Source organism: Streptomyces sp. NPDC059788, from assembly GCF_042732265.1.
Classification (GTDB): Bacteria; Actinomycetota; Actinomycetes; order Streptomycetales; family Streptomycetaceae; genus Streptomyces.
This window is the reverse complement of record NZ_JBHWHY010000049.1, coordinates 1-57365: the sequence shown is the minus strand read 5'-3', so window position 1 is coordinate 57365 and position 57365 is coordinate 1. Positions and strand designations below refer to the sequence as shown.

General features: G+C 72.7%; 50 protein-coding genes and 1 tRNA gene (1 of these 51 running past the window's edge). 40 read left to right on the top strand and 11 right to left on the bottom strand.

Going from position 1 to position 57365, the window contains the following annotated elements; all coding sequences use genetic code 11:
- Window positions 1-44, top strand: partial view of a M14 family metallocarboxypeptidase gene (locus ACFV57_RS33700; RefSeq protein ID WP_385239995.1) — the 3' end only. The gene continues 1279 nt to the left of window position 1, outside the view; only the last 44 of its 1323 coding nucleotides appear in the window; its start codon lies off the left edge, out of view; it ends in the stop codon at window positions 42-44.
- 113 nt (window positions 45-157) lie between these two features.
- The gene (locus ACFV57_RS33695) at window positions 158-1864 is read left to right on the top strand and encodes a BCCT family transporter (protein ID WP_385240039.1); all 1707 of its coding nucleotides are present in this window, start codon (window positions 158-160) and stop codon (window positions 1862-1864) included.
- Window positions 1865-1921: 57 nt separating this feature from the next.
- On the opposite strand, the gene ACFV57_RS33690 is transcribed toward ACFV57_RS33695, so the two are convergent.
- The gene (locus tag ACFV57_RS33690; RefSeq protein WP_385239993.1) at window positions 1922-2887 is read right to left on the bottom strand and encodes an FAD-dependent oxidoreductase; all 966 of its coding nucleotides are present in this window, start codon (window positions 2885-2887) and stop codon (window positions 1922-1924) included.
- A gap of 243 nt (window positions 2888-3130) precedes the next feature.
- On the opposite strand from ACFV57_RS33690, the gene ACFV57_RS33685 reads away from it, so the two are divergent.
- On the top strand, window positions 3131-4177 hold the full coding sequence (locus tag ACFV57_RS33685; RefSeq protein ID WP_385239991.1) for an oxidoreductase: 1047 nt from the start codon (window positions 3131-3133) through the stop codon (window positions 4175-4177).
- A 330-nt stretch (window positions 4178-4507) separates the two neighbouring features.
- Window positions 4508-6637 carry an FUSC family protein gene (locus ACFV57_RS33680; RefSeq protein ID WP_385239989.1) on the top strand — a complete coding sequence of 710 codons (2130 nt, stop codon included), beginning with the start codon at window positions 4508-4510 and terminating at the stop codon, window positions 6635-6637.
- Window positions 6638-7143: 506 nt separating this feature from the next.
- Here ACFV57_RS33680 and ACFV57_RS33675 read toward each other — a convergent pair.
- The 3 genes from ACFV57_RS33675 to ACFV57_RS33665 all read right to left on the bottom strand — a co-directional run bounded on the left by ACFV57_RS33675 (window position 7144) and on the right by ACFV57_RS33665 (window position 11571).
- On the bottom strand, window positions 7144-9582 hold the full coding sequence (locus ACFV57_RS33675; protein WP_385239987.1) for a Tex family protein: 2439 nt from the start codon (window positions 9580-9582) through the stop codon (window positions 7144-7146).
- Window positions 9583-9827: 245 nt separating this feature from the next.
- Window positions 9828-10565, bottom strand: coding sequence for an SAM-dependent methyltransferase (locus ACFV57_RS33670; RefSeq protein WP_385239985.1), 738 nt, complete (start codon window positions 10563-10565; stop codon window positions 9828-9830).
- Window positions 10566-10698: 133 nt separating this feature from the next.
- On the bottom strand, window positions 10699-11571 hold the full coding sequence (locus ACFV57_RS33665; protein ID WP_385239983.1) for a hypothetical protein: 873 nt from the start codon (window positions 11569-11571) through the stop codon (window positions 10699-10701).
- Window positions 11572-11848: 277 nt separating this feature from the next.
- On the opposite strand from ACFV57_RS33665, the gene ACFV57_RS33660 reads away from it, so the two are divergent.
- Both ACFV57_RS33660 and ACFV57_RS33655 read left to right on the top strand, forming a co-directional pair.
- Window positions 11849-12817, top strand: a complete 969-nt coding sequence (locus tag ACFV57_RS33660; RefSeq protein ID WP_385239981.1) for a GlxA family transcriptional regulator — start codon at window positions 11849-11851, stop codon at window positions 12815-12817.
- A gap of 113 nt (window positions 12818-12930) precedes the next feature.
- Complete coding sequence (locus ACFV57_RS33655; RefSeq protein ID WP_385239979.1) at window positions 12931-13569, top strand: DJ-1/PfpI family protein; 639 nt, start codon at window positions 12931-12933, stop codon at window positions 13567-13569.
- On the opposite strand, the gene ACFV57_RS33650 is transcribed toward ACFV57_RS33655, so the two are convergent.
- Window positions 13553-15688, bottom strand: a complete 2136-nt coding sequence (locus tag ACFV57_RS33650) for an AAA family ATPase (RefSeq protein ID WP_385239977.1) — start codon at window positions 15686-15688, stop codon at window positions 13553-13555. The genes ACFV57_RS33655 and ACFV57_RS33650 overlap by 17 nt on opposite strands.
- A gap of 139 nt (window positions 15689-15827) precedes the next feature.
- Here ACFV57_RS33650 and ACFV57_RS33645 point away from each other — a divergent pair, with 139 nt between their 5' ends.
- Window positions 15828-16223 (top strand): hypothetical protein, encoded by a 396-nt coding sequence (locus tag ACFV57_RS33645; protein WP_385239975.1) that lies wholly within the window; start codon window positions 15828-15830, stop codon window positions 16221-16223.
- A gap of 20 nt (window positions 16224-16243) precedes the next feature.
- On the opposite strand, the gene ACFV57_RS33640 is transcribed toward ACFV57_RS33645, so the two are convergent.
- Window positions 16244-16996, bottom strand: a complete 753-nt coding sequence (locus ACFV57_RS33640; RefSeq protein WP_385239973.1) for an enoyl-CoA hydratase/isomerase family protein — start codon at window positions 16994-16996, stop codon at window positions 16244-16246.
- A 55-nt stretch (window positions 16997-17051) separates the two neighbouring features.
- Here ACFV57_RS33640 and ACFV57_RS33635 point away from each other — a divergent pair, with 55 nt between their 5' ends.
- The gene (locus ACFV57_RS33635; protein WP_385239971.1) at window positions 17052-18704 is read left to right on the top strand and encodes an ABC-F family ATP-binding cassette domain-containing protein; all 1653 of its coding nucleotides are present in this window, start codon (window positions 17052-17054) and stop codon (window positions 18702-18704) included.
- 29 nt (window positions 18705-18733) lie between these two features.
- Here the strand turns inward: ACFV57_RS33635 and ACFV57_RS33630 are convergent, their stop codons facing one another.
- Complete coding sequence (locus ACFV57_RS33630) at window positions 18734-19375, bottom strand: MBL fold metallo-hydrolase (protein WP_385239969.1); 642 nt, start codon at window positions 19373-19375, stop codon at window positions 18734-18736.
- 134 nt (window positions 19376-19509) lie between these two features.
- Between ACFV57_RS33630 and ACFV57_RS33625 the strand changes: the two genes are divergently transcribed.
- The 4 genes from ACFV57_RS33625 (at window position 19510) to ACFV57_RS33610 (ending at window position 21580) form a co-directional block, all read left to right on the top strand.
- Entirely contained in the window at window positions 19510-19935 is a 426-nt protein-coding gene (locus tag ACFV57_RS33625; RefSeq protein WP_385240037.1) for a MarR family winged helix-turn-helix transcriptional regulator, read from the top strand.
- Between the two features lie 86 nt (window positions 19936-20021).
- Window positions 20022-20095 (top strand) — tRNA-Met (locus ACFV57_RS33620).
- A gap of 169 nt (window positions 20096-20264) precedes the next feature.
- On the top strand, window positions 20265-20942 hold the full coding sequence (locus tag ACFV57_RS33615; RefSeq protein WP_385240035.1) for an HdeD family acid-resistance protein: 678 nt from the start codon (window positions 20265-20267) through the stop codon (window positions 20940-20942).
- 137 nt (window positions 20943-21079) lie between these two features.
- Complete coding sequence (locus ACFV57_RS33610) at window positions 21080-21580, top strand: ATP-binding protein (protein ID WP_385239967.1); 501 nt, start codon at window positions 21080-21082, stop codon at window positions 21578-21580.
- Here the strand turns inward: ACFV57_RS33610 and idi are convergent.
- Window positions 21555-22166, bottom strand: coding sequence for an isopentenyl-diphosphate Delta-isomerase (idi, locus tag ACFV57_RS33605; RefSeq protein WP_385239965.1), 612 nt, complete (start codon window positions 22164-22166; stop codon window positions 21555-21557). The two genes, ACFV57_RS33610 and idi, sit on opposite strands and share 26 nt — an antisense overlap.
- Window positions 22167-22267: 101 nt before the next feature.
- Window positions 22268-23215: a cation diffusion facilitator family transporter gene (locus ACFV57_RS33600; RefSeq protein WP_385239963.1), complete on the bottom strand. Its 948-nt coding sequence runs from the start codon at window positions 23213-23215 to the stop codon at window positions 22268-22270.
- Window positions 23216-23759: 544 nt separating this feature from the next.
- Between ACFV57_RS33600 and ACFV57_RS33595 the strand changes: the two genes are divergently transcribed.
- From ACFV57_RS33595 to ACFV57_RS33515, 17 genes are all read left to right on the top strand, one after another.
- Window positions 23760-25553: a DUF5941 domain-containing protein gene (locus ACFV57_RS33595; RefSeq protein ID WP_385240033.1), complete on the top strand. Its 1794-nt coding sequence runs from the start codon at window positions 23760-23762 to the stop codon at window positions 25551-25553.
- Window positions 25550-26287 carry a sugar phosphate nucleotidyltransferase gene (locus ACFV57_RS33590; RefSeq protein ID WP_385239961.1) on the top strand — a complete coding sequence of 246 codons (738 nt, stop codon included), beginning with the start codon at window positions 25550-25552 and terminating at the stop codon, window positions 26285-26287. The genes ACFV57_RS33595 and ACFV57_RS33590 overlap by 4 nt, the downstream gene beginning before the upstream one ends.
- Entirely contained in the window at window positions 26275-27336 is a 1062-nt protein-coding gene (locus ACFV57_RS33585; protein WP_385239959.1) for an iron-containing alcohol dehydrogenase family protein, read from the top strand. Before ACFV57_RS33590 ends, ACFV57_RS33585 begins: the two co-directional genes overlap by 13 nt.
- Window positions 27314-28093: a CDP-alcohol phosphatidyltransferase family protein gene (locus tag ACFV57_RS33580; protein WP_385239957.1), complete on the top strand. Its 780-nt coding sequence runs from the start codon at window positions 27314-27316 to the stop codon at window positions 28091-28093. The genes ACFV57_RS33585 and ACFV57_RS33580 overlap by 23 nt, the downstream gene beginning before the upstream one ends.
- Window positions 28094-28107: 14 nt before the next feature.
- Window positions 28108-28980, top strand: a complete 873-nt coding sequence (locus ACFV57_RS33575; RefSeq protein ID WP_385239955.1) for a glycosyltransferase family 2 protein — start codon at window positions 28108-28110, stop codon at window positions 28978-28980.
- A gap of 79 nt (window positions 28981-29059) precedes the next feature.
- Complete coding sequence (locus ACFV57_RS33570; RefSeq protein WP_385239953.1) at window positions 29060-29989, top strand: ABC transporter permease; 930 nt, start codon at window positions 29060-29062, stop codon at window positions 29987-29989.
- Window positions 29982-30779, top strand: a complete 798-nt coding sequence (locus ACFV57_RS33565) for an ABC transporter ATP-binding protein (RefSeq protein WP_385239951.1) — start codon at window positions 29982-29984, stop codon at window positions 30777-30779. Before ACFV57_RS33570 ends, ACFV57_RS33565 begins: the two co-directional genes overlap by 8 nt.
- Before the next feature lie 424 nt (window positions 30780-31203).
- Window positions 31204-32148 (top strand): squalene synthase HpnC, encoded by a 945-nt coding sequence (gene hpnC / locus ACFV57_RS33560; protein WP_385239949.1) that lies wholly within the window; start codon window positions 31204-31206, stop codon window positions 32146-32148.
- Entirely contained in the window at window positions 32145-33122 is a 978-nt protein-coding gene (hpnD, locus tag ACFV57_RS33555) for a presqualene diphosphate synthase HpnD (RefSeq protein ID WP_385239947.1), read from the top strand. Before hpnC ends, hpnD begins: the two co-directional genes overlap by 4 nt.
- Before the next feature lie 133 nt (window positions 33123-33255).
- Window positions 33256-34737 (top strand): hydroxysqualene dehydroxylase HpnE, encoded by a 1482-nt coding sequence (hpnE, locus tag ACFV57_RS33550; RefSeq protein WP_385240031.1) that lies wholly within the window; start codon window positions 33256-33258, stop codon window positions 34735-34737.
- On the top strand, window positions 34734-35855 hold the full coding sequence (locus ACFV57_RS33545; RefSeq protein WP_385239945.1) for a polyprenyl synthetase family protein: 1122 nt from the start codon (window positions 34734-34736) through the stop codon (window positions 35853-35855). Before hpnE ends, ACFV57_RS33545 begins: the two co-directional genes overlap by 4 nt.
- 153 nt (window positions 35856-36008) lie before the next feature.
- Window positions 36009-38024, top strand: coding sequence for a squalene--hopene cyclase (gene shc, locus ACFV57_RS33540; protein WP_385239943.1), 2016 nt, complete (start codon window positions 36009-36011; stop codon window positions 38022-38024).
- Window positions 38024-38713: a 1-hydroxy-2-methyl-2-butenyl 4-diphosphate reductase gene (locus ACFV57_RS33535; RefSeq protein ID WP_385239941.1), complete on the top strand. Its 690-nt coding sequence runs from the start codon at window positions 38024-38026 to the stop codon at window positions 38711-38713. Before shc ends, ACFV57_RS33535 begins: the two co-directional genes overlap by 1 nt.
- Window positions 38714-38718: 5 nt before the next feature.
- Window positions 38719-39741: an adenosyl-hopene transferase HpnH gene (hpnH, locus tag ACFV57_RS33530; protein ID WP_385239939.1), complete on the top strand. Its 1023-nt coding sequence runs from the start codon at window positions 38719-38721 to the stop codon at window positions 39739-39741.
- 4 nt (window positions 39742-39745) lie between these two features.
- Entirely contained in the window at window positions 39746-40942 is a 1197-nt protein-coding gene (gene ispG, locus ACFV57_RS33525) for a flavodoxin-dependent (E)-4-hydroxy-3-methylbut-2-enyl-diphosphate synthase (RefSeq protein WP_385239937.1), read from the top strand.
- A gap of 36 nt (window positions 40943-40978) precedes the next feature.
- Complete coding sequence (dxs, locus tag ACFV57_RS33520) at window positions 40979-42859, top strand: 1-deoxy-D-xylulose-5-phosphate synthase (RefSeq protein ID WP_385239935.1); 1881 nt, start codon at window positions 40979-40981, stop codon at window positions 42857-42859.
- A gap of 13 nt (window positions 42860-42872) precedes the next feature.
- Complete coding sequence (locus tag ACFV57_RS33515; protein ID WP_385239933.1) at window positions 42873-44255, top strand: aspartate aminotransferase family protein; 1383 nt, start codon at window positions 42873-42875, stop codon at window positions 44253-44255.
- Between the two features lie 77 nt (window positions 44256-44332).
- Here the strand turns inward: ACFV57_RS33515 and ACFV57_RS33510 are convergent, their stop codons facing one another.
- Window positions 44333-45142, bottom strand: a complete 810-nt coding sequence (locus ACFV57_RS33510; protein WP_385239931.1) for a tyrosine-protein phosphatase — start codon at window positions 45140-45142, stop codon at window positions 44333-44335.
- A 397-nt stretch (window positions 45143-45539) separates the two neighbouring features.
- On the opposite strand from ACFV57_RS33510, the gene ACFV57_RS33505 reads away from it, so the two are divergent.
- A complete protein-coding gene (locus ACFV57_RS33505) occupies window positions 45540-46340 on the top strand; it encodes an SGNH/GDSL hydrolase family protein (RefSeq protein WP_385239929.1) in 801 nt (266 codons plus the stop codon).
- Between the two features lie 72 nt (window positions 46341-46412).
- On the opposite strand, the gene ACFV57_RS33500 is transcribed toward ACFV57_RS33505, so the two are convergent.
- On the bottom strand, window positions 46413-46796 hold the full coding sequence (locus tag ACFV57_RS33500) for an ATP-binding protein (protein ID WP_385240029.1): 384 nt from the start codon (window positions 46794-46796) through the stop codon (window positions 46413-46415).
- Window positions 46797-47010: 214 nt separating this feature from the next.
- On the opposite strand from ACFV57_RS33500, the gene ACFV57_RS33495 reads away from it, so the two are divergent.
- The 10 genes from ACFV57_RS33495 to ACFV57_RS33450 all read left to right on the top strand — a co-directional run bounded on the left by ACFV57_RS33495 (window position 47011) and on the right by ACFV57_RS33450 (window position 57322).
- Window positions 47011-47877 carry a helix-turn-helix domain-containing protein gene (locus ACFV57_RS33495; protein ID WP_385239927.1) on the top strand — a complete coding sequence of 289 codons (867 nt, stop codon included), beginning with the start codon at window positions 47011-47013 and terminating at the stop codon, window positions 47875-47877.
- 3 nt (window positions 47878-47880) lie between these two features.
- Entirely contained in the window at window positions 47881-48168 is a 288-nt protein-coding gene (locus tag ACFV57_RS33490; RefSeq protein ID WP_030023883.1) for a DUF397 domain-containing protein, read from the top strand.
- Between the two features lie 26 nt (window positions 48169-48194).
- Entirely contained in the window at window positions 48195-49067 is an 873-nt protein-coding gene (locus ACFV57_RS33485) for an SAM-dependent methyltransferase (protein ID WP_385240027.1), read from the top strand.
- 252 nt (window positions 49068-49319) lie between these two features.
- A complete protein-coding gene (locus ACFV57_RS33480) occupies window positions 49320-50684 on the top strand; it encodes an NAD(P)/FAD-dependent oxidoreductase (RefSeq protein ID WP_385240025.1) in 1365 nt (454 codons plus the stop codon).
- Window positions 50685-50993: 309 nt separating this feature from the next.
- Entirely contained in the window at window positions 50994-52193 is a 1200-nt protein-coding gene (locus ACFV57_RS33475) for an MBL fold metallo-hydrolase (protein WP_385239925.1), read from the top strand.
- A gap of 352 nt (window positions 52194-52545) precedes the next feature.
- On the top strand, window positions 52546-53064 hold the full coding sequence (locus ACFV57_RS33470) for a SigE family RNA polymerase sigma factor (RefSeq protein ID WP_385239923.1): 519 nt from the start codon (window positions 52546-52548) through the stop codon (window positions 53062-53064).
- Between the two features lie 302 nt (window positions 53065-53366).
- A complete protein-coding gene (locus ACFV57_RS33465; protein ID WP_385239921.1) occupies window positions 53367-54572 on the top strand; it encodes an FAD-dependent oxidoreductase in 1206 nt (401 codons plus the stop codon).
- A gap of 205 nt (window positions 54573-54777) precedes the next feature.
- Window positions 54778-55338, top strand: coding sequence for a PadR family transcriptional regulator (locus tag ACFV57_RS33460; protein WP_385239919.1), 561 nt, complete (start codon window positions 54778-54780; stop codon window positions 55336-55338).
- On the top strand, window positions 55331-56833 hold the full coding sequence (locus ACFV57_RS33455; RefSeq protein WP_385239917.1) for an MFS transporter: 1503 nt from the start codon (window positions 55331-55333) through the stop codon (window positions 56831-56833). The genes ACFV57_RS33460 and ACFV57_RS33455 overlap by 8 nt, the downstream gene beginning before the upstream one ends.
- 21 nt (window positions 56834-56854) lie before the next feature.
- Window positions 56855-57322, top strand: a complete 468-nt coding sequence (locus ACFV57_RS33450) for a hemerythrin domain-containing protein (RefSeq protein ID WP_385239915.1) — start codon at window positions 56855-56857, stop codon at window positions 57320-57322.
- Window positions 57323-57365: the final 43 nt, after the last annotated feature.

Here is a 57365-nt window from a genome sequence, read left to right as displayed (position 1 = left end):
CCGAATATCACCTTACGGCCGCGACTCCGCTCAAGGGCTGCTGAACGCGTCCCACCGTGTGGTAGGGGGTAACGGGTAGGGAAAAACTGGCCAATTGAAAGGTCGACACGTGTCGGACACAGACAAGGACGCGGGCGGCGGAGGAGGTGCGTCGGTCGTGGCGGACCTCCCCGGCGAGCCGCACGGCACCGGCCCTCCGCAGACCGACCGCGTGGTCTTCGGCGTCACGGCGCTGCTCACCCTCGCCTTCATCGTCTGGGGTGCCACCTCCACCGAGTCGCTCAAGAGCGCCTCGTCGACGATGCTGGACTGGGTCATCAAGAACGGCGGCTGGGCCTTCGTGCTCTCCGCCTCCGGCTTCGTGGTCTTCGCCATCTGGCTGGCCATCAGCAAGTACGGCCGGATCACGCTCGGGAAGGAGGGCGAGGAGCCGGAGTTCCGTACGGTGTCCTGGGTCGCGATGATGTTCAGCGCGGGCATGGGCATCGGCCTGATGTTCTACGGAGTCAGTGAGCCGCTGGGGCACTTCGGCACCCCGCCGCCGGGCACCGATCCCAAGGACGCCGCGCAGGCCATGGACACGGCCCTGGCCACCACGCTCTTCCACTGGACGCTGCACCCCTGGGCGATCTACGCGGTCGTGGGGCTGGCCATCGCGTACAGCTGCTTCCGGCGGGGGAGGCGGCAGACCATAAGCGCGGTGTTCACCCCGCTGATCGGCAGGCGGCGCGCCAACGGCTGGGGCGGGCAGGTCATCGACATCCTGGCCATCTTCGCCACGCTCTTCGGCTCCGCGGCCTCCCTGGGGCTCGGCGCGCTGCAGATCGGCAGCGGGATCAAGGTGCTCGGCTGGATGGACAAGGTCAGCACCACCCTGCTCGTCGTCGTCATCGCCGTACTGACCGTCGCCTTCATCCTGTCGGCGGTCTCCGGCATCGCCCGGGGCGTCCAGATGCTGTCCAACATCAACATGGTGCTGGCGCTGATCCTGGCCGTCTTCGTCTTCGTCGTCGGGCCGACCATCCTCATCCTGAACATGCTGCCGACCTCCGTCGGCACCCTGATCGGCGAACTGCCGCAGCTCGCCGGCCGGACGGAGGCCAGCAGCGGGGACAAGGTCGGTGACTGGCTGCGCGGCTGGACGGTCTTCTACTGGGCGTGGTGGATCTCCTGGACGCCCTTCGTGGGCATGTTCATCGCCCGGATCAGCCGTGGCCGTACGATCCGGCAGTTCATCGGCGGCGTGATCCTCGTGCCGAGCGTGGTGAGCCTGCTGTGGTTCGCGGTGTTCGGCAGCTCGGCGATGCATCTCCAGGACACCAAGAAGCTCTCCGGCGAGACCACACCGGAGGGGCAGCTCTTCGACGTGCTGCACCAGTACCCGGCGGCCACCGTCACCAGCATCCTGGTCATGATCCTCGTCGGCATCTTCTTCGTCTCCGGCGCGGACGCCGCGTCCATCGTGATGGGCACGCTCTCCCAGAAGGGCTCCTTCGAACCGACCAGGCTCGTGGTGGTCTTCTGGGGCGTGGTCACCGGCGCGGTCGCCGCGATCATGCTGCTGATCGGCGGCGGTTCGGGGGACGCCCTCACCGGGTTGCAGAACCTGACGATCCTCGTCGCGGTGCCCTTCACCCTGGTGATGATCGCGATGTGCTGGGCGCTGATGAAGGACCTGCGCCGCGACCCGCTGATCGTCCGCGGGCAGAAGGGCGAGGAGGTCGTCGAGCTGGCCGTCATCGCGGGCCACGAGCGCTACGACGGCGACTTCGAGATCCGTATCGGCCCCGGCAACGGGGTGGACGGCACCGGCGCCGGACCGGCGGGCGCGGCCGCCCCGGCCTCCGAGGAGGGCAAGCCGTAGCACCGGCCGGGCCGGAGTGATCCCAGGGGGAGGGCCGGCGGGCGACCGGCCCTCCCCTCACCGCGTCCCGCCGCCCGCCAGACGCACCACCTCGTCCGCGCACCCCCACGCCACCGTCACACCCGCCCCGCCGTGCCCGTAGTTGTGCACACACAGCGCGCCGCCCGGCAGCCGCTCCGCTTCCAGCCGCACGGCGGCGCGCGCCGGGCGCAGACCGACCCGGTGCGCCAGGACGCGGGCGTGTGCCAGCTTCGGGTGGACGCGCGCGCAGCGCTCCACGATCGCGCGGGCGGTCGCCGGGTCCGGCTCGCGCGACCAGGCGCCCTCGCGGGCCGTACCGCCGAGAACCACCCCGTACGGCTGCGGCAGGATGTACGTCGTCGCCTCGGCGTGCGCGTCGGCCGAACCGAACCACTCCTCGACGCCGGGGTTCTCCGCGATCACCAGCTGTCCCTGTACGGGCTGGACCGCCGGGTCCGGGACCAGCTCACGGGCGCCCAGCCCCGAGCAGTTGACGACCGTGCCGGCCTCCCGCCCCGCCTCCGCGAGCGAGGTGAACGGCCGGTGCTCCACCGTGCCGCCCGCCGCCGCCAACCGCCGTTCCAGGTACTGGAGGTGGGACGGCATGTCCACCAGTGGCGTGCGGGCGCGCCAGCCCCCGCCGTAGCCCGGCGGCAGCTCGTCCGGCGCGGCCCGCCGCAGCCCCGGCACCGCCGTGTGCCAGCCGTCCGGCTCCGCGTTCCCGTCGTCGGCCATCGTGCCGGTCACCAGCCGTACGCCGGTCGCCGCCGGACGCGCCGCCAGTTCGGTGAGCACGTGCAGGGAGCGCAGGGACCAGGCCACGGCCCGCTCCTCGGGCCGCACCCGGTAGGGCCAGCACAGGCCGCCCGCGACCGCGGAGGTGGTGTCCCGGGCCGGGTCCCGGGTGACGACCCGCACCTCGCGTCCGCGCTCCGCCAGCCCGACGGCGGCCGTCAGGCCGATCACCCCGCCGCCGATCACGATCACATCGCTCGTCGTCATGCCTGGACGCTATCCGGTGCGCCCGCCGGGGGCGACGGCTCCGGCGGGGCATCCGCGCCGGACCCGGCGGACCGGCCGGCGCGGCCCGTACACCGCGGGGCCACGGGGACGGTACGGGGCGACCGGGCCGCCAAGGAACGACCGGGCGGACGCAGCACGACCGGGCCGATACGGAATGGGCCCTTCCCTGCGAATTGCCCGGCGCCGGGCTCTTATCGGCGGTTGCGTGGGGATACTCAGGACATGTCTGCGCACCACGCGACCTTCGGACTGGCGCCCGCGACGCGCGCCGGAGCGATCCTGTCCAACGGCGCGTACGAAGTCCACCGCGACTTCTTCGACTTCATCGTCGACGGCAGACCGCTCCTGCTGCGCCTGGCCGACCTCGACGCCGTATCCCCGCTCGCCGCCGACCTCGGGCCGTCCCTGTTCACGGCGCACGTCCGGCGGCTGCTCCTGGAGGAGGACGCTCCGCTCGCCGACGGGCGCTATGTCCTCTACGGCTGTCCGGAGTGCGAGGGCCTGGAGTGCGGCGCGGTCACCGCCGTCATCGAGCGCGACGGCGCGGACGTCGTCTGGCGCGACTTCGCCTGGCAGACGGGGGAGACCGCGGACCTGCGGCGCGACGGCTATCCGGGCATCGGCCCGTTCCGCTTCGACGGCGCGCAGTACCGGGCCGCACTGGAGGACTTGTTGTACGACGGCGGGCCGGGGCAGGGCGCCACCGCCCGGCGGGTCCTGCTGGTCGGCCAGCGGGTCGCGCTGCCCGCCCGGCTGGCCGCCGCGCTGCGCGGCATAGGCATCGGCGCGGAGATCACCCGGGACGCGGCGGGTGCTTCGCCGGACGAGCTGCGGTCGTACGGAGCGGTGGCCTTCGGCAGCGCGGTGCGGGAGGCGGAGCGGGACGCCGTGCGGGCCGCGTTCGCGGCGGCGGGTTCGTCGGCGGTCTTCGTGGACCTGCCGGTGCCGGTCGTGCCGCTGCTCGTCGCGCGGATCGAACAGGCCCTGGACCGCTGTCCGCAGGATCAGCGGCGCCTGCTGCGGCTGGCCGCGGTCCGCGGCGAGGTCACGGTCGAGACGGCGGTGCCCTGCCGGCTCGGCGTCACCGCGTACCGCGTGGACCGCCTCTCGCGTACGCGGACGGCGGAGCTGTTCGCGGGGCAGGTCGAGGCGGGCACGCACCGGTTGGCGGTGGACGCGCGGGCGACGCGGGGCACGGCGTACGTCGTCGCCCGGACGAGCGGGAGCGTGCTGGTCGCGGCGGTGGCGGGGGAGCAGGCGCGGCGGTGACGGGTACGGGCGCGGGCACGGCCGTGGGGCGGCACCGGGCGCGGGGTGTGCCGGGGAGCGGGCGGGGCGCGGCCGCGGGCCGGTGGGGCGCCGGTGTGCGTTCGGTGCGGCTGAATGTGATCTTGACATTCCCGTAACCCGCCCGTCCCGGCGCGTACGAACGGGACCTTAAGGTGGATGTCAGCACCGTCGGCCGATGACGCCCCTCGGACATCCGCACCCGTCCCGGGCGCTCCGCGCCCACCCCGTTGCCAGGCAGTACGTCCCGATCCATACGGGTACGTACCCATAAGCCCGCCGACACCGTCATCCGCCGTACCAAGGAGGCTCATGCCCCGCGCTCCGCGCGCCGTGCCCACGTGGCTCGCCCACCCCCTGCGCTGGCAGCGGCTGCCCGTCCCCTGGGCCGCCGTGGTCCGCGGCGCGCTGTGCGCGGGCCCGCTGCTCGCCGCGGGCCTGGCCACCGGCCACCCGGCGGCCGGCGTGCTGGCCGGCCTCGGCTCCATGCTCGCGGGCGTCAACGACCGCCCCGGCACCCGCCGCCGCGGCATCGTGCACATCGGCCTGCCCGCCCTCGCGTCCGCGCTCGGCATGCTGGCGGGCGCCACGCTGCAGACGGTCGGCGCGGGCTGGTGGGTGGTCCCCGCGCTGTTCGTGGTGGGCTTCGTCTCGGGCGCGGGCAGCGTCGCCGGACCGGTGCGGTCCAACGCGGGGATGCAGATGCTGGCCAGCACCATCCTCGGCGCGGGGATGCCGCTGTCCGGCGCCCCGTGGGCCAAGGCCCTCTACCTCCTGGCCGGCTGCCTGTGGCTGCTCCTGCTGCGCCTGGTCTTCCACCCGCCGCGGCCGGCCGGCGGGCCGCTCAGCGGCGAGCGGGCGGCCGTCGCCACCGTCTTCGACGCCCTCGCGGACGCGCTGCAAGCCGTCGGCGGGCCGGGCGCGGAGGCGGCCCGCCGACGGCTCACCGCCGCCCTGGACCGCGCCGACGAGGCGCTGCGGCTGCGGCGCCTGCTGCGCCGCCGCCCCCGCCCGGACGAACGGCTGCTCGCCGAGCGGCTGGCCGCGGCCACGGCGCTGTGCGAGGCCAGTGTCGCGCTGCTGTGGGAGGCGCAGCCGCTGCCGGACCGCGTCGCCGAGGGGCCGCGCCGCTTCGCCGACGCGCTGCGCACCGGCCGGGCGCCGGGCCGGCTCCCCGCGCCGGAGACCAGCTCCCCGGCGCGCGGCGCCTTCGACCGCGCGCTCCTGGACGCCGCGGTGGTCTTCGCCCGTACGGAACCGGTGGACGCCGCCGGGGCCGACGGCGGTCCCGCCGCGATCTCCGGGGCCGTGCCCGCCACGGAGCCCGAAGCCGGGACAACCCCGGGCCCCGAAGCCCGGAGCGCCGAGGAACCCGCACCCTCCAGCGCCCCGGAACCCGGAGCCGGAACCGCCGGGGAATCCGGAGCGGCCCCGCGCCGGCCGGCGCCCCGGCGCCAACGCCACTCCGTCCTCAACTGGATGATCGCGCTGGTCAGCCCGCGCACCCGGCAGGGCCGCAGTGTCCTCGGCCCGGCCGGGCGCGACTACGGTCTGCGGGTCGGCCTGTGCATCGCGGTGAGCGCGGCGGCGGCCCTCGCGCTGCGGGCCGAGCACTGGTACTGGCTGCCCGCCACCGTCACCTTCCTCGTCAAGCCCGACCTGGGCCCGCTCTTCTCCCGTACGGTCAACCGCTTCGCCGGCACCGTCGCCGGCGTCCTGGTCTTCGCGGCGGCGGGGGCGCTGCTGGACGGCTGGTGGTGGCCCGCGCTGATCGCCGGCGCGGGCGGCGCGCTGCTGCCGTTCGCCACCCGCCACTTCGCGCTGCAGACCGTCGCGATCACCCTGATGGTGCTGTCGTTCGTGCACGTCAGCGGCGATCCGCAGGCCGCGCTGGAGCGGATCGTGGACACCTCGGCCGCCTGCGCCGTCGTGCTCGTCGTCGGCCACCTGCCGCGGCTCGCCGATCCGCGCCGCCGCGTCGGCCACCGCGTCACCACCGCGCTGCGCGCCACCGGCGCGTATCTGGGCGAGGTGCTGAAGACCGAGCCGGGGCACGACCGGGGCGAGCGGCTGGTGCTGCGCCGGGAGGCCTACCGGGCGCTGGGTGAGGCCCGCGCGGCGGCCGAGACCACCGCCGCCGAACTCCTCGCGGCGCGCGGCCGGGGTCCCGACTGGCTCACGGTCGTCACCACCGCCGAGCGCATCGTCGACGCGGCGACGGCCTGCGCCGTACGGCTCGACCACGGCGCCCGCCGCCCGACCGGGCAGGAGGCGCGCCGGCTGGGCGAGGCGCTGACCGCGATGGCGGACGCGCTGGAGGACCCGGGCCGTCCGGGACCGCCCGCGCTCGCGGCGCAGATCCCGCCCGTACCGGGCTGTGCGACGCTCACGGACGTGGCCGCCGAGCTGGAACGGATGCGCGGCTTCGCGGGCGCGGCCTGACCCCGCCGGACGCCGCGCGGGCCGGGTCCGGGCCCGGCCCGGCCTGAACCGGACCGCAGCGGGTACGCGTGCCCGGACGGGCGCCCGCGCGGCTGCCGCCGGGCCGCCACCCGCTTGGCACGCCGGGCAGGACGGCGGCGCCGGGCCGGTGCGGTACTGGAGAAGCCGGGCGGCACCGCCGCGGCGCCACGCACCACCGATTCCAGCGCGAGCCGGGAGCCAGCATGGACGACATGTCGAAGAACCGCCCCGAACGGGAGCGCAGGGCACAGCACGCGGCGCAGGAGGCCGCCCCCGCCTCCCCGGACCGCAGCGCCGGAGAGGCCGCCGGCGTCGGGGAGAGCTATGTGTCGCAGGAAGACGGCCGCTGGGTCAGCCACGTGGGGCACCCGGGGACCGGAAAGCACCGAATTCGCCCCGGCCGGGTTGCGGGGGCGGAGGCGGAGGGTTTTGCTGCCCGCCCTTGCGGCGGGGACCGGCCCGAACCGGTCCCGGCCGCCACCGGATCAGCGTCCCCCGCGCTCCTTGCCCAGCAGGCCCGCGCGCCGCAGCGCGTCGGCCATCGCGCCGTTCGCCGGGGCCGCGTCCCGCTGGCCGCCGCGGCGCTCGTTGCCGCCCTGACGCTGTCGCGGGGTGCCGCCGCGCCGCTGCTCGCCGCGGTCCGGCCGGTCTCCGCGCCGGCCGTCGCGCGGGGCCCCGGAGCGCTGTCCGCCGCCGTCCACGCCGCCGCCCTTGCCGGGTTCGTCGTCGAGGCGCAGCGTCAGCGAGATCCGCTTGCGCGGGATGTCGACGTCCAGCACCTTCACGCGCACGATGTCGCCGGGCTTGACCACGTCACGGGGGTCCTTGACGAACGTCTTCGACATGGCCGAGACGTGCACCAGACCGTCCTGGTGGACGCCGACGTCGACGAACGCCCCGAAGGCGGCGACGTTCGTCACCACGCCCTCCAGGAGCATCCCGGCCGTCAGGTCGCCGATCTTCTCCACGCCCTCCTTGAAGGTGGCGGTCTTGAAGACCGGGCGCGGGTCGCGGCCCGGCTTCTCCAGCTCCTGGAGGATGTCGGTGACGGTCGGCAGGCCGAAGGAGTCGTCGACGAAGTCGGCCGGCTTCAGCGAGCGCAGCGCCGCCGTGTTGCCGATCAGCGAGGACACCTCGCCGCCCGCCGTCTTCACCATCCGGCGCACCACCGGGTACGCCTCCGGGTGCACGCTGGACGCGTCGAGCGGGTCCTCGCCGTCGCGGATGCGCAGGAAGCCCGCGCACTGCTCGTATGCCTTCGGCCCGAGCCGCGCCACGTCCTTGAGGGCCTTACGGGCCGTGAAGGGGCCGTTGGTGTCGCGGTGCGCGACGATGTTCTCGGCCAGCCCGGAGCTGATGCCGGACACCCGCGACAGCAGCGGCGCGGACGCGGTGTTGACGTCCACGCCGACGCCGTTCACACAGTCCTCGACCACCGCGTCCAGCGAACGCGACAGCTTCACCTCGGACAGATCGTGCTGGTACTGGCCGACGCCGATCGACTTCGGGTCGATCTTGACCAGTTCGGCCAGCGGGTCCTGCAGACGGCGCGCGATCGAGACGGCGCCGCGCAGCGACACGTCCAGGTCCGGCAGTTCCTGCGAGGCGAAGGCGGAGGCGGAGTACACCGAAGCGCCCGCCTCGGAGACCATCACCTTCGTCAGCTTCAGCTCGGGCTGCGCCGCGATCAGGTCGGCGGCCAGCTTGTCCGTCTCGCGGGACGCGGTGCCGTTGCCGATGGCGATCAGCTCGACGTCGTGCTCCCGGGCCAGCCGGGCCAGCGTGGCCAGCGACTGGTCCCACTTCTGCTGCGGCACGTGCGGGTAGATCGTCTCCGTCGCGGCCACCTTGCCCGTCGCGTCCACGACGGCGACCTTCACGCCCGTACGGAAGCCGGGGTCCAGGCCCATCGTGGCGCGGGTGCCGGCGGGCGCCGCCAGCAGCAGGTCGCGCAGGTTGGCCGCGAAGACCCGTACCGCCTCGTCCTCGGCGGCCTGCCGCAGCCGCAGCCGCAGGTCGATGCCGAGGTGGACCAGGACGCGGGTGCGCCAGGCCCAGCGCACGGTGTCCTTGAGCCACTTGTCGGCCGGCCGCCCGCGGTCGGCGATCTGGAACTTGTGGGCGATGGACTGCTCGTAGGACGTGGTGCCCTCGGCCGGCTCGGTCTCCGGCTCCAGCGCGAGGTCGAGGATCTCCTCCTTCTCGCCGCGCAGCATCGCCAGAATCCGGTGCGACGGCAGCGCGGTGAAGGGCTCCGCGAAGTCGAAGTAGTCGGCGAACTTGGCGCCCGCTTCCTCCTTGCCCTCACGGACCTTCGCGGCGACCTGGCCCCGCGACCACATGCGCTCGCGCAGCTCGCCGATCAGGTCGGCGTCCTCGCTGAACCGTTCGGTCAGGATCGCCCGCGCGCCCTCCAGGGCGGCGGCCGGGTCGGCGACGCCCTTGTCCGCGTCCACGAACGCCGCCGCGGCGGCCGACGGCTCCACCGAGGGGTCGCTCAGCAGGCCGTCCGCCAGCGGTTCGAGGCCCGCCTCGCGCGCGATCTGCGCCTTGGTGCGCCGCTTGGGCTTGTAGGGCAGGTAGATGTCCTCCAGGCGGGCCTTGGACTCCGCGCCCCGGATCTGCGCCTCCAGCGCGGCGTCCAGCTTGCCCTGCGACCGTACGGACTCCAGGATCGCGGTGCGCCGCTCCTCCAGCTCCCGCAGGTAGCGCAGCCGCTCCTCCAACGCGCGCAGCTGCGCGTCGTCGAGCATCTCGGTCGCTTCCTTGCGGTACCGGGCGATGAAGGGCACGGTCGAGCCGCCGTCGAGCAGTTCGACCGCGGCCTTCACCTGCCGCTCCCTGACGCCGAGCTCGTCGGCGATCCTCGCTTCGATGGTCCCGATGGTCCCGGACGCCCCGTTGGCCTCGGTGGATGCCGTCACGTTGATTCCTGCCCCGCCTTCCAGCGCTTGCTTGAGCCTGCATTGTGCAGGTTGCCGGGCCGCACTGTCGCGCGACCCGGGCCGCCGCGGCCAGGTGTGAGAAGCCGCACGCACCGGGGAGCGGTCCGCGCGGGGCTCGCGTACCCGCACGGGACGGGCGGGGCGGGAGGTTTCGCGCGCCGGGGGCCGCGGGCCGCCGGGAAGGCCGCGACGGCCGGGCGTGTCCGCGGGCCGGCGCCCGTTCCTCAGCCGTCGGTACGGCGCAGCACCAGGCTGAGGAAACCCCAGCTGTCCCGGTAGACCCGCAGCCATTCCGTGCGGTGCGCCTCGGCCACCGCGAGCGCTTCGGCGCGGTCGGGACCGTCCGGGCGGTCCAGGGCCCAGGACGCCAGCGACCCGGTCCAGGACCACTCGTAGGCGTCCAGTTCGCGGCGCGTGCTGACGTGCCCGTGGACGGGGGTCCACCCGTCGGCGGCGACGCGTTCCAGCGTGGTCGGCAGGTCGGCGAAGTCGCCCAGCATCTCCACGGCCTCGCGGGTCGGCGTACGTTCCCAGAAACCGTCGCCGACCAGGACCCGCCCGCCGGGCGCCAGATGCCGGCGCGCCGCCGCCAGGGTGGGCAGCAGGCCGCCTAAGGCGTGTGCGGCCCCGACACTGAGCACCAGGTCGAACGGGTGCGGTGAGCTGAAGTCCGCGGCGTCCGACTCGTGCAGGACCAGACGGTCCGCGACGCCGCGGCCGACGGCGGCCGTACGGGCGTGCGCCAGGGACTCGGCGCAGACGTCGACGCCCTCGGCGCGCAGCCGCGGGTGCCGGGCCAGCGCGCGCAGCAGCCACTCCGCGCCACCGCAGCCGAGGTCGAGTACGCGCTCGTCGCCCTGCGGCAGGCCGTGTTCCAGCAGCTGCCGCACCGAGTCGTCGTCGAGCGGCGCCGCGATCGGGTGACCGCCATGGGCGATCCGGGAAATCCGTTGACGATTCACCGGCGCAGCTTCGCAGCGGCGGCCGCCCCGCGCACCCGGATTTCCCCGTGCGCGGGACGCCGTACGGCCGCCGCACGGCCATCCGGCGTCCCGGTCAACTCCCTTGACTGTCCAGCTCGTTCGGCCCGGCGGCTCAGCGCTTGCCGAAGAGTTCCTTGGGGAACGCGCCCGCCGCCACCGCGGCCTGGGTGAAGCCGGTGGCCAGCTCGGTGAGCCGGGCCACGTCCGCCGCGCCCAGGTGCTCGTACGGCGCCCGGTCCAGCCGGTCCGTGGTGTCCTCCAGGTCCGCGCGCAGCTTGTCGCCCGCCTCGGTCAGCCCGCCCGCCGCGTCCAGGAGACCGCGCTCGCGCAGCCCCTCCTCGGCGGCCTGCCACTCCTCAAGCGTCCAGCCGCGCGTCGCCAGGACCCACGAGCGCTCCGCGCCGCGGTCGGAGGCGGTGTGGGTGACCAGCGCCTCCAGGCCGTCCAGCCCGGCGTCCAGCAGCGCCACCAGGTGGCCGTCGCCGCGGTGCTCGCGCAGCAGCGTCGCCGCGTGCCAGTAGGCGAGGTGCGGGGCGTCGGGGACCGGCAGGTCGGCGTGTGCGGCGAACAGCGGGCGGGCGTGGCGGGTGCAGGCCTCGGTGGCGCGCAGCGCCAGCCGGGCCGCCTCGGCCATCTCCGGCGACTCCACCGTGGCGTCGCCGAGCAGCCGCCGCAGCGTGCTGTCGGCGGCCCGCAGCCGTGCGGCCAGCACCTGCTCGGGCGAGGCCACGGACCAGATCTGCGGTATGTGGCGGGCGATCAGGTCGTGCTTGAAGTTGTAGAAGGTCGCGGTGACGGTGCCGGGGCCCACCGCGCCCATGGCCGCGGCGCGGCCGACGAAGTAGGCGGCGCCGGGGTCCTCGACACCGAGAGCGGCGAATTCGGCCGCCAGGTCGGGGGAGAAGTACACGGTCGAGTGCAGCGGGTTGACGACGTTTTGACAACGCCGGCCGGCGCGCTCGGGGAGCGAGGTCGTGGTGGTCATGACCGCAGGTTACCGACCCGTTGGTACAGGGGGGCGGGCAGGTGCGCGGCGCGCCTGCCGGACGGCGGGCCTGCGGGACGGCGCGCCTGCCGGACGGCGGGCCCGCGCACGGTCCGGCTCCTGCGCGGACCCGTGCCCGGCTCCTGCGCGGACCCTGCGCGGACCCGTGCCCGGCTCCTGCGCGGACCCTGCGCGGTTCTGCGCCCGGCCGCCGATGGCCGTAAAGGTGGGTTATTCGTCATTGCCGCCATCGCCGCGCCCGCCCACGATGGTCGTCATGGAACAGCGCGACGTGCTGGCCGTCCTCTTCGAGGGCGTGCAGAGCCTCGATGTCACCGGCCCCTTGGAGGCCTTCTCGGGCGCCGCCCTCCGCGTGCCCGGCGCCTACCGGGTCCGCACCGCCTCGCTCGACGGCGCCCCGCTGCGGACGTCCAGCGGGCTGACCGTGACCCCCGACCTCCGGCTGGCCGACGCCGAACCGCCGCACACCCTCCTCGTGCCCGGCGGCCGGGGCACCCGCGCGCCCGATCCCCGCCTCGTCGAGTGGCTGGGGCTGCACGCCCCGCGGGCCCGGCGCAAGGTGGCGGTGTGCACCGGAGCGTTCCTGCTCGCCGCCGCCGGACTGCTCGACGGGCGCCGCGCGACCACCCACTGGACCCGGTGCGACGCGCTGGCCGAGATGTTCCCGGCCGTACGGGTCGAACCGGAGCCCATCTACGTACGGGACGGCGACGTGGCCACCTCCGCCGGGGTCACGGCGGGCATCGACCTCGCACTGGCGCTGATCGAGGAGGACCTCGGCCGCGACCTCGCGCTGGACATCGCCCGCCACCTGGTCGTCTTCCTGCGCAGGCCCGGCAACCAGACGCAGTTCAGCGCCCAGCTCGCCGCCCAGACCGCGGACCGGCGCCCGCTGCGCGACGTCCAGCAGTGGATCACCGAGAATCCGGCGGCCGACCTGTCCGTCGAGACCCTCGCCGGCCGCGCGGGCCTCTCGCCCCGGCACTTCGCCCGCGCCTTCCGCGCCGAAGTGGGCATGACACCGGGCCGCTATGTCGACCGGGTGCGGCTGGAGGCCGCCCGGCGCCTCCTGGAGGACACCGCCGACGGCATCGAAGGCATCTCCCGCCGCTGCGGCTACGGCACCCCGGAAGCGATGCGCCGCGCGTTCAGCCGCACGCTGGGCGCCGCGCCCGCCGAATACCGCCGCCGCTTCCAGCCCGCCTCCCCACCGCCCTTCTCCTGACCGGCCCGCGCGCACCGCCGCGGCCCCACCCACGGCCGCGGCACCGCGCGCACCCACACCGACCCACGGCCGCGGCACCGCACGCCCACACCCCCACCGATGAAAGGCACACCATGCAGATCGCCATCCTCCTCTACGACGGCTTCACCGCCCTGGACGCCGTCGGCCCGTACGAGGTCCTCAGCCGCCTCCCCGGCGCGCAGACCGTCCTCGTCGCCGAGCGCACCGGGGAGCACCGCGACGGCAGCGGCACCCTGGCCCTGACCGCCGACGCCGCACTGGCCGACGTCACCGCCCCGGACCTGCTCGTCGTGCCCGGCGGCCCCGGCCAGGCCGCGCTCATGGACGACGGACCGCTGCACGACTGGCTCCGCGCCGCGGACACCCGCACCACCTGGACGACCTCCGTCTGCACCGGCTCCCTGCTCCTCGCCGCCGCCGGGCTCCTCAAGGGCCGCCGCGCCACCTCCCACTGGCTCGCGCTCGACCAGCTCCCGGCCTACGGCGCCGAACCGACCGGCGAGCGCGTCGTCTTCGACGGCAAGTACGTGACCGCGGCCGGTGTGTCCTCCGGCATCGACATGGGCCTCGCCCTGGCGGGCCGGATCGCCGGCGACACCTACGCCCAGACACTCCAGCTCGGCATCGAGTACGACCCGCAGCCGCCGTACGACGCGGGCTCGCCCGAGAAGGCGCCCGCCGAGATCACGGCGGCGATCCGGGCCCGGGGCCGGATCACCGCGGAGGGGTGACGTCCGGCGGGCGGCCGGGGCCGGCGTCCCCAGGCGCCTCCGGCCCGCCGCCCTCCAGCTCCTCCTGCCACAGCAGCTCCGTCAACCGCCCGATCCCGGCGGCCAGATGACGCCGGTACGTCGTCATCGGCAGGCGCAGCAGCTCCGCCGCGCGCGCCTGGGTCCCGGCCGGGCGCAGATACGTGTGGTGCAGCGCCCGGAACCCCCGGCGGTCCTGCGGCGACGCCTCCAGCGCCGCCGCAGCGGCGCGTACCGCTTCCCGCAGCGCCGCCACCCGCTCCTTCGGCCCCGCCGCGCCCGTACCGCCCGCCGCGCACCGCCCGGCGACCAGGCGCGTCTCCAGCAGCGGCGACTCCCGCAGGCCGTCCGGCCGTACGAGCTCGCGCAGCGCGTCCCGTACGGCCTCCGCGAACGCCTCCCGGTCCAGCACCCGCAAGGGGTCCGACGCCGCGGGCGGGGGCACGGTGAACGGGTCCTCGGCCCGTTCGCGCTCGGTCAGCATCGCCAGCCACGCCAGAGCCGGCACCCGCCGCCAGTCGTGCACGAACATCCCGAACCGGCGCCCGGCGACCGTGAAGTCCGCCGCTGGCAGCCGCGCGAAGTCCACGTACGCGCAGCCCGGCTCCCAGAACTCCGGGTCGGCGAACGGCAGCAGCGTCAGCGCGGGCCGGTGGTCGGTCAGGTAATGGTGGGTCAGGCGCAGGGTGATCAGGGTCTGTACGGGGGAGACGTCCTGGTACTCGTCGCGGCTCATCCAGAAGCGGACGAGCAACGCCTTCTCGCCGTCGCGCAGTTCCGCGTGCGCGTCCAGCCAGCGGGCGGCGGCCTGCACCGCCGGGTCGTCCGGCGCGCCGGACGGGGCGGCGCCGGTCAGCTCGACCAGCGTGTAGAACCCCGCCGCCACCCCGTCCGGGCCGCGCACGGTGTACGTCTCGGCCTCCGGGCGCTGCGACCAGTCGTGCACCAGCCGCGCCGCCTCGATCCCCTCGTGGATGGCGGCGATCGTGCACGCCTCCACCAGCTCGCCACCGGTGACCGGCCCAGGCGAGACCGTCAGCCGGTCCAGCCGCGCCGCTCCCGCGGCACCGCGCGCCACCGGCTCCAGCAGCGGTCCGACGACCGGACTGTCCCGGTGCAGGTACGCGAAGTCCGCGAGCACCGCCCGCTGTCGCGCCCGTTCGTCCTCCTGGGTGAACAACCGCTGGTAGTAGGCGCTCGCCCGGCGGTGCAGCGCAGCCCTGCGCTCCGCGTCGCGCCAGCGCAGCTCCGCGTCCAGCGCGTCCCGCACCAGATCGTGCGGGTGCACCCCGCGCAGCCCGCTCTCCACCGCGGACAGCCCGCACAGCCAGTCGAAGTACGGCCGCGCGTCGGGCACCTGTAGGAGCGCGGCCAGCAGCGGCTCGGTAGTCGAGAGCACCTGCGAGGACGCCTCCAGTGCGGCCCGGTGCAGCGGCGTCGGCACCGCTTCCAGCAGGCTCGCCAGCAGCGCCCGTACGATCTGCGGCGACGGCTCGGCCCCGGCCGCCTCGCCGCCGAGCGCGGCCACATCCGCCACCAGCGCGAGCGCCAGTGGATGCCCGCGGGTGAAGGCAAGCCCCTCCTCCTGGACGGCGGGCGGCACACCGCGCCGGGTCAGCAGCTCCCGGCTGTCCGCCTCGTCCAGCGGCCCGAGCGGCAGCAGATGCAGCAGCCCCTGCCAGGCCGGGTCCAGGCGCCAGGACAGCGGCGGCGCCGTCCGGCAGGCCAGCGCGACCAGCGCGTCGGCCGGCAGCCGGGGCAGCAGCTCGCGGTGCACGGTGTCCCGGGCCTCCCGCGGGCCGTCCAGGCCGTCGATGAGCAGCACCAGCTCCGGCCGGTCCGGAATGCGCTCCGCCAACTCCTCCTCGTAGGAGCGCACCTCGGAAGCCTCCAGGCGTACGGCGGGCCGCCCGGCGCGCGCGGCGAGCTGCGCGAAGTGGTGCAGCAGCGTCGTCTTGCCGATGCCGCCGGGGCCGTGCACGTAGACCACCGCGCCGCGCCCGGCGGCCAGCAGCGCGCGGAAGGCCGCGGTCTCACCGCGGCGGCCGACAAAGCCCTCTTCGCGCGCCGCCACGAGCCGGTCGCCCAACCGGTCGGTCACCCGTCAAGTATGTCGCCGGGGCGGCCGGAACGGACCCATACCGGATGTGAACCGGATACGGAACGGTCTGCAATCCGGTCGGCCGCTGCCCCTAGCTTCCTGGGTGCCGAACCACCAACGACTCAGGGGGCGAAGGAAGATGAACCGCAGGATCACCACCGTCATGGGCACCGCGTTCGCCGCCGCCTCGGCCGCCGGAATGGCCCTGTCGGCAGCCGGGCCGGCCGCCGCCTCGCAGTTCTACGGCGGCACGCTGCACCCGGGGGAGCAGCGCTGCGTGCAGCAGTCCGCCCAGCACAAGGTGCGCGTCGACGGCAAGGCCACCGGCCAGGGCGCCAAATTCAAGCTCCAGTACCAGGGCGCGACCGTGCCGGGCACCGGCTCGCCCGGCCCGGTCACCGCGTACGCGGCGGAACTGCGCGACACCTGGGCCGGCTGGCCCGGCGCGGGCGACTACACGGCCTGCGCCACCAACAACGGCACCGCCGACACGAACGTGCGCCTGACCCTCAAGACGGACGGCGAGTTCACCTGACCCGCCGGGAGCCGCTCGACTCACCCTGCCGACCAGGTGAATCGCGGCTCACGGCGCTCCAAGAAGGCGGCGACACCCTCCGCGGTGTCGCCGCTCGCGTGCGCCTGCGCCTCCCAGTAGGCGTCCCGCTCCGCGTCCGCGGGACGGTCCGCGAACTCCTTCGCCGCGGCCTGCGTCAGCTGCGACCGGCTCGCCAGTACGGCGGTGAACCCCGCCACCCGCTTGTCCAGCTCCCCCTCGGGCAGCACCTCGTCCAGCAGCCCGGTCCGCAGCGCCCGCGCACAGTCGATCAGCTCCCCGGAGAACAGCAGGTACTTGGCGGCCGAAGGGCCCACCAGCCGTACCAGCCGGCGAGTGGCGGAGGCCGGATAGACGATCCCCAGCTTCGCCGGCGTCACCCCGAACAGCGCCCCCTCCTCCGCGAACCGCAGGTCGCACGCCGCCGCCAGCTGGCAGCCGCCGCCCACGCAGTACCCGCGTACCGCCGCCAGCGTCGGCTTGGGGAACGCCGCGAGCGCCTCCTCGGCAGCCGTCGCCAGCCCCTTCCCCGCCCCCGCCGACCCGCGCAGCGACCCGATGTCCGCCCCGGCGCAGAAGGTGTCGCCCGCGCCCGTCAGCACCAGCACGCGTACGGCACGGTCCGCCGCCAGCCGCTCCAGCAGCGGCGGCAGTTCCCGCCACATTCCCGTCGTCATGGCGTTGCGCTTGGCGGGGTTGCCGAGGGTGACGGTCGCTGTGCCGTCGCTGACGTGTGTGACGATGCCCGGTTCCATGCCCCGGATATTAGGACGACCATCCCACCGCGGGCCGGATACGATCGACGGCCTGATGTCTGCAACCGCCGCCACCCTCGTGGCCAAGTCCCTCGCCGCCGGCCACGGCGAGCGCGTCCTGTTCTCCGGCCTCGACCTGGTGGTCGCCCCCGGGGACGTCATCGGCCTGGTCGGCGCCAACGGCGCCGGCAAGTCCACGCTGCTGCGCCTGCTGGCCGGGCTGGCCGCCCCGGAGGAGGGCGGCCTGTCGCTGAGCCCGCCCACGGCCACCGTCGGCCACCTCCCGCAGGAACCCGACCGGCGCCCCGGAGAGTCCGTACGGGCCTTCCTCACCCGCCGCACCGGCGTCGCCGCCGCCCAGAGCGCCCTGGACGCCGCCACCCAGGCGCTGGTCGACGAGGCCCCGGGCGCCGACGACGCGTACGCCACCGCCCTGGAGCGCTGGCTCTCGCTCGGCGCCGCCGACCTCGACGAACGCGCCGAGGAGACGGCCGCCCGGCTCGGCCTCGCCGTCGGCCTCGACCAGCCCATGACCTCCCTGTCCGGCGGCCAGGCCGCCCGTGCCTCCCTCGCCTCGCTGCTGCTCTCCCGCTACGACGTCTTCCTGCTGGACGAGCCCACCAACGACCTCGACCTGGACGGCCTGGCCCGGCTGGAGGAGTTCGTCACCGGCCTGCGCGCCGGCACGGTCCTGGTCAGCCACGACCGCGAGTTCCTGACCCGCACGGTCAGCCGCGTCGTCGAACTGGACCTCGCGCAGCAGCAGGTCAACACCTACGGCGGCGGCTACGCCTCGTACCTGGAAGAGCGCGACCGCGCCCGGCGCCACGCCCGCGAGGAGTACGAGGAGTACGCGGACACCAGGGCCGCCCTCGAAACGCGCGCCCACACCCAGCGCAACTGGATGGAGAAGGGCGTCAAGAACGCCCGGCGCAAGGCCACCGACAACGACAAGATCGGCCGCAAGTTCCGCGCGGAGTCCACCGAGAAGCAGGCCGCCAAGGCCAAGCAGACCCAGCGCATGATCGACCGCCTGGAGGTGGTCGAGGAGCCCCGCAAGGAGTGGGAGCTGCGCATGGAGATCGCCGCCGCGCCCCGCGCGGGCGCGGTCGTCGCCACCCTGCGCGGCGCCGAGGTGCGGCGCGGGGGCTTCCGCTTCGGCCCGGTGGACCTCCAGATCGACTGGGCCGACCGGGTCGCCGTCACCGGCCCCAACGGCTCCGGCAAGTCCACCCTGCTCGCCGCCCTGCTGGGCCGGCTGCCGCTGGACGCCGGTCACGCCTCCCTGGGGCCCGGCGTCGTCGTCGGCGAGGTCGACCAGGCCCGTGGCGCCTTCCTCGGCGACGAGCCGCTGGCGGACGCCTTCCGCACGGCCGTCCCGGAGATGTCCCCGGCCGACGTACGGACGCTGCTCGCCAAGTTCGGGCTCGCGGCGGCCCACGTGCTGCGGCCCGCCTCGACGCTCTCCCCGGGCGAGCGGACCCGTGCCGCCCTCGCCCTCCTCCAGGGCCGCGGCGTCAACCTCCTGGTCCTCGACGAGCCCACCAACCACCTCGACCTGCCCGCGATCGAGCAGCTGGAGTCCGCGCTCGCCTCCTACCAGGGGACGCTGCTGCTGGTCACGCACGACCGGCGGATGCTGGAGGCGGTGCACACCAACCGGCGTGTCGAGGTCGATGCCGGGCGCATCGCGGAGCGCGTTCTCTGAGCGTGCCCCCGCAGGTACGGGTGGTGGACTCAGCCGATCGTGACGGACGTGCCTGAGTCCAGCCGGTGATAACGCGTCGGCGTGCCGGGCCCCCGGTCGCCCAGGAGTCCGCCGACCATCGCGGTGCCGATGTCGTTGAGGGCGCCGTCGTGAATGGCGTAGGCGTCCTGTGGGGCGACCTCGCGGACGTAGTCGATCAGATGGCCGACGGTGGACCAGGGGGCGTGCACCGGCAGCAGCAGCGTGCCGACGGGGGCGTCGGGGACGGTCAGGGCGTCCCCGGGGTGGAAGAGCGCGCCGTCGACGAGGAACCCGATGTTGGCGACGCGCGGAATGTCGGGGTGGATGACGGCGTGCCAGGCGCCGTGGACCCGCACGTCGAAGCCGGCCGCGGTGATCGCGTCGCCTTCGCCGACGGCGGTGACCCGGGTGCCGAGGCCGTCCAGTCGCCCGGCGACGGCGGAGTTGGTCCAGATGTGCAGGCGCGGGTTGTCCCGGGCCGCCCGGCGCAGCGTCTCCTCCGAGAAGTGGTCGAAGTGCTCGTGGGTGACCAGGACGGCGTCGGCGCCGTCCAGCGCCCGCGGCTCGGTCAGGCCGCCCGGATCGACGACCAGGCGGCGGCCGTCCTTCTCGACGCGGACGCAGGCGTGGCCGAACTTGGTGAGCTGCATGGGGGCGGCAACCTTTCCCTCGGAAAACCGTACAACCAAACTGTGTAACTCAGCTGTGCAATCTGACTGTACAACCAGGTTGTACAAGTAGGTTCCATGGGTCTGGGTAAGGTGCGCGCATGAGTGAAGAAGTGCTGGACGAAGAGGTGCTGGCCGAGGAGCTGCGGCAGTCGGTCGGTGAGCTGGTCCGGGCGGTGCGCGTGGTGGACGCCATGCCTCCGGGAGAGGCGGCGGCCCTCGGCTTCCTCGACCGGAGCGGCCCGCTGACCACGGCCGACCTCGCCCACCTGCGCGGCGTGACGCACCAGTCGGTCGCCAAGTCCGTGAAGGAACTCGTCGCCGGCGGCCTCGTGCGCACCGAACCCCACCCCGGCGACGGCCGCAAGCTCCTGCTGCACATCACCGACGCCGGCCGCGCCCGCCTGCGGCGCGAGCGCGCCCGGCGCGCCCACACCCTCGACGCCGCCATCCGCGAGTTGTTCGGCCCGGAAGAACGACGGCAGCTGCGCGACTGCGTGGACCTGCTGTCCCGCCTGACCGCGCATCTCGCCGGGAAGTGACCACCCGGCCCCCGGCCGCCCGTCGCGGCTGTCCCGCCCGGCGATTTGGTGTGGGCCCCCGCATCCCGTAACGTATGCGGAACCGACGCGGGGTGGAGCAGCTCGGTAGCTCGCTGGGCTCATAACCCAGAGGTCGCAGGTTCAAATCCTGTCCCCGCTACTTCCGCGGCAGGCCCGGTGCTCTTCGTGAGCACCGGGCCTGCTGTCGTACGCGCGCCGTGCCGTACCGATCCGAAGCGCGCGCTGCCGTCCCGCCCCGAAGCGTGTGCGCTGCCGTCCCGCCTCGAAAGAGGTATACCGGGACAAAGGCGTCCGTGAGGAGGGCCGTGATGGTCGGCAGAGGCAGATCCTCGAAGTCCCGGGCGGGCGGGGCGCCGCCGGGGACGCGGGAAGCGGGAGACCTGCGGCGCAGCTTCGGGCTGCTCGCGGTGCTCGGGACGATCCTGGTGGTCGCGGGCCTGGTGGGCCTGGTGTACGTCGGTTTCGCGACCCTCACCACGATGCTGCTCTTCGGCTGGCTGCTGCTGATCGGCGGCGTGGTCGGGCTGCTGCACGCGATCCAGTCGCGCGGCTCCAGCTTCTTCTGGCTCGCGGTGATCGTGGCGGCGCTGAACATCGCCGCGGGCGTGGTCGTCATCCGCCGTCCGGAGGTCGCCGCGGCGGGCCTGACGATGTTCGCCGCGCTGCTCTTCCTGACCGGCGGAGTCTTCCGGCTCGTCGGCGGGGTGGTCGTGCGGGGGCCGCAGTTCGGCTGGACGCTGGTGCAGGGGGCCTTCGGCGTCCTGCTGGGCGTGCTGGTGCTCGGCGACTGGCCGCACAGCACCCGGTACGTGATCGGCTGCTTCTTCTCCCTCGCGCTGCTCTTCGACGGGCTCGGCCTGATCGCGATGGGGGTCGGCGGGCGGCGGATCGTCGGGATGGTGGCGGGCGGGCGCGGTCCGGGCGGAAAGGCGACATCCGCGCCGGACGCCACCGGGCACCCGCCGGCCTCTTCCGACAATTCTTGAACAGAAAACAGAATGAGCAGGATCTGTCGTAGAACTGATCACCGATTGCGGAATCGGTCAAAAGGCGTCGATAGAAGCTGACTTCTGTTCAGCGGGTCGGTCCGGACCAGCAAAGAACCAACACTCGGAGGGTGAGGATGCCTTCCGGACCCCCGGCCGAACCCCCCGAGGAGCTGACCGCCCCGTTCGCGTACGAAGGCGTCTGGCGCTTCACCGCACCGGCGCTGGAGTCGTCGGTGCCCCAGGCGCGGCACGCGGTCCGGGACCTGCTCATCCGCCGGCGTGTGCCCGTCGCGGAAGAGACCGTGGACGCGCTGTTGCTGATCGTCTCCGAACTGGTCACCAACGCCGTGCAGCACGCCGCGCTGCTCTCCCCGGAGATCACCGTCGAGGTCACGGTCGGCGCCAAGCGGATCAGGGCCGCCGTCGAGGACGACCATCCGTACCGCCCCAAGGCCCTGCAGGCGGACGAGGGCGACATCGGCGGACGCGGCCTGTGGCTGGTCAAGATGCTCACCGCCGAGGCGGGCGGCGGATGCGATGTCGAGCACACGGCGAGCGGCGGCAAGGCGGTCTGGGCCGAACTGCCGCTCGCCCCGGTGGCGGGCGGGCCTACCAGCCCGCCGCCGGCCCGGTGAGCTCCCGCACGGCGGGCCGGGCCGCGTCCAGCACGGTCATGAACCACGCCGAGAACGGCGCCTGCTCGTGCCGCTCCGCCAGCTCCCGCGGCGTCACGAACGCGACCTCGCCGACCTCCTCCGGGTCCGGCTCCGGCGCGGCCTGCACCAGTCCCACGAACAGGTGGTTGTACTCCTGCTCGACCAGCCCGGACTCCGGGTCCGGGTGGTTGTAGCGGACCGTACCGGCCTCGCCGAGCAGCGCCGGGGCCACGCCCAGCTCCTCGGCGGTACGCCGCGCCGCGGCGGCGAACGGCGTCTCACCGGGGTAGGGGTGGCCGCAGCAGGTGTTGGACCAGACACCGGGGGAGTGGTACTTGCCCAGCGCCCGGCGCTGGATCAGCAGCCGCCCCCGGTCGTCGAAGAGGAAGACCGAGAACGCCCGGTGCAGCAGGCCCGGGGGCTGATGGGCGGCGAGCTTCTCCTCGGTGCCGATCGTCGTGCCGTCCTCGTCGACCAGCTCCAGCAAGATCGGTTCGGCGGAGCCGCCCGGTGGGTTCACCGCCGCGGTCCCGGCGGTCTGTCCATTGGCAGGTGTGATCGGCATGCCCATCCTTGTCGTCGGTCTCCTCGCCGCTCAAGTCTGCCCTAGGTCCTGTCGTCGAATTCCCGGCATTCGCCCGAAGGGAGGGCCGCGCCGCGCCCCTGTCATGGGCACAACTGCGCTTCGTGCGCCGCGTGGCCGCCCGGTTCCAGCTGGAAGGTGCAGTGCCCGACGTCGAAGTGCCCGCCCAGGCAGCCGCGCAGTGCGTGCAGCAGCTTCTCGTGGTCCGCCGCGTCCAGCACGTCCCGCGTGACGACCACGTGGGCCGAGAGCACCGGCAGCCCCGACGTGATCGTCCAGGCGTGCAGGTCGTGGACGTCCTCGACGCCCGGCAGCGTCAGCAGGTGCGCCCGCACTTCTGTCATGTCCACCCCCTTGGGTGCGGCCTCCAGCAGAACGTCCAGGGACTCGCGGAACAGCTTCCAGGTACGCGGCACGATCATCAGCCCGATCACGATGGACGCGATCGGGTCGGCCGCCGACCAGCCCGTCAGGGTGACCAGCAGCGCCGCCACGATGACCGCCACCGAGCCCAGCGCGTCCGCCATCACCTCCAGGAACGCGCCGCGCACATTGAGGCTGTCGCGCTGCCCGCGCATCAGCAGGGCCAGCGAGACCAGGTTCGCCAGCAGGCCGACGACGCCGAAGACCATGGTCGCGCCGCCCTCGACCTCGACCGGCTCGAAGAACCGCGGGACCGCCGTGACCAGCACGTACCCGCCGACGCCGAACAGCAGCAGCGCATTGGCCACCGCGGCCAGTACCTCGGCGCGGGCGAGCCCGAAGGTGCGCCGCGGCGACGGCGGCCGGTTCGCGAAGCGGATCGCCACCAGCGCCATGGTCAGCCCCACCACGTCGGTGGCCATGTGCCCGGCGTCGGCGAGCAGCGCCAGCGAGCCGGTGACCGCGCTGCCGATGATCTCGGCGACCATGACGGCCGTGGTCAGCGCCAGCGCGCCGCGCAGCCGGCCGCGGTACGCCGCGGCCGCCGTGCCGGTCCCCGTGCCGCCCGGTGCCGGCCCGCCGGCTCCGTGGTCGTGTCCTGCGCCCATGCCGTACGCCTCCCGGAGATGCCGCGTCCGTACCGCCCGGCCGATGCCGCCGGCCCTTGCAGTGAACTACGGGTGGGGGGTATGTGGCAACGCGGGGCTGAACACCGTTGTCATGCGCTGACCTGCGGCGATGCCGTGCGGGGGAGAGGGCGGGTGTGGGGCCCCGGCGACGGTCCGAAGGCCCGGCTCGCGGTCGCCCGGCCCGCCGTCCGGCCCGCGCGGAGCGCCGTGCCCCGCCCCGCGCCCCACCGCCCGGCAAACCCCCCACACGTGACCAGTCGTGTCATAACCGGCACCGCGCCCGGGCGTCAGTTGTTCCCGGACGCGTTGATCCACCATGATGATCGCGGCAGGCGCAGCCGGCGGTCACTCGATCGTGCGGTGAATGCGCGGTGAACGGCCGCATCCGGCGATCCGATAGCCTCTGCCGACGTGCCCACCCACCCCCTCGGGGCCCAGGTGTGCCACGCCCGCTGCCCGGGTAGCCCGTATCGAATGCGGACCGACCGGCGCGGCCTCGTCAGCTTCCAAGGAGTGAGTTCGTCTGTCGACCGCCATCCTCACCGGTCCGCCGGTCGCCGGGTCGCCGCTCGAAGCCGGCCTGCGCTCGCTGGGCTTCGACGTCCGTACGGCGGACGGCGCCGCGGCCGTGGCCGACGCGCTCGCCGCGGTCCCGGCCGATGAACGCGTCGCCGTCGTCGACCCCCGCTTCGTGGGCCATCTGCACAGCCTCCGGCTGGCGCTGACCGACCCGCGCTTCCCGTCCGCCGCCGCGCCGGGTGCCGTCACCGCGCAGCCCGAGGCGCGCGCCGCGCTCCAGCGCGCCGCCACCGCGGTCCCCGCCGGACCCGGCACCCGCTACCGCGTGGACGTCCTCCCGGACGCGCTCGCCGAGAGCATGGCCGCCGAGGACGCCGCGCCGCAGCGCGTCGAGCTGGGCAGCCTGGTCGCGGCCGTCCCGCTGACGCCCGCCGAGCGCACCACGGCCGAGGAGGCCGTCGCCGCCGTCGACGAAGAGGCCGTACGGCTGCGTACCGCCGTCAAGGCCCGCGACGGGTTCTTCACCACGTTCTGCATCAGCCCGTACTCCCGCTACCTCGCCCGCTGGTGCGCGCGCCGCGGCCTGACCCCCAACCAGGTCACCACGGCGTCGCTGCTGACCGCGGTGATCGCGGCGGGCTGCGCGGCCACCGGCAGCCGCGGCGGGTTCATCGCCGCCGGCCTGCTCCTGCTCTTCTCCTTCGTCCTGGACTGCACCGACGGGCAGCTGGCCCGCTACTCGCTCCAGTACTCGACGATGGGCGCCTGGCTCGACGCCACCTTCGACCGCGCGAAGGAGTACGCCTACTACGCGGGCCTCGCGCTCGGCGCGGCGCGCGGCGGCGACGACGTCTGGGCGCTGGCCCTGGGCGCCATGGTCCTGCAGACCTGCCGACATGTCGTCGACTTCTCCTTCAACGAGGCCAACCACGACGCCACCGGCAACACCAGCCCCACCGCGGCGCTGTCCGACCGGCTCGACAGCGTCGGCTGGACGGTCTGGGTCCGCCGGATGATCGTGCTGCCCATCGGCGAACGCTGGGCCATGATCGCCGTACTGACCGCCTGCACCACCCCGCGCATCGTCTTCTACGCGCTGCTGATCGGCTGCGCCCTGGCCGCCTGCTACACCACGGCAGGCCGGGTGCTGCGCTCGCTCACGCGGCGTGCCCGCCGCACCGACCGGGCAGCGGGCGCACTCGCCGACCTCGCGGACTCCGGGCCGCTCGCCGAGCTGTTCGCCCGGGGCGGCAGCGGCGGCGCCTTCACCGCCCCCGTCATGGCCTTCCTCGGCACCGCCTGCCTGCTGACCTGGGTGATTTTCCAGGACGAGCCCGTGACGTGGACGACTGTGGTCATCGCGGTCATCTACGCCCTCTTCTCCGGCCAGGCCGTCGCCCGCCCGCTCAAGGGCCCGCTCGACTGGCTCGTACCGCCGCTGTTCCGGGTGGGCGAATACGTCGCCATCCTGGTCCTGGCGGCCCGCTCGGACGCCGACCAGGCGCTGCCCGCGGCGTTCGGCCTGGTCGCGGCGGTCGCCTACCATCACTACGACACCGTCTACCGCATCCGCGTCGGCACGGGGGCCCCGCCGCGATGGCTGGTGCGGGCGGCCGGCGGGCACGAGGGGCGCACGCTGCTCGTTGTCCTCCTCGCGGCCCTGCTGCACGGCACAGGTTTCACAATCGCGCTGACGGTCCTGGCACTGGTCCTGGCGCTGCTGGTGCTCGTGGAGAGCATCCGCTTCTGGGTGTCCTCCGGAGCACCCGCCGTACACGATGAAGGAGAACCCGCATGATCGGCCTCGTGCTGGCCGCCGGCGCCGGACGGCGTCTGCGTCCCTACACCGACACCCTGCCCAAGGCGCTGGTGCCGGTCGACGGTGACACGACCATCCTGGACCTGACGCTCGGCAACTTCGCCGAGATCGGTCTGACCGAGGTCGCGATCATCGTCGGCTACCGCAAGGAGGCCGTGTACGAGCGCAAGGCGGCGCTGGAGGCCAAGTACGGCCTCAAGCTCACCCTCATCGACAACGACAAGGCCGAGGAGTGGAACAACGCCTACTCCCTGTGGTGCGGCCGGGACGCGATCAAGCACGACGTGATCCTCGCCAACGGTGACACCGTGCACCCGGTCTCCGTCGAGCGCACGCTGCTCGCCGCCCGCGGCAACGGCCAGAAGATCATCCTCGCGCTGGACACGGTCAAGAACCTGGCCGACGAGGAGATGAAGGTCGTCGTCGACCCCGCCAAGGGCGTCCAGAAGATCACCAAGCTGATGGACCCCGCCGAGGCCACCGGCGAGTACATCGGCGTCACCCTCATCGAGGGCTCGGCCGCCGAGGAGCTCGCGGACGCGCTGAAGACCACCTTCGAGCGCGACCCCGACCTGTACTACGAAGACGGCTACCAGGAGCTGGTCAACCGCGGCTTCCAGGTCGACGTGGCACCGATCGGCGAGGTCAAGTGGGTCGAGATCGACAACCACGACGACCTCGCGAAGGGCCGTGAGATCGCATGCCAGTACTGACCCGCCTCATTCCGTCCCCGGTCGTCGTCGACATCAGTCCCGGCGCACTGGACGACCTGGCGGGCCTGCTGGCCGATCAGCGCATCTCCGCGTCCGGGAAGCTCGCCATCGCCATCAGCGGCGGCTCCGGCGCCCGGCTGCGGGAGCGGCTGTGCCCCGCGCTGCCCGGCGCCGACTGGTACGAGGTCGGCGGCGGCACGCTGGACGAGGCGATCAAACTCGGCGACGCCATGAAAAAGGGCCGCTACGACGCCGTCGTGGGCCTGGGCGGCGGCAAGATCATCGACTGCGCGAAGTACGCGGCGGCCCGTATCGGCCTGCCGCTGGTCGCCGTCGCGACGAACCTGTCGCACGACGGCCTGTGCTCGCCGGTCGCCACCCTCGACAACGACGCGGGCCGCGGCTCCTACGGCGTACCGAACCCGATCGCCGTGGTGATCGACCTCGACGTCATCCGCGAGGCCCCGGTCCGCTTCGTACGCTCCGGCATCGGCGACGCGATCTCCAACATCTCCGCGGTCGCCGACTGGGAGCTGTCGCACCGCGAGACCGGCGAGGACATCGACGGCCTGGCCGCCGCCATGGCGCGCCAGGCCGGCGAGGCCGTGCTGCGCCACCCCGGCGGCGTCGGCGACGACGGCTTCCTCCAGGTGCTGGCCGAGGGCCTGGTCCTGACCGGCATCTCGATGTCGGTGGCCGGCGACAGCCGCCCGGCCTCCGGCGCCTGCCACGAGATCAACCACGCCTTCGACCTCCTCTACCCCAAGCGGGCGGCGAGCCACGGCGAGCAGTGCGGCCTCGGTGCCGCCTTCGCCACGCACCTGCGCGGGGACAAGGAGACCTGCGAGCTGATGATCGAGGTGCTCCGGCGGCACGGCCTGCCGGTGACCCCCGGCGAGATCGGCTTCAGTGACGAGGAGTTCGTCAAGGCCGTCGAGTTCGCGCCGCGGACCCGGCCCGGCCGCTACACGATCCTCGAACACCTCGACCTGTCCACCGACCAGATCAGGGACGCATACGCCGACTATGCACAAGCCGTCCGTAGCTGAACTCCGCCCGGTCGTGCACCCCGAGGGTGTCAAGGACCGGCGCAGCGGTGAGCACTGGGCCGGTCGCCTGTACATGCGGGAGATCTCGCTGCGCTGCGACCGGTACCTGGTGAACACCAGGGTCACGCCCAACCAGCTGACCTATGTGATGACCCTCTTCGGCGTCCTCGCGGCCCCGGCCCTGCTGGTGCCCGGGATCTGGGGGGCCGTGCTCGGGGTGCTGATGGTCCAGCTCTACCTGCTGCTCGACTGTGTCGACGGCGAGGTGGCCCGCTGGAAGAAGCAGTTCTCGCTCGGCGGGGTCTACCTGGACCGGGTCGGTGCCTACCTCACCGACGCCGCCGTGCTGGTCGGCTTCGGCCTGCGCGCCGCCGACCTGTGGGGCACCGGCCGGATCGACTGGCTGTGGGCCTTCCTCGGCACCCTCGCCGCCCTCGGCGCGATCCTGATCAAGGCCGAGACCGACCTGGTCGGCGTCGCCCGGCACCAGGGCGGGCTGCCGCCGGTCAAGGAGTCGGCGTCCGAGCCGCGCTCGTCCGGCATGGCGCTGGCCCGCAAGGCCGCCGCGGCGCTGAAGTTCCACCGGCTGATCCTCGGCATCGAGGCGTCGCTGGTGATCCTGGTCCTGGCGATCGTGGACTCCGCCAGGGGAGACCTGTTCTTCTCGCGGCTCGGCGTCGCGGTCATGGCGGGTATCGCGCTGCTCCAGACGCTGCTGCACCTCGTGTCCATCCTCGCCTCCAGCAGGCTCAAATGACGGGGGCGCGCGGGATGAAGGTCGGCGCTGTCGTCCTGACCATGGGAAACCGCCCGGATGAGCTGCGGGCGCTGCTCGATTCGGTCGCCAAGCAGCACGGCGACCCGGTCGAGGTGGTGGTCGTCGGCAACGGCTCGCCGCTGCCGCCGCTGCCCGAGGGCGTACGGACCGTGGAGCTGTCGGAGAACGTCGGCATCCCCGCCGGGCGCAACGTCGGCATCGAGGCGTTCGGACCGGGCGGCAGCGAGATGGACGTGCTGCTGTTCCTGGACGACGACGGGCTGCTGCCCGGCGCGGACACCGCCGAGCTGTGCCGCGAGGCGTTCGCCCGCGACCGGAAGCTGGGCATCGTCAGCTTCCGCATCGCGGACCCGGACACCGGCGAGACGCAGCGCCGCCACGTACCGCGGCTGCGCGCCTCCGACCCGATGCGCTCCTCCCGCGTCACCACCTTCCTCGGCGGCGCGAACGCGGTCCGTACGGCGGTCTTCCAGGAGGTCGGCGGCCTGCCCGACGACTTCTTCTACGCCCACGAGGAGACCGACCTGGCCTGGCGGGCCCTGGACGCGGGCTGGATGATCGACTACCGCGCCGACCTGGTGCTGTACCACCCCACCACGGCGCCCAGCCGGCACGCGGTCTACCACCGGATGGTGGCCCGCAACCGTGTCTGGCTGGCCCGCCGTAACCTTCCGGCCCCGCTGGTTCCGGTCTATCTCGGTGTCTGGTTCCTGCTCACCCTGGCCCGGCGGCCCTCGCGGCCCGCCCTGCGTGCCTGGCTGGGCGGCTTCAAGGAGGGCTGGGCCACGTCCTGTGGTCCCAGGCGTCCCATGAAGTGGCGTACCGTGTGGCGCCTGACCCGGCTGGGCCGCCCTCCCGTCATCTGACAAGCTCGTATCTGAGAGCATCAGGCGCGAACCCGGGGCACGGCCCCGGCAGCGCACCTTGAGGACGAAAGTGTCAACAGTGAGCGAGACTACGCACGACAGTGCGGTCGCCATGAGTGCCCCGCCAACCCCCGACGACGGGCTGTCCCGCGCCGAGCTGGCCCGCAAGTACGGGCTCACGCAGAGCGGCGCGCGGCCCAGCCTGCCGGAGTACGTGCGGCAGCTGTGGGACCGGCGGCACTTCATTTCCGCCTTCTCCAGCGCGAAGCTGACCGCGCAGTACAGCCAGGCGAAGCTGGGCCAGGTGTGGCAGGTGGTGACGCCCCTGCTGAACGCGCTCGTCTACTACCTCATCTTCGGCCTGCTGATCGGCACCCGCAACGGCGTGCCGGACTACGTGCCCTTCCTGGTCACCGGCGTCTTCATCTTCACCTTCACGCAGAGCTCGGTGATGGCCGGCACCCGCGCCGTCTCCGGCAACCTGGGACTGGTGCGCGCGCTGCACTTCCCGCGGGCCTGCCTGCCCATCTCGTTCTGCCTGATGCAGCTCCAGCAGCTGCTGTTCTCGATGGGCGTGCTGGTCATCATCCTGCTGGGCTTCGGCCAGGTGCCCACCTGGTCGTGGCTGCTGGCGATCCCGGCGCTGGTGCTGCAGTTCGTCTTCAACACCGGCCTGGCGATGGTCATGGCCCGCCTGGGCAGCAAGACCCCCGACCTGGCGCAGCTGATGCCGTTCATCATGCGGACGTGGATGTACGCGTCCGGCGTGATGTTCAGCATCGACGTGATCCTCAAGGAGAAGGCGGTCCCCGCCTTCGTGCACGTCCTGCTGGACTGCAACCCGGCTGTGATCTTCATCGACCTGATGCGCTTCGCGCTGATCGACAGCTTCACGTCGGACAAGCTGCCCCCGCACGTGTGGCCGCTGGCCCTCGGCTGGGCGCTGGTGATGGGCATCGTCGGCTTCGTGTACTTCTGGAAGGCTGAGGAGCGGTACGGCCGTGGCTGAGCAAGAGGACGCCGTACAGACGGCGGACGGGAACCGCATCCCCACCGTGATCGCGGACGACCTGCACATCGTCTACCGGGTGTACGGCACCGGAGCGGGCAAGGGCAGCGCCACCGCGGCCCTGAACCGCATCGTCCGCCGCAAGCCCTCCAGCGGTGTGCGCGAGGTGCACGCGGTCAAGGGCGTCAGCTTCACCGCCTACCGCGGCGAGTCGATCGGCCTGATCGGCTCCAACGGCTCCGGCAAGTCGACGCTGCTCAAGGCCGTCGCCGGGCTGCTCCCCGCGGAGCGCGGCCGGGTCTACTCGCACGGCCAGCCGTCGCTGCTGGGCGTGAACGCGGCCCTGATGAACGACCTGACCGGTGAGAAGAACGTCGTACTGGGCGGTCTGGCGATGGGCATGTCCCGGGAGCAGGTGCGCGAGCGCTACCAGGGCATCGTCGACTTCTCCGGCATCAACGAGAAGGGCGACTTCATCTCGCTGCCGATGCGGACGTACTCCTCCGGCATGGCGGCGCGGCTGCGCTTTTCCATCGCGGCGGCCAAGGACCACGACGTTCTGATGATCGACGAGGCGCTGGCCACCGGCGACCGGGCCTTCCAGAAGCGCTCCGAGGCACGCATCCGCGAGCTGCGCAAGGAGGCCGGTACGGTCTTCCTGGTCAGCCACAACAACAAGTCGATCAGGGACACCTGCGACCGGGTGCTGTGGCTGGAGAAGGGCGAGCTCCTGATGGACGGCCCGACGGACGAAGTGATCAAGGCGTACGAGAAGGAGTCGGGCAAATAGCCCGCAGTGAGCAGCACGGCCCCCGCGAGTCCGGCTCGCGGGGGCCGTTGATCGTCGTGGACCGGCGGCGGAACGTTGTCCGCCGGTCTGCAGATCGTTAACAGATGGTCAACTCGGCCGGATACGGGAACAGTTCGCGGCGAATGGATGTTGACCGGATCGTTGCTTCGAGGTTCGGTACCCCCTCGGACGCCGGAGAGATGTACGGCGTAAGCTGTACGGGTACTGAACAGCACAAGTGGCACAAGTCGGGCAATGCGTACCCGTCCTGGCGACCGGGAGTCCGATCGGGCGGGTCGCGTCATGCGGCGTGTCCGAAATGGGATGTTTTGGCTTGGCGGTGTAGAACGGGAGGCGTGACGGCAATGGCTACTGGAACTCTCCGGCTCCGAAACGCGCCGGGCAGCCTCCGGTGAGCCGAGGGATGGCACGGGCACGCGACGTCCTGGTCCGTCGCCGGCCGCCGGACGACGGGCGGGACGACGCGCAGTCGCGCACCGTCCTGGACCAGGCCGCGCACGAGAACTTCCCGGTGGCGCCGTTCTTCCTGCCCCGCGCCTGGCGCCGGGACCTGATGGCCGTCTACGGCTTCGCCCGCCTCGTGGACGACATCGGCGACGGCGACCTGGCCCCCGGCGGCGGCGACGCCGCCCGGCTCGGGCTGGACCCCGAACAGGAAGCGGACGACCCCTTGGCCCTGCTCGACGCGCTGGAGGCGGACCTGTACCGCGTCTTCAGCGACCGGGCGCCCGGTCCGCTGCACCCCCTGATGCGGCGCCTCGGCCCGACCGTACGCAGCTGCGGTCTGACCCCCGAGCCCTTCCTGGGGCTGATCGAGGCCAACCGGCAGGACCAGCGGATCGGCCGCTACCCGACCTACGGCGACCTGCTCGCCTACTGCGAGCTGTCCGCCAACCCCGTCGGCCGGCTCGTCCTCGGCATCACCGGCACCGCCAGCCCCGAGCGCGTCCGCCGCTCGGACGCCGTCTGCACCGCGCTGCAGATCGTCGAGCACGTCCAGGACGTCGCCGAGGACCTGACCCGGGACCGCGTCTACCTCCCGGCCGAGGACATGAAACGCTTTGGTGTCACGGAAGCGGACCTCGCCGCCCCGACAGGGGGCGCTTCGGTGCGCGCACTGATCGCGTACGAGGCGGAACGCGCCCGTGAACTGCTGAATGAAGGCACCCCGCTGGTGGGTAGCGTCCACGGCAGGCTCAAGCTGCTGCTCGCCGGTTTCGTCGCCGGCGGACGCGCCGCACTTCAGGCGGTCGCGGCCGCCGACCACGACGTACTCCCTGGACCGCCCAAGCCGACCAAGCTCAGCCTGCTGCGCGAGGTGGGGGCGACATTGCGAAGAGAGGGGTGAGTCGGACCGTGGAGGACATCGCACACGCGTCCGCGCCGGTACTCGCTGCGTACCGTTATTGCGAGGCCGTGACCGGGCAGCAGGCACGTAACTTCGCCTACGGCATCCGGCTGTTGCCGGCCGACAAGCGGCAGGCCATGTCGGCGCTCTACGCCTTCTCGCGCCGGGTCGACGACATCGGCGACGGCCCGCTCCAGGACGCCGCCAAGCAGCAGCGGCTGGAGGAGACCCGGACCCTGCTCGGCCGGATCAAGGACGGCGCGGTCGACGAGGACGACACCGACCCGGTGGCGGTCGCGCTGTCCGACGCCGCCCGGCGCTTCCCGATCCCGCTCGACGGGCTCGACGAACTGATCGACGGCGTCCTGATGGACGTACGCGGCGAGACGTACGAGACCTGGGACGACCTGAAGGTCTACTGCCGCTGTGTCGCGGGCGCGATCGGACGGCTCTCCCTGGGGGTGTTCGGCACCGTACCCGGCGCACCGGACACCGCACGCGCTGCCGAATACGCCGATACGCTCGGGCTGGCCCTGCAACTGACCAATATCCTGAGAGATGTTCGCGAGGACGCGGGAAACGGCCGTACGTATCTCCCCTCCGACGACCTCGCCAAGTTCGGCTGCGCGGTGGGCTTCCACAGTCCGGTCCCGCCGCCAGGCTCGGACTTCACCGGACTTGTCCACTTCGAAGTCAGGCGTGCCCGCGCCCTGTTCGACCAGGGCTTCAGGCTGCTGCCGATGCTCGACCGGCGCAGCGGCGCCTGCGTGGCCGCCATGGCCGGCATCTACCACCGCCTGCTCACCCGGATCGCGGCCGACCCGGAAGCCGTACTGCGCGGGCGGGTGTCGCTGCCCGGCCGGGAGAAGGCGTTCGTGGCGGTGCGCGGCCTGTCGGGCTTCGACGCGCGGGCGATCGGCCGCCGCCAGGCGGCCAGGGCGGCGGGCCGCTCGCCCGCGAGGAGGCGCGGATGACGGGGCCGGCGACGGGTGAGGGCGACGAGCCCTGCTCAGGGCCACTGCCACGGTCCAAGCGGTGGGCAACCCTCCGCCGGACCGCTGCGTCCCTGACACCAGTAATCAGGGAGGGCGAATGACATCGCACACGATGCGGCCCGACCGGCACGATGCACATGAGGCAGGCCGTCCCGATGGGGCGGCTGCGGTGGTCATTGGGGGCGGTCTCGCCGGTATCACGGCAGCGCTGGCGCTGGCCGACGCGGGGCTGCGCGTCACCCTCGTCGAGGGCCGGCCCCGGCTGGGCGGCCTGGTCTTCTCCTTCCGCCGCGAGTCCGCGGCGGGGGAGCTGACCGTCGACAACGGACAGCACGTCTACCTGCGCTGCTGCACCGCCTACGACTGGTTCCTCGGCCGGGTCGGCGGGCGCGGCCTGGTGCCCCTCCAGGACCGGATGGACGTCCCGGTGCTGGACGCCGAAGGGCTGCGGCTGGGGCGGCTGCGGCGCACCGCGCTGCCCGTACCGCTGCACCTGGCGAAGAGCCTGGCCACCTACCCGCACCTGTCGCTCGCCGAGCGGGCGAACGTCGGCCGCGCCGCGCTGGCGCTGAAGAAGCTCGACCCCGAGGACCCGGAGCTGGACGGCGTCGACTTCGGCTCCTGGCTGGCCCGGCACGGCCAGTCGCCGCGTGCCGTCGAGGCGCTGTGGGACCTGGTCGGCGTCGCGACGCTGAACGCGCGGGCCGGTGACGCCTCCCTCGGCCTGGCCGCCAAGGTCTTCAAAACCGGTCTGCTCTCCGACAACGGCGCCGCCGACATCGGCTGGTCGCGGGTGCCGCTCGGCGAGGTGCACGACATGCTCGCCCGCGAGGCCCTGGAGAAGGCGGGCGTCCGCGTCGAGCTGCGTACCCGCGCGAGCGCCCTGGCCCGCGCCGAGGACGGGACCTGGCGGGTGACGGTCGAGAACGGACCGCACGGCCGCGAGCAGCTTGAGGCCGGAACGGTCGTGACGGCCCTGCCGCAGCGCGAGACGCACGGCCTGCTGCCCGACGGCAGTCTCGACGACCAGGACCGGCTGCTGGACATCGGCACGGCCCCGATCCTGAACCTGCATGTCGTCTACGACCGGCCGGTGCTCAAGCTGGGGGCGCCCCCCGGACCGTCAGGTCCGCCGAGGGGGACGTTCTTCGCGGCGCTCGGCTCGCCGGTGCAGTGGGTCTTCGACCGTACGGAGGCCTCCGGCCTCGCCGCGCTGCCCGGCGGCGCGGGCAGCCAGTACCTGGCCGTGTCGCAGTCCGCCGCGCAGGACGAGATCGACCGGCCGGTGGCCGAGCTGCGCGAACGCTACCTGCCGGAGCTGGAGCGGCTGTTGCCCGCCGCGCGCGGCGCCGGTGTCCGCGACTTCTTCGTCACCCGCGAACGCACCGCGACGTTCGCCCCCGACCCGGGCGTCGGCCGGCTGCGGCCCGCCGCCCGCACCAGGACTCCCGGCCTGTACCTGGCCGGCGCGTGGACCGCCACCGGGTGGCCCGCGACCATGGAAAGCGCTGTTCGCAGCGGCCTCGGCGCCGTTCGCGAGGCACTCACCGAACTCGGCTTCCCCCAGGGCCAGTTGCCCCAGGAGGTGGCATGACCACGAGTACGAGCGCTCGCACGAGCACGAGAACCGGAAACAGAGGAGAAACCGTGCACCCGGCTTCCCCAGCTATCGACACCGAGAGCGTCACCGCGCTGCTGGAGCGCGGGCGGCAGCTCGCCACTCCCGTGCTGCGTGCCGCCGTAAACCGGCTCGCGCCTCCCATGGACACCGTCGCCGCGTACCACTTCGGCTGGATCGACGCGGCCGGCCGGCCGGCGGACGGCGACGGCGGCAAGGCCGTACGCCCCGCTCTCGCGCTGCTGTCGGCGCAGGCCGCCGGACAGCCGCCGGAGGTCGGCGTGCCCGGCGCGGTCGCCGTGGAACTGGTCCACAACTTCTCGCTGCTGCACGACGACCTGATGGACGGCGACGAGCAGCGCCGCCACCGTGACACGGTCTGGAAGGTGCACGGCCCGGCCCAGGCCATCCTGGTCGGCGACGCGCTGTTCGCCCTCGCCAACGAGATACTGCTGGAGCTGGGCACGGTCGAGGCCGGCCGCGCCACCCGCCGGCTGACCGTGGCCACCCGCAAGCTCATCGACGGCCAGGCCCAGGACATCTCCTACGAGCACCGCGAGCGGGTCACCGTCGAGGAGTGCCTGGAGATGGAGGGCAACAAGACGGGCGCGCTGCTCGCCTGCGCCGTCTCCATCGGCGCCGTCCTCGGCGGCGCCGACGACCGCACCGCCGACATCCTGGAGCGCTACGGCTACCACCTCGGCCTCGCCTTCCAGGCCGTCGACGACCTGCTCGGCATCTGGGGCGACCCGGAGGCCACCGGCAAGCAGACCTGGAGCGACCTGCGGCAGCGCAAGAAGTCCCTGCCGGTCGTCGCCGCCCTGGCGGCCGACAACCCCGCCGCCGAGCGGCTCGCCGGCATCCTCGCCGCGGACGCGAAGAAGAGCGAGGACGAGATCGCCGACTTCACCGAGGAGGAGTTCGCCTCCCGCGCGGCCCTCATCGAGGAGGCCGGCGGCCGCGAGTGGACCTCCCAGGAGGCCCGCCGCCAGCACACCACCGCCATCGCCGCACTGGACGAGGTGGACATGCCCGCACCGGTCCGCGCGCAGCTCGTCGCGCTCGCGGACTTCGTCGTCGTACGAGAGAGATGATCACTATCGAGCCGATCTAGATCGCAGTCGCCGGCCGGTGTCTCCCCTGGCCGCGGTCGCGGGCCCCGCCCCCGGCCCCGGGCCGAGGACCCAGGCACCGGCTGACGGAATCCCTGAGCACGCTTCACAGAGTTCACTGCAGAAGGGGAAGCCATGACAGCGACGACCGACGGAAGCACCGGGGCGCTGCCGCCCCGTGCCCCCTCGGCCGGCGACGCCACCGCCGAGCACACCGAGAACGACCCGGCCGCCCCGCAGAGCACGGCCACCGCCGCCCGCCGTGCCACGGCCCGCGCCACCGACTACCTGCTGTCCGTCCAGGACGAGGCGGGCTGGTGGAAGGGCGACCTGGAAACCAACGTCACCATGGACGCCGAGGATCTGCTGCTGCGGCAGTTCCTGGGAATCGGCGACCGGCGCACCACCGAGGCCGCCGCCCGCCACATCCGCGGCGAGCAGCGCACCGACGGCACCTGGGCCACCTTCCACGGCGGCCCAGGCGAACTGTCCGCCACCATCGAGGCGTACGTCGCCCTGCGGCTGGCCGGCGACGAGCCGGACGCCGCCCACATGGCCAGGGCCGCAGCCTGGATCCGCGAGCACGGCGGCGTCGCCGCCTCCCGTGTCTTCACCCGCATCTGGCTGGCGCTGTTCGGCTGGTGGAAGTGGGCGGACCTGCCCGAGCTGCCGCCCGAGCTGATCTACTTCCCGAAGTGGTTCCCGCTCAACATCTACGACTTCGGGTGCTGGGCGCGGCAGACGATCGTGGCACTGACGATCGTCTCCGCCCTGCGGCCGGTACGGCCCGCGCCGTTCGCGCTGGACGAGCTGCACACCGACCCGGCCCGCCCGAATCCGCCACGGCCGCTCGCCCCCGTCACCAGCTGGGACGGCCTCTTCCAGCGGCTGGACAAGGGCCTGCACGGCTACCGGAAGGTGGCCGTGCGGGGGCTGCGCCGTGCGGCCATGCGGGCCGCCGCGAGCTGGATCGTCGAGCGCCAGGAGAACGACGGCTGCTGGGGCGGCATCCAGCCCCCGGCCGTGTACTCGGTCATCGCGCTGCACCTGCTCGGATACGACCTCCGGCACCCGGTGCTGCGCCAGGGCCTGGAGTCGCTGGACCGTTTCGCCGTATGGCACGAGGACGCGGACGGCGCTCCCGTCCGCATGATCGAGGCATGCCAGTCCCCGGTCTGGGACACCTGCCTCGCCGCCATCGCGCTCGCCGACGCCGGCCTGCCCGCCGACCACCCGCGCCTGGTCAAGGCGGCCGACTGGATGCTCGGCGAGCAGATCCGCCGCCCCGGCGACTGGAGCGTCCGCAGGCCGCAACTGCCCTCCGGCGGCTGGGCGTTCGAGTTCGAGAACGACAACTACCCGGACATCGACGACACCGCCGAGGTCGTCCTCGCGCTGCGCCGCATCCAGCATCCCGACCCCGAGCGGGTCGAGGCCGCCGTACAGCGCGCCGTGCGCTGGAACCTGGGGATGCAGTCCAAGAACGGGGCCTGGGGCGCCTTCGACGCCGACAACACCAGCCCGTTCCCCAACCGGCTGCCGTTCTGCGACTTCGGCGAGGTCATCGACCCGCCGTCGGCCGACGTCACCGCCCACGTCGTGGAGATGGCCGCCGACCTCGGCATGACGCACGACGCGCGGGTACGCCGCGGCATCCGCTGGCTACTGGCCGAACAGGAGCCGGACGGCTCGTGGTTCGGGCGCTGGGGCACCAACTACGTCTACGGCACCGGCTCGGTGCTCCCGGCGCTGGCCGCCGCGGGCATCCCGGCCTCGCACCCCGCGGTCCACCGCGCCGTGCGCTGGCTGGAGCGCGTCCAGAACGAGGACGGCGGCTGGGGCGAGGACCAGCGCTCCTACCGGGACAAGGCATGGGCGGGCCGCGGCGAGTCGACCGCCTCGCAGACGGCGTGGGCGCTGATGGCGCTGCTCGCGGCCGGCGAGCGGGACAGCGCGGCGGTCGAGCGCGGGGTGCGCTGGCTGGCCGACACCCAGCGTGCCGACGGCTCCTGGGACGAGCCCTACTTCACCGGTACGGGCTTCCCCTGGGACTTCTCGATCAACTACCACCTGTACCGGCAGGTCTTCCCGCTGACGGCCCTCGGCCGCTACGTCAACGGCGGACCGGTCGGCGCGTCCCAGGGGGCCTGATGCCACGGTCGCGCAGCGGGGGCGCCGCCCGGGACGGCCGGCAGGGCCTGCCGGAAGGGCCGCCGCCGCTGCTGGTCGCCTGCGCGCTCGGCATCGAGCGCTTCGCGCTGCGCGGCGGCGACCGCGGCGGCGCGGGCGCGCCCGTCGTCATGCTCCGTACGGGCATGGGCCCGCGCGCGGCGTCGGACGCCGTCACCCACGCGCTGCGCGGCGGCTCCGTCACCGAACGGGCGCCGGTCGTCGCCACCGGCTTCTGCGCCGGCCTCGTCGCCGGCATGCGGCCCGGGGACGTGGTCGTGGCCGAGGCGGCCCGCGGGCATCTGCCGGGCGCGCCGGACGTGCCCTGCTCCGACAACGGCCCGCTGCTGCGAGCCCTCAAGGAGCGCGGCGTGACCGTGCACACCGGCCTGCTGCGCGGCTCGGACCACGTCGTACGCGGCGCGGAGCGGGCCGGGCTGCGGGCCCAGGGCGCCGTCGCGGTGGACATGGAGTCCGCCGCGACGCTGGAGGCCGCGACGCGCGACGGCGCGCGTCCGGTTGCGGCCGTACGGGTGATCGTGGACGCTCCAGAACATGAACTTGTCCGAATCGGTACTTTGCGCGGTGGAATGTCGGCCTTTCGTGTGCTGCGCTCCATCCTTCCTGTCTTCTTCGAATGGCACCGTTCCTTGCTGCTCCCCAGGAGGTGAGCCAGATGGCCATGCCGCTCCGTCAGTCCATCCGGGTCGGTACGTATCTCTTTGAACAGAAAGTGCGCAAGCGGGATAAATTCCCGCTCATCGTGGAACTGGAACCGCTCTTCGCGTGCAACCTCAAATGCGAGGGCTGCGGGAAGATCCAGCACCCGGCCGGGGTGCTGAAACAGCGGATGCCGGTCGCGCAGGCGGTCGGCGCGGTACTGGAGTCCGGCGCGCCGATGGTTTCCATCGCGGGCGGCGAGCCCCTGATGCACCCGCAGATCGACGAGATCGTGCGGCAGCTGGTGGCCAAGCGGAAGTATGTTTTTCTCTGCACCAACGCCATGCTGCTGCGCAAGAAGCTGGACAAGTTCACCCCCTCGCGCTACTTCGCCTTCGCGGTGCACATCGACGGGATGCGCGAGCGGCACGACGAGTCCGTGGCCAAGGAAGGCGTCTTCGACGAGGCGGTGGAGGCCATCAAGGAAGCCAAGCGGCGCGGCTTCCGGGTCACCACCAACTCCACCTTCTTCAACACCGACACCCCGCAGACCATCATCGAGGTGCTCAACTTCCTCAACGACGACCTCCAGGTCGACGAGATGATGCTCTCGCCCGCCTACGCCTACGAGAAGGCCCCCGACCAGGAGCACTTCCTCGGCGTCGAACAGACCAGGGAACTGTTCAAGAAGGCCTTCGCGGGCGGCAACCGGCGCCGCTGGCGGCTCAACCACAGCCCGCTGTTCCTGGACTTCCTGGAGGGCAAGGCGGACTTCCCCTGCACGGCCTGGGCGATCCCCAACTACTCGCTCTTCGGCTGGCAGCGGCCCTGCTACCTGATGAGCGACGGGTACGTCCCCACGTACCGGCAGCTGATCGAGGAGACCGACTGGGACAAGTACGGCCGCGGCAAGGACCCGCGCTGCGCCAACTGCATGGCGCACTGCGGCTACGAGCCCACCGCCGTCCTCGCCACGATGGGCTCCCTGAAGGAGTCCCTGCGCGCCGCCCGCGAAACCGTCGCAGGAAACCGCGGGTGACGTGATGAACAGGGGAGAGCCTCCCGGAGGCGGCGCCGCCTCCGGGACCGGTGTCGCACTGGGGCTGCCCGAGGTACCGGCCCGGCCACTGGCCCGGCGGCGCGACTCGCGCCGTATCCAGGTCGGGCCGGTGCCGGTGGGCGGCGGCGCGCCGATATCGGTGCAGTCGATGACCACGACCAACACGGCCGACGTCGGTGCGACGCTCCAGCAGATCGCCGAGCTGACGGCGTCCGGCTGCCAGATCGTCCGGGTCGCCTGCCCCTCGCAGGACGACGCGGACGCGCTGCCGGTCATCGCGAAGAAGTCGCAGATCCCGGTCATCGCGGACATCCACTTCCAGCCGAAGTACGTGTTCGCCGCGATTGACGCGGGCTGCGCGGCGGTCCGGGTCAATCCGGGCAACATCCGGCAGTTCGACAACCGGGTGAAGGAGATCGCCAAGGCGGCCTCCGACGCCGGGGTGCCCATCCGGATCGGGGTCAACGCCGGTTCGCTGGACAAGCGCCTGCTGGAGAAGTACGGCAAGGCCACGCCCGAGGCGCTGGTGGAGTCGGCGCTGTGGGAGTGCTCGCTCTTCGAGGAGCACGGTTTCCGGGACATCAAGATCTCGGTCAAGCACAACGACCCGGTCGTGATGGTCAACGCGTACCGCCGGCTCGCCGCGCAGTGCGACTATCCGCTGCACCTGGGGGTGACCGAGGCGGGCCCGGCCTTCCAGGGCACGATCAAGTCGGCGGTGGCCTTCGGGGCGCTGCTGAGCGAGGGCATCGGCGACACCATCCGCGTCTCGCTGTCCGCTCCGCCGGCCGAGGAGGTCAAGGTCGGTCTCCAGATCCTGGAGTCGCTGAACCTGCGTCCGCGCCGCCTGGAGATCGTCTCGTGCCCGTCCTGCGGGCGGGCCCAGGTGGACGTGTACAAGCTCGCCGACGAGGTCACCGCGGGCCTGGAGGGCATGGAGGTGCCGCTGCGCGTCGCGGTCATGGGCTGTGTCGTCAACGGTCCGGGCGAGGCCCGGGAGGCGGACCTCGGCGTCGCGTCCGGCAACGGCAAGGGCCAGATCTTCGTCAAGGGCGAGGTCATCGCGACCGTGCCCGAGTCGAAGATCGTCGAGACGCTCATCGAGGAGGCCATGAAGATCGCGGCAGGCATGGAGTCCGAGGGAGTGGTGCCAGGCACCCCCGACGTCACCGTCAGCTGAACCCGAGAAGGCTGGACCCATGGAGGGGGACCGAGCATGTCGATGCTGGAACAGATCCGCCACCCGCGCGACCTCAAGGAGATTCCCGGGGAGGCCCTCGGCACACTCGCCGAGGAGATCAGGCAGTTCCTCGTGCACGCGGTGGCGCGCACCGGCGGCCACCTGGGACCCAACCTGGGCGTGGTCGAGCTGACCATCGCCCTGCACCGGGTCTTCGACTCGCCCGCCGACCGCATCCTGTGGGACACCGGGCACCAGTCGTACGTGCACAAACTGCTGACCGGCCGCCAGGACTTCTCCAAGCTGCGCGGCAAGGGCGGGCTGTCCGGCTACCCGTCCCGGGAGGAGTCCGACCACGACGTCATCGAGAACTCCCACGCCTCCACCGTCCTGGGCTGGGCCGACGGCCTGGCCAAGGCCAACCAGGTACGCGGCCGGGCCGACCACGTCGTGGCCGTCATCGGGGACGGCGCGCTGACCGGCGGCATGGCCTGGGAGGCCCTCAACAACATAGCCGCGGCCAAGGACCGCCCCCTCATCATCGTCGTCAACGACAACGAGCGCTCGTACGCCCCCACCATCGGCGGCCTCGCCAACCACCTCGCCACCCTGCGCACCACCGACGGCTACGAGCGCTTCCTCGCCTGGGGCAAGGAGGTCGTACAGCGCGCCCCCGTCGTGGGCCGCCCGCTGTACGAGTCGCTGCACGGCGCCAAGAAGGGCTTCAAGGACGCCTTCGCCCCGCAGGGCATGTTCGAGGACCTGGGCCTGAAGTACGTCGGGCCCATCGACGGCCACGACATCGCCGCCGTCGAGTCCGCCCTGCGCCGCGCCGCCCGCTTCCACGGGCCCGTCCTGGTCCACTGCCGTACGGAGAAGGGCCGCGGCTACCGGCCCGCGCTGGAGGACGAGGCCGACCGGTTCCACACGGTCGGCGCCATGGACCCGCTGACCTGCGCACCCGTCACACCGCCCGGCGCGCCGTCGTGGACCTCGGTCTTCGGCGACGAGATGGTCCGGATCGGCGAGGAGCGCCCGGACGTCGTCGCGATCACCGCGGCGATGCTCCAGCCGGTCGGCCTCGGCAAGTTCGCCGCGGCCTTTCCCGACCGTACGTGGGACGTGGGCATCGCCGAGCAGCACGCGGCGGTCTCGGCGGCCGGTCTGGCCACCGGCGGCCTGCACCCGGTCTTCGCGGTGTACGCCACCTTCCTCAACCGCGCCTTCGACCAGGTCCTCATGGACGTCGCGCTGCACAAGTGCGGTGTCACCTTCGTCCTCGACCGGGCCGGCGTGACCGGCACCGACGGACCCAGCCACAACGGCATGTGGGACCTGTCGGTCCTCAACGTCGTGCCCGGCCTGCGCATCGCCGCGCCCCGCGACGCCGACCAGCTGCGCGCCCAGCTGCGCGAGGCCGTCGACGTCGACGACGCGCCGACCGTGCTGCGCTTCCCGAAGGAGTCGGTGGGCGAACCGGTCCCGGCGCTGGAGCGGATCGGCGGCGTGGACGTACTGGCCCGCGGCGTGCGCGAGGACGTGCTGCTGGTGTCCGTCGGCGTGATGGCCCCGGTCTGCCTGGAAGCCGCGGAACTGCTCGCCGAGCGCGGCATCGGCGTCACCGTCGTCGACCCGCGGTGGGTCAAGCCCGTCGATCCCGCGATCGTGCGGCTGGCCGCCCGGCACGCCGCGGCGGCCGTCGTGGAGGACAACAGCCGCAACGGGGGCGTGGGCGCGGCCGTCGCCCAGGCGCTGCGCGACGCGGACGTGGACGTACCGCTGCGCACCTTCGGCATCCCCGAACAGTTCCTGGCACACGCCAAGCGCGGCGAGGTGCTCGCCGACATCGGGCTCACCCCGGCCGAGATCGCCGGCCGGATCAGCGCCTCCTTGGCCCGTAAGGAAGACGACTCGTGACGGAGAACGGCTCGTGAGCGGATTCGACCTGACCAAGCTGCTCGCCGAACGCGGCGCCGAGCGCTACGACCTGCACGCCAGGTACATCAACCACCAACTGCCGCGCATGCTGCACACCATCGGCTTCGACAAGGTCTACGAGCGGGCCGAGGGCGCGTACTTCTGGGACGCGGACGGCCAGGACTACCTCGACATGCTCGCCGGCTTCGGCGTGATGGGGCTGGGCCGCCACCACCCCGTCGTACGCCAGGCCCTGCACGACGTCCTCGACGCCCGGCTGGCCGACCTCACCCGCTTCGACTGCCAGCCGCTGCCCGGCCTGCTCGCCGAGAAGCTGCTCACCCACACCCCCCACCTGGACCGCGTCTTCTTCGGCAACAGCGGCACGGAAGCCGTCGAGACCGCCCTGAAGTTCGCCCGCTACGCCACCGGCAGACCCCGCGTCCTGTACTGCACCCACGCCTTCCACGGCCTGACCACCGGCTCCCTGTCGGTCAACGGCGAGGACGGCTTCCGCGACGGCTTCGCGCCGCTGCTGCCCGACACCGGTATCGAACTGGGCGACCTGGACGCGCTGGAACGGGAGCTGCGGCGCGGCGACGTGGCGGCGCTCATCGTCGAGCCCATCCAGGGCAAGGGCGTACACCCCACACCTCCCGGATTCCTGCGGGCCGCCCAGGAACTGCTGCACCGTCACAAGGCACTGCTGATCGCCGACGAGGTGCAGACCGGCCTGGGCCGTACCGGCGACTTCTTCGCCTACCAGCACGAGGACGGCGTCGCACCGGACCTGGTGTGCGTCGCCAAGGCGCTCTCCGGCGGCTACGTCCCGGTCGGCGCGACCCTCGGCAAGGACTGGATCTTCAAGAAGGTCTACTCGTCCATGGACCGCGTCCTCGTGCACTCCGCCAGCTTCGGCGCCAACGCCCAGGCGATGGCCGCGGGTCTGGCGGTCCTGACGGTCATGGAGGACGAACAGACCGTCGCCAACGCCCGCCACACCGGCGACCTGCTCCGTACGCGCCTCGCCGCCCTCACCGACCGCTACGAACTCCTCCACGACGTACGCGGCCGGGGCCTGATGATCGGCATCGAGTTCGGCCGCCCCAAGTCCCTGAAGCTCCGCGGCCACTGGACCATGCTCCAGGCCGCCCGCAAGGGCCTCTTCGCCCAGATGGTCGTCGTCCCCCTCCTCCAGCGCCACCGCATCCTCACCCAGGTCTCCGGCGACCATCTGGAGGTCATCAAACTCATCCCGCCCCTGGTGATCGGGGAACCGGAGGTGGACCGTTTCGTGACGGCGTTCACGGCGGTGATGGACGACGCGCACCAGGGCGGGGGACTGATGTGGGACTTCGGACGGACCCTGATGAAGCAGGCGTTGCAGGCGCGTTAGGGGGCGGCCGGGTCGGCGCCGGAAATCGCGGAGCCGGACGCCCGGGGCCGGACCGGCCGGACCCGCGCGCGGGGGTTTCAGTCCTCCAGGAGCTGCAGGCGCAGCCGCTCGCGGGTCTGGGGGGTCAGTTCGAGGCCCTCGCTCAGGTAGGTCTCGGTCGAGCCCCAGGTCGTCGCGATGGCGTCGAAGGCCGCGGACAGGTACTCGGCGCGGGCGTCGAAGAGCGGTGCGAGGAGTTCCATGACCTCGGGGGACATGCCGGCCGCCGAGTTGTCGGAGCGGCGCACCTTGTAGCGGCGGTGCGCGGCGTTGGACTCCAGGTAGTCGGCCTCGATGGCCTCCCGCTCGACGCCGACCGCGAGGAGCGTGACGGCGACGGACAGGCCCGCGCGGTCCTTGCCGGCCGCGCAGTGCATGAGGGCGGGAACGCTGTCCTCGGCGAGCGCGTGCAGGACGCGGCTGTGGTCGGCGGTGCGGGTGGTGACGATGGTGCGGTACGTCTCCGCCATCCGGTCCGCCGCCTTGCCGTCGCCCAGCGCCGTACGCAGGTGTCCCAGCTCGCCGTCGCGGACCATCGCCCAGAACTCGGCGCCGTCGGCCGGGTCGGTCAGCGGGATGTTCACGTTCCGTACGCCGGGCAGGGCGACGTCGGGGCCCTCCAGCTTGATGTCGGCGGCGTTGCGGAAGTCGAAGACCGTGTGCAGCCCGAGGCCGCCGAGGAAGGCCGCGTCCGCCTCGGTCGCCGACGCCAGGTGGCCGCTGCGGAACAGCCGGCCCGTGCGCACCCGTCGCCCGTCCACGGTCGGCAACCCGCCCACGTCACGGAAGTTGCGTACCTCCGCGAGCTCGGAGTCGGTCGACGGGACCTCCGGGGTCTGCTGCGTCACGGGCGCTCCTCGGGATCGGTCGCCGACGCTGCTCGTCGACGAGGCGGGCCACTTTGACGATACGACATCGGTGCAGCGCGCATTCGGGCCGGTCGCCGCGGGGCCGTGGGGCGGACGGTGGAGGGTGCGCGCGGGGCGTGCGGGACGCGGGGCGGGCGCCGTGGCGCGCAGCCGCGCCGGTCTCGCCGACGGACGGGGAACCCCGCCGCCGCCCCGGCCCTCACCGCCCCGCTGTCCGGCCGCCCGCACACCCCGCCGAACGGCCGGAAAGGGTCGCCGATCGCTCCCGCTCCTTATTCCGACTTGAGGAGAATTTGACCGGGTGGCATTAATCACCCCACGTCAAGCCCTGGTTACGGTGGCGTAAGTCACTTCCCGGGGTGAAGTATGTCCTGACGTGGCAGACGATTCGAAGAAGATGAGCAGTGGCGCATATGGCGCCATCGGGTCGTACGCAGCCGTCGGGGACAGCTTCACCGAGGGAGTCGGGGATCCCGGCCGTGACGGGGCGTACATCGGCTGGGCGGACCGGCTGGCGGTTCTGCTGTCGGACCGGCGCGAGGAGGGCGAGTTCCGCTACGCGAACCTCGCGGTCCGCGGGCGCCTGCTGGACCAGGTCGTCACGGAGCAGGTGCCGCGGGCCAGGGAGCTGGCTCCCGACCTGGTGACGTTCTGTGCCGGCGGCAACGACATCCTGCGGCCGGGGTCGGACCCGGACGCGGTGGCCGAGCGGTACGAGGCGGCCGTCGCCGACCTGCGGGAGAAGGTCGGCACCGTCCTGCTGTGCACCGGGTTCGACACCCGCGGCATTCCGGTGCTGCGGCATCTGCGCGGCAAGATCGCGACCTACACCGCCCATGTACGGGCGATCGCCGACCGGCACGACTGCCTGGTCCTGGACCTGTGGTCGCTGAAGTCCGTACAGGACCGGCGGGCCTGGAGCGACGACCGGCTCCACCTGTCGGCGGACGGGCACACCCGGGTGGCGCTGCGCGCCGCGCAGGTGCTGGGTCTGGAGGTGCCGGCCGACCCGGACCAGGCCTGGCCGCCGGAGACGGAGCGCACCGCCGCCGAGGCGCGCCGGGACAACATCCACTGGGCGCGCGAGCACCTGGTGCCGTGGATCGGCCGCCGTCTGCGCGGTGAGTCCTCCGGCGACCACGTCGAGCCGAAGCGGCCCGACCTGCTTCCTCTGTAGAACCTCCGCTGTGGAGAGACCGACGCCCCGGCGTCGCCCCCGCCGCCCGCCGAAGACGCGCGGGCGGCGGTTTCAGTGGGTGGCGGGGTGCCCGTAGGGGAGGTCGGCCCAGACGGTGCGGCCGCGGCCGGTGGGGCCGGGGCGCACGCCCCAGCTCTCGGAGAGGGCGCCGACGAGGAACAGTCCCCGCCCGCACTCCTTGTCCACGCTGCCGGGCTGGATGTGCGGCGCCGGGCCGCCCCTGCCCTGGTCGGTGATCTCCACGCGCAGGAACGCGCCGACGAGCGTCAGTTCGCAGTCGACCTTGTCGCTGTCGGTGTGCCGTACGGCGTTGGTGAACAACTCCGACACCACCAACTCGGCGTCGTCACAGACCTGTTCTGCCGCGCCCCACTCGTGCAGCACAGCGAGAACACGTCTGCGCGCCTCCGGTACGGAGGTGCGGCGCGCCGGCAAGTGGAACGCGTCCCGGAGACGCTCGGCGATGAAGCCGCCACAGCGCCCTAACGAAGGAGCGTTGTTGGAGGAAGCCACTCCGCAACTATGTGCGATGTTGGTCACCGATGGCAAGGATCAATGTGTAATTTGCAGAATCGCAAGCGCAGTCTGTTCGCTCTGCTGACGGCATGACACACTGCTGATCACTCATGTTGGTGGGAGGGGATCAGAAGTGGCGGATGCACGGTCGGGTGGCGCTCCGACCGTCCTGCGGGTGGTGCTCGGCAAGAGGCTGCAGGACCTGCGCGAGAAGGCGGGGCTGTCCTACGAGCAGGCGGCCGTCGCCCTCGATGTCACGCACGCCACCGTACGGCGCATGGAGAAGGCCGAGGTCGGCCTGAAGATCCCGTACGTGGAGAAGCTGCTGGCGACCTACGGCGTCACCGACCGGGACGAGATCGACGGCTTCCTCAAGCTGGCCCGCGAGGCCAACCGCCCGGGCTGGTGGCACAACTTCCGGGACGTGCTGCCCGAGTGGTTCAGCGCGTACGTGAGCCTGGAGAGCGAGGCCAACCTCATCCGCGGCTACCAGCCCCACTACGTACCGGGGCTGCTGCAGACCGAGGAGTACGCCCGCGCCGTCCTGCGCGCCGGCAAGCCGCACGCGGCGCGCGAGGAGATCGACCGCGCGGTCGCGCTGCGCATGGAGCGGCAGTCGCTGCTCACGCGCGCGGACGCGCCCATGTACTGGGTGGTCATGGACGAGACGGTCTTCCGGCGCCCGATCGGCGGGCCGCGCGTGATGCGCGACCAGGTCGCGCGGCTGGCCGAGGCCACCACCCTGCCCAACGTCCGGCTGCAGATCATTCCGTTCGCCGCCGGGCCGCACCCTTCGATGTACGGGCCGTTCCACATCTTCCGGTTCCCGATCCCGGAACTGCCCGACATCGCGTACGCGGAGAACCTGGTGGGCGCCGTGTACTTCGACCAGCGCGACGACGTCTCGCAGTTCCTGGAGGCACTGGACCGGATGTGCGCCCAAGCCGCGCCGGCACAGACCACCGAGGCCCTTCTGGGCGGCTTTCGCAAGGAGATCTGAACCATGGATCGCATACGCATCTACAACGGAATGCCCGCGACGGAGCTGGGCAGCGACGGCTGGCACAAGCCGTGGAGCGGCGGCAACGGCGGCGAATGCGTGGAGGCGCTGCGGCTCGGGGACGGGCGGGTGGCGCTGCGCCAGTCCACCGACCCCGGCGGCCCGGCCCTGATCTACACCCACCGCGAGATCAAGAGCTTCATCGAGGGCGCGAAGGCGGGCGCGGCCGACTTCCTGCTCACCGCGGCACCGTGCGGGTGCGGCTGCGGAACCGACCGGAGGACGGCGTGAAGGAAACGGAGTTCTCCCGGGCCGCGATGGGCTCGTGGGACGAGGACGGCTCGCAGGGGCTCCAGGACGCGGCCGCCTTCAAGGCCGACGAGATCGACACCAGCAAGCCGCATCCGGCCCGGATGTACGACTACTACCTGGACGGCCGGGACAACTACGAGGTCGACCGGGAGGCCGCGCGGCGCGTCATCGCGGTGCACCCGCAGGTACGGCTGAGCGCCCGCGCCAACCGGGCCTTCCTGCACCGCGCCGTGCGCGAGGTGGTCGCCGGGGGCATCCGGCAGATCATCGACATCGGTACGGGCATCCCGACCTCGCCCAACACCCACGAGGTGGCCCGCGAGGCGGCGCCCGGCGTACGCGTCGTGTACGTGGACAACGACCCGATCGTCGCCACGCACGCGGGCGCGCGGCTGACCACCACCGAGGACACCGGCTTCGTGCTGGCCGACGTGCGTGACCCGCAGGCCCTCCTCGACCACCCGACCGTGCGCGAGCTGATCGACTTCGACCAGCCGGTGGCGCTGCTGCTGGTGGCCGTTTTGCACTTCGTCCGCGACGACGAGGACCCGGCGGGCATCGTCGCCACCCTGGCGCGCGCCCTGCCCGCCGGCAGCGTCCTCGTCCTGTCCCACGCCACCGGCGAGCCGTACGAGGCGTACGAGCAGGGCCGCACGGACGAGCGGGCGCGGGACGGCGTGCTGGACGTCTACAAGAACGCGACGGCCACCTTGAACCTGCGGACCAGGGCCCAGGTCGAGCCGCTCTTCGGACCGTTCGAACTGCTGGATCCGGGTGTGGTGCGGGTGCCGCTGTGGCGCCCGGACGGGCCGCCCCCGGGCCCGGCGGAGCTGAACAACATCATCTTCTACGGCGGGGTGGGCCGGAAGAAGAGCTGAGCACGCCGCGCTCGCGGCCCCGCGGGGCGTCCAAGTGCCCGGTGGCGGACGGCGGTTGACAGGGCCGTCCGGCCGAGAAGAAGGTGTAAGACCTCGGACGGGCAGCAGCACGGTGGCCCCGCGGCCGTGCCGACAGCGGTGACGGCGTGCGCGGTCGCCCGAGTGGCGGGACGGGGTGGGGCAGTGGTGCGCAGGACCGACACCGGCACGCGGGAGCGGCACGCGGTCGTCATCGGCGGCGGGCTCGCCGGGATGCTCGCGGTCACCGCCCTGCTCGGGCGCGTGGACGCGGTCACCGTGATCGAACGGGACCGCTACCCGGCCGGACACGCCTTCCGCAAGGGCGTACCACAAGCCCGCCACCTGCACGTCTTCCTCAGCGGCGGCCTGCGCGCCCTGGAGAGCCTGCTGCCCGGCACGGTCCAGGCCCTCACCGACGCCGGCGCGCGCACCCTGTACCCGCCGCGTGACCTGCTCACCCGTACGGCCACCGGGTGGCAGCGCCGCTTCGACGAGCGCCGCCACGGGTGCCTGTCGGTCACCCGCCCGGTGATCGACGGCGTCGTACGGGACCGCGTGCTGCGGGCGGCGGCCGGATCGGCAACCCGCCTGGACGTGCTGGAGGCGACCGAGGCGGTCGGCCTGACCGGTGACGCCCGGCGGGTCACCGGCGTCCGTGTACGGGTGCGCGGCGAGCGCGGGCGGGCCGCCGGTACGGCCGGGCGGGTCGTGCCCGCCGCGTTCGTCGTGGACGCCTCCGGGCGCACCTCGAAGGCCCCGCAGTGGTACGCCGAGCTGGGCCGCGCCGCGCCGCGCGAGGAGACCGTGGACGCCGGTATCGCCTACGCGACCCGGATGTTCCGGCCCACCGGCCCCGCCGGCGCCCCGGACATGGGCATCAACATCCCCGGCTGGCCCGGATGCCCGCGCGGCGCCGTGTACGTACCGGTCGAGGGCGGCACCTGGCTGCTGACCGCCGCGGGCGTCCGCGGCCACCACCCGCCGACCGACGACCAGGGCTTCGCCGACTTCACCGCCACGATCGGCGACCCGTACATCCACCGCCTGCTGCCGCACCTCGAACCGGTCTCGCCCGTATACGGCTTCCGCGACACCTCCAACCGCCGGCGGCACTACGAGCGGCCGGGCGCCGTCCCCGAGGGCTTCGTCGTCATCGGCGACGCGAGCTGCACCTACAACCCGATCTACGGGCAGGGCATGTCGGTGGCCGCGCTCGGCGCGCGGGCGCTGCGCCGGGTCCTGGACTCCGGAGGCGGGCTGCGGCCCGGCCTCGCGGCCCAGGCGCAGCGCGCGATGGCCGGCGCCGCCGACGCCGCCTGGATCACCGCGGTCGGCGCCGACCGCCCGTACGCGAGCGCCGAGGACGCCCGCGCGGGACTCGGCGAACGGCTGGCCACCTGGTACATGCGGCGGCTCACCATCCGGGCCACCGTCGATCCCGTCCTCGGCGCCGCCTTCCGCGACGTCTTCTGCCTCACCGCGCCGCCGTCCCGCCTGATGGCCCCGCGCACGGTCCTGCGCACCGTCCTCCTGCCGTTCCGCCCCGGCCCCGGCGCCCCGCCGACCGTCGTGGAACCGCTGCACCCGGCGGCCTGACGGCACGGGGCGGAGGCGCGGCTGTACGGGCGGGCCGCGGCCCCCGCGTGGGCCGCGCCCCCGCGCAACGCGCGCTGGGCGCGGCGTCGCCCGCACCGTTGGGCCCGCACCGTTGGGCCTGCCAAGGAATGCCGGGACCGGCCGAGTGGTTCTGTACGGGCAGGGAACACGTGTCGTGTCCGGGCGTCGCGATCTCCGCGGCCGGAGCCACGAGGCCCGGACGCCGACGTGCCGGAACCCGACGCAGCGGCGGTCCGTTCACTGCGCGGCGACCTGATGACAGCGCTACCGTCCCACCCTGGAGGTGCCGTGCCCGGCTCCCGACCCCGCAGTGCGACCCAGCCCGCTTCACGCTCCGCAGGGCGGCTCGCACTGCGCCGTCCCGCCGCTTTCGGCGCCTGGCCGACGGGGGAGCGGCTGGCGCGGATACGGCGGTCCCCGCAGTTCGTCGACGGCCAGTTCCGCAATCCCGTACCGACCCGGCAGCTGGTGGAGGGCTCCGCGCTGTCCGTGGCTCGTATGCAGCTGAGCCGTGAGGGCCGGCTGCGCCGGGCACCGGTCGGCCGCATCCCCGTGCACCGCCCGACCGCTGCGGACTGGGGCGAGCCGCCCGCCTCCGGCCTGCGGCTGACGTGGATGGGGCATTCCAGCGTGCTCGCCGAGATCGACGGGCACCGGGTCCTGTTCGACCCGGTCTGGGGCGAGCGCTGCTCACCGTTCACCTGGGCCGGGCCGCGGCGGCTGCACCCGGTGCCGCTGCCGCTCGGCGCGCTGGGCCCGGTCGACGCCGTGGTGATCTCGCACGACCACTACGACCATCTGGACATGCCGACGATCAAGGCCCTGATCCGTACGGGCACCCGCTTCGTCGTACCGCTCGGCATCGGCGCCGACCTCGAACTGTGGGGCGTCCCCGCGGCGCGCATCACCGAACTGGACTGGCGGGAGTCCACGGCCGTCGGTGAGCTGACGCTCACCGCGACGCCCGCCCAGCACTTCTGCGGCCGGGGGCTGCGCGGCCCGCAGCACACCCTGTGGGCCTCCTGGGTGGTGGCCGGCCCGGTGAACCGCGTCTTCCACAGCGGCGACACCGGCTACTTCCCCGGCTTCGCCGAGATCGGCGCCGAGCACGGCCCGTTCGACGCGACGATGATCCAGATCGGGGCCTACAGCGAGTTCTGGCCGGACATCCACATGACCCCCGAAGAGGGCGTGCGCGCCCACCTGGACCTGCAGGGCGGCCGGCCGGACGGCCTGATGCTGCCGATCCACTGGGGCACCTTCAACCTGGCGCCGCACCCATGGGCGGAGCCCGCCGAACGAAGCATGTACGCCACCCGCGCCGCCCACGTCCCCTGCGCCATCCCCGTCCCGGGCCGGCCCTTCGAGCCCGCCGACGAGGCCGTGGTGGAGCCCTGGTGGCGCACCGTGGCCCTGCCGCCGGTGTATGGCTGGCCGGCCTGGCCCGCCGTGGCGTCGGCCGTCGGCGCCTTTGAAGCGGCGGGGTGAGGGCGAGGGCGGGAGCCGGTCGCGGCGCTGCTGCCGTAGACATGGCGGACCTGTTCGCACCCGCATGCGAGGGGACCGCGAAAGCGCGTTCGTACGGCCTTGTGCTCGTCCGAACTCCGTAGGCCGGAGATAGTGACTGACGCAGCGGCATGAGGTCAGACTGGGACCAAGCCATCGTGCGCTCCTCCGGTCGAACCGCCCGTTCATCAGGGGATACGCGCGATGGCCTGCCCGTGTTCGGGACGCCGCGCACCGGCCGTGGGCGGCGCCCCGGGCAGTCATCCGCGCGTTCCCGCGGTCGCTGGGCCACACCCTTCGCGGGACGCGAGCTGGAGGGTGGGAGGTGTCCCCCTTGGAGCAGGAACCCGATGCGTTCTCATGCTTCGTGCGGGAGGTCCGACCGACATTGCGACGCCGCGCCTATTCGCTGTGTCGGGACTGGCACGAGGCCGATGATCTGGTGCAGCAGACCCTCATCAAGATCTACCGCCGGTGGAACGACCTCGACCGGCACGACGAGATCGTCACCTATACGCGGACGGTCATGGTCCATACGTTCATCAGCGGACGCCGCGCGCATCGCTGGTCGCGCGAAGTCCTCACCGACCGATTACCCGAACCCAGCCCCCGGGCCGCCGACCAGGAGCGCTGCGGTGACCTGTCTCTTCTGGTCGGCGCCCTCGCCCAACTCGGCGCCCGCCAGCGCACGGTGATCGTCCTGCGCTTCTGGGCGGACCTGACCGCGGAGCAGACCGCGGTCAGTCTGGGGTGTTCGAGCGCCACCGTCCGCAGCCAGACCTCTCGCGCGCTGGGGAGGCTCCGTACGATTCTCGATCAGGAATTTCCTGCACCGTCCCCGCCGCGGGACTGAGTCCGCGGTGGCCGGCGCGCCGTGACGGCGCGGGCCGGCCGGGTATGCCGGAGGGAGGCGGTACGTGTGGGCCGGAGAGACCTGGGGCTCCGGCGGCCTGCGCGTCCGCGACGGGAGCAAGAGAGTACGGGAGTACGGGAGTACGGGAGTACGGGCGCTGGTGTATCTGGAGCGCTCCGGCGCCGTCTGGTACGTGTCGCCGCAACCGCCATCGCGACGAAGTCCATGCCGACGGTGAGCGCGCCCTCCTGGACGCAGGGCGATCGAACGCCCACTCCACGCCCGTCCATAAGGAACTGATCATGAAGTCTGTCGCAGTTGTCGGAGCAGGCGTCGCAGGCCCGACCGTGGCGATGGCCCTGCAGCGAGCGGGGTTCGAGCCCAGCATCCACGAGTCGCACGCGCGCGGCGCGGACGACGTCGGAGCGTTCGTCATCCTGCACGTCAACGGGATCGACGCGCTACGGGCGATCGACGCCGACACCTGCCTGGACGGTCTGGGGTTCGACACCCCGCGTATGCGCTTTCGCAGCGGAACCGGACGCTCCCTGGGCGTGGCCGGTACGGGGATGCCGCTGGCGGACGGAACGGTCGGGCGCACGCTGCGCCGGACCGATCTCTACAGCGCGCTGCGCGACGAGGCGATCCGGCGCGGCATCCCGGTCGAGTACGGCCGGCGCCTGGTCGGTGTGAGCAGCCGGAAGACCGGCGTCGTGGCCGAGTTCGCGGACGGGACCACGCACGAGAGCGATCTGCTCGTCGGGGCGGACGGCATCAGGTCCACGGTGCGCGCGCTCATCGACCCGGCCGCTCCGCCGTCGCGCTACGTCCCCAACCTCTACATCAGCGGATACGCGCGGACGGGGGCGGTCGACGCCACGCCCGGGGAGTACCAGATGGTGTTCGGCCGCAAGTGCTTCTTCGGCTACACCGTGGCGCCGGACGGCGAGATCTGGTGGTTCGCCAATCCGCCGTACCCGAACGAGCCGAGTCCGCGGGAACTGCGGGAGCTGGGCAGCGCGCACTGGCGGGCGAGGCTCGCCGACCTGCTCCGGGTGGACCCCGGGCCCGCTCGGCGCATCGTGGAAGCCACCCGGCACGACCTCGCCGCCTGGCCGGTCTACGACATTCCGACGGTCCCGCACTGGCACCGCGACCGCATGATCGTCATCGGCGACGCGGCACACGCGACGTCGCCGGCCGCGGGGCAGGGGGCGTCGATGGCCATCGAGGACGCGGTCGAACTGGCCCGCTGCCTGCGTGACGCGCCCGGCCACCAGCAGGCGTTCGCCGCGTACGAGAAGCTGCGCCGCGAACGGGTGGAACGCGTCGTGGCCACCGGCGCGAAGTGGTCGAATTCCAAGACGGTGGGACCCGTCACGCGGATGATCCGGGACGCCGTCATGCCCTTCATGATCAAGCATTACGCGGGGGACGGCGGCGCCTCGCTCGGCTGGATGCATCACCACCACATCGTCTGGGACGAACGGGTCCCGGCCCGCCCGTAGTCCGCCCTGTGGGGAAGGGCCCGCGCCGGCCTCCCGCCGGGGGCGCGGGCCCCGTCGCGCTGCTTTCCGGCGCACGGCCCCGATGTGACGGGGCGTCGCCCGCGATCGTCGTGATCCGGTCAAACCTTCGCCCCGCAGCCCCTCTTCTCCCCTCGGGCCCTTGCTTCGGCGCATCTACTCTCGCGAGAATAGTCGCGTGTCATCTATGCGCATCTTCATCCTCGGAGTGCTGTCCGAACGTGGCCCGATGCACGGCCACCAGATTCGGCTCCTGTCCGAGGAGGAGCACCTGGACCTGTGGACCGACATCACGATCGGAGGGCTTTACGGAGCCATCAAACGCCTCGCGGCGGAGGGCTTGATCGAGGAGGAACGGACGGAGCAGGTCGGCTCGTACCCGCAACGCAAGGTGTGGCGGATCACCGAGGCCGGCGCGCAGTCCCTGTCGTCGCTCCGGCTGAGCGGCCTGAGCGAGATCGTGCACCACCCCGACCCCTTCGACCTCATCCTCACCCGGCTCGATCCGGATCACCTCGACGATCTGCCCACCATCATCGAGGCCCGGGTCACGTCGCTGAAGGCGATGCTCACCGAATACGAAGCACACTCCCAAGTGATCGCCCGCTATCTGACCCTCGCGGAATCACTCGCCATGCGGCACCGGCTCGTCCGATTGCAGGCAGAGATCTCCTGGCACGAACAACTGGTGGACCGGCTACCCGAATTGATCAAGGACGAAAGGACTCGGAGGGGCCTGCATGACTGACCACCGTGAAGCGACGGTCGCGCCGCGTTCCGCCTGGCTCGCGCTCGCCGTGCTGTTGGCCGGCGCGTTCATGGCGTTATTGGACAGCACCATCGTCAACATCGCCATTCCCACCATCCACACCAGTCTGGGCGCCTCGGAGTCCACCCTGTCGTGGGTGATATCCGGCTATATGCTCGCCTACGGGCTGGCGCTGGTCCCCGCGGGACGCATGGGCGACCGCTACGGCCACAAACCGGTCTTCATCGTCGGACTGATCCTGTTCACCGTCTTCAGCGCGGCGTGCGCGTTCGCGCAGAACGACGTACAGCTCATTCTCGCCCGCATCGCCCAAGGGCTCTCGGCGGGCATCTTCTACACCTGCATCACCGCGCTCATCCAGCTGATGTTCCCCGGGAAACTCCGCGGCAAGGCCCTCGCGGTCATGGGGGCGGCCATCGGCTTCTCCAGCGCCATGGGGCCGCTCGCGGGCGGCCTGATCATCGAGGGCTTCGGCGCGGAGCACGGCTGGCGCTACATCTTCGGCGTCAACCTGCCGATCGGCGTCATCGCCGCCTTCTTCGCGTTCCGGCTGCTGCCCACCTACAGCAGTACCAGGGAGGACGGCAGGTCGGACTGGGGCGGCCTCATCCTCCTCACCGCCGGTCTGGGCGCCATCCTCGTCCCGCTCATCCAGGGCGAGGAGCAGGGCTGGCCGCTGTGGGTCTACGTCCTGATGGCCTGCGGTGTGCTGCTGATCGTCGGTTTCGCCCTGTGGGAGCGCCGGGTGGCCGGCCGCGGCGGCAACCCGATGGTCCCGCCGCGGCTGTTCAAGAGCCGGGCCTTCACCAGCGGCGTCGTCCTGGCCCTGGTCTACTTCGCCGCGTTCACCAGCATCTTCTTCACCATCGCGCTGCTCTGGCAGGCCGGACTGGGCGCGTCGGCCCTGGAGACGGGTCTCCTGCTGATGGCGTTCGCGGTCGGCACCATCGTCGGTGCCGCGCAGAGTGAACCGCTCGCCGCCCGCTTCGGGCGCTCGGTGCTCATCATCGGCCTGGGCCTCGTGACGCTGAGCCTGACCGCGATCCTGACCATCCTGGCGGTCGCGTCGCCCGCCGACCTCAGGGGATGGCCGCTGATCGCGCCACTGCTCTTCGGCGGCATCGGCAGCGGGCTCTTCATCCCGTCCAACATGGACTTCATCGTGGCGACCGTCGCGCGCGAGGAAGCCGGGTCGGCCAGCGGCGTCATCGGCAGCATGCAGCGGGTCGGCAGCGCCATCGGTATCGCCGTGGCCGGACGCGTACTGTTCGACACCCTCGACTTCACCTCCGGCGGCTCCCCGGCCCAGGTCTTCTCCCGGAGTGCCACCTTCGCCATGGCCGTCAGCGTCGCCTTCGCGGTGCTCGCCTTCGCGTTCGTCTTCGCGCTGCCCAAGCACAGTGCCGGGGAACCGGACACCGTGCCGGAAACGCCGCACCGGCGGGAGTCCTCGACGGCGCGAGAAGGCGGCTGACCGCGAAAGGAGTGACCCGTCATGTCACGCAACCGCATCGTCGCCTGGCACCTTGAGTTACAAAGCGTGCACCACCGCCTGGAGAAGGCCCTGGAAGATGCCCGCGGTGCCATTCGCGCCGGTAAGCGCGTCCAGACTCTGGCGCCCGAACTCCGGGGATTCTGCTACAACTTCTGCTCCGCGCTGGGGAGTCACCACCGGAGCGAGGACGCCGAGTTCTTTCCGGTCCTGCTGAAGCAGATGCCGGAGCTGGAACCTGCCATCACCGCGCTGACCTACCATCACCAGGTCCTCGCGCAGCTCCTCGACGACTTCCAGGCGAGCCTGGACTCGGCGGACGCCGCTCCGCGGCAGCTGCTCAAACAGCTCAACACCATCAAGTCCGTCATGAAGACGCATTTCGGCGCCGAGGAGCGGTCACTGAACTACGCCCTGCGCGTGCTCGACGCTCCGGTGAGCGACGCGCCCAGGATGTTCGGTGACGTCTGACGCCGCCCGGGCGGAGCCCGCGCGCCGCCGGCCGACCAGGGCC

Bases quoted from the DNA above. Each gene is read 5' to 3' on its own strand.
- ACFV57_RS33640 (WP_385239973.1), bottom strand. From the start codon at position 16,996: ATGGAACCGGGCATCGTCACACACGTCAGCGACGGCACAGCGACCGTC.
- dxs (WP_385239935.1), top strand. From the start codon at position 40,979: ATGTCGATGCTGGAACAGATCCGCCACCCGCGCGACCTCAAGGAGATT.
- ACFV57_RS33490 (WP_030023883.1), top strand. From the start codon at position 47,881: ATGGATCGCATACGCATCTACAACGGAATGCCCGCGACGGAGCTGGGC.
- ACFV57_RS33665 (WP_385239983.1), bottom strand. From the start codon at position 11,571: ATGACCACCACGACCTCGCTCCCCGAGCGCGCCGGCCGGCGTTGTCAA.
- hpnC (WP_385239949.1), top strand. From the start codon at position 31,204: ATGGCACGGGCACGCGACGTCCTGGTCCGTCGCCGGCCGCCGGACGAC.
- ACFV57_RS33630 (WP_385239969.1), bottom strand. From the start codon at position 19,375: ATGCAGCTCACCAAGTTCGGCCACGCCTGCGTCCGCGTCGAGAAGGAC.
- ACFV57_RS33485 (WP_385240027.1), top strand. From the start codon at position 48,195: ATGGGCTCGTGGGACGAGGACGGCTCGCAGGGGCTCCAGGACGCGGCC.
- ACFV57_RS33590 (WP_385239961.1), top strand. From the start codon at position 25,550: ATGATCGGCCTCGTGCTGGCCGCCGGCGCCGGACGGCGTCTGCGTCCC.
- ACFV57_RS33615 (WP_385240035.1), top strand. From the start codon at position 20,265: ATGGTCGGCAGAGGCAGATCCTCGAAGTCCCGGGCGGGCGGGGCGCCG.
- shc (WP_385239943.1), top strand. From the start codon at position 36,009: ATGACAGCGACGACCGACGGAAGCACCGGGGCGCTGCCGCCCCGTGCC.
- ACFV57_RS33635 (WP_385239971.1), top strand. From the start codon at position 17,052: ATGTCTGCAACCGCCGCCACCCTCGTGGCCAAGTCCCTCGCCGCCGGC.
- ispG (WP_385239937.1), top strand. From the start codon at position 39,746: ATGAACAGGGGAGAGCCTCCCGGAGGCGGCGCCGCCTCCGGGACCGGT.
- ACFV57_RS33645 (WP_385239975.1), top strand. From the start codon at position 15,828: ATGAACCGCAGGATCACCACCGTCATGGGCACCGCGTTCGCCGCCGCC.
- idi (WP_385239965.1), bottom strand. From the start codon at position 22,166: ATGCCGATCACACCTGCCAATGGACAGACCGCCGGGACCGCGGCGGTG.
- ACFV57_RS33460 (WP_385239919.1), top strand. From the start codon at position 54,778: ATGCGCATCTTCATCCTCGGAGTGCTGTCCGAACGTGGCCCGATGCAC.
- ACFV57_RS33660 (WP_385239981.1), top strand. From the start codon at position 11,849: ATGGAACAGCGCGACGTGCTGGCCGTCCTCTTCGAGGGCGTGCAGAGC.
- ACFV57_RS33455 (WP_385239917.1), top strand. From the start codon at position 55,331: ATGACTGACCACCGTGAAGCGACGGTCGCGCCGCGTTCCGCCTGGCTC.
- ACFV57_RS33480 (WP_385240025.1), top strand. From the start codon at position 49,320: ATGCTCGCGGTCACCGCCCTGCTCGGGCGCGTGGACGCGGTCACCGTG.
- ACFV57_RS33465 (WP_385239921.1), top strand. From the start codon at position 53,367: ATGAAGTCTGTCGCAGTTGTCGGAGCAGGCGTCGCAGGCCCGACCGTG.
- hpnE (WP_385240031.1), top strand. From the start codon at position 33,256: ATGCGGCCCGACCGGCACGATGCACATGAGGCAGGCCGTCCCGATGGG.
- ACFV57_RS33580 (WP_385239957.1), top strand. From the start codon at position 27,314: ATGCACAAGCCGTCCGTAGCTGAACTCCGCCCGGTCGTGCACCCCGAG.
- ACFV57_RS33585 (WP_385239959.1), top strand. From the start codon at position 26,275: ATGCCAGTACTGACCCGCCTCATTCCGTCCCCGGTCGTCGTCGACATC.
- ACFV57_RS33535 (WP_385239941.1), top strand. From the start codon at position 38,024: ATGCCACGGTCGCGCAGCGGGGGCGCCGCCCGGGACGGCCGGCAGGGC.
- ACFV57_RS33450 (WP_385239915.1), top strand. From the start codon at position 56,855: ATGTCACGCAACCGCATCGTCGCCTGGCACCTTGAGTTACAAAGCGTG.
- ACFV57_RS33680 (WP_385239989.1), top strand. From the start codon at position 4,508: ATGCCCCGCGCTCCGCGCGCCGTGCCCACGTGGCTCGCCCACCCCCTG.
- ACFV57_RS33575 (WP_385239955.1), top strand. From the start codon at position 28,108: ATGAAGGTCGGCGCTGTCGTCCTGACCATGGGAAACCGCCCGGATGAG.
- ACFV57_RS33690 (WP_385239993.1), bottom strand. From the start codon at position 2,887: ATGACGACGAGCGATGTGATCGTGATCGGCGGCGGGGTGATCGGCCTG.
- ACFV57_RS33655 (WP_385239979.1), top strand. From the start codon at position 12,931: ATGCAGATCGCCATCCTCCTCTACGACGGCTTCACCGCCCTGGACGCC.
- ACFV57_RS33545 (WP_385239945.1), top strand. From the start codon at position 34,734: ATGACCACGAGTACGAGCGCTCGCACGAGCACGAGAACCGGAAACAGA.
- ACFV57_RS33685 (WP_385239991.1), top strand. From the start codon at position 3,131: ATGTCTGCGCACCACGCGACCTTCGGACTGGCGCCCGCGACGCGCGCC.
- ACFV57_RS33610 (WP_385239967.1), top strand. From the start codon at position 21,080: ATGCCTTCCGGACCCCCGGCCGAACCCCCCGAGGAGCTGACCGCCCCG.
- hpnH (WP_385239939.1), top strand. From the start codon at position 38,719: ATGGCCATGCCGCTCCGTCAGTCCATCCGGGTCGGTACGTATCTCTTT.
- ACFV57_RS33600 (WP_385239963.1), bottom strand. From the start codon at position 23,215: ATGGGCGCAGGACACGACCACGGAGCCGGCGGGCCGGCACCGGGCGGC.